Here is a 57671-nt window from a genome sequence, read left to right on the forward strand (position 1 = left end):
TCGTGCGACTTGCATGTGTTAAGCATGCCGCCAGCGTTCGCTCTGAGCCAGGATCAAACTCTCAGGTTCATCACAGTCAGGCCTAAACCCAACCACAACAAACAAAGGGTAACCCTTCCTCAATTCAACTAACCAAAAGGCCAGTCAATTCGAAACATCTGTCAAAACGCATATCAAAAGATATACCAACAAACTCAGGTCATCCACAGATAACCGTCAGTCCATCAGACCAAAGCCATAAGACCTCAGTCAGAAAAACACGCCGTCAGCATATCCCTCTCTATCTCATATTCTCTTGTCAAAGACCAAAAGAGCCAAAAACCTTAGCAGAAACTTCCGAAACCGCCAAGATCACTTCGTCTCGGTGAAGCAGCTTCTATACCCACAAACACTATACCGTCAACAGCAGAAATCAAAAAAAATGACATTTTTCTTTCAGGTCGATTTTGCCCATAGCTCTGTACGAAACAGGCATCTGCTTGCCCCCTCAGGCACCCGCAAACACACGGCAGGAAATGCACGGACTGGAATCGTAAAAGACCGCCCCGCCTTCAGGAAGGCGGGGGAATTTCACCCCACCACGTCAACACAATTTGTTACTTTACGTTTCCATATATCTTCTATGCGCGGGATGCCGACCCTTCCAGCAGTCCCCGTAAATCTCTCACGCCCAAAATACCCAAGAAAGCCACCCGCATCCCGGTAACGCTACCATTATAACGCTCTGGCAACCTCACGGTTCCTGATGTTCTGGATCACACAGCCCCCTGTTTGGGCGATGGCCTCAGTCACTTGATATGACAACACGCCCCCTGCGGAAGCGACTATCTGGAAATTTCCATATCGTATTGAATTTAAACAATAATATCTATTCTAAGCGGCTTTTTTACAAAAAACCGCATACTCCAATCATGCCTCCCCCTTCCATGCCGCGAACTCCTGCCATTGTAGGGATAAACATACACGAAAAAGGGAGTGATCCGCCTTCCCTCTCTACATGATACTTTTATAAATCCACAAAAAGACTATATACGCCTGACGTTCGACCTTTCTGGGGGACGAACTTACTGCGCCGGTTGGCGCCGCCGCATTTTTTGATTTTCTTCGAATGGCCAACTGATGAACCTTATGAACCCAGCCTCTGCACCCACCACGGAAGCAACACTCCAGCCACTTCCCTCCGCGTCTGGACAACCGCGCCGTTATGGTGATTTTGCGACTTTTCCAGATGCGCTGGATTATGCTGCACAGGGTACAGCAGGGTTTAATATCTATTCAGGCAAAGGTACGCTGCTCGAAGCGCTGCCCTACAGCGTGCTGCGGACACAGGCTATCGAGACCGCAAAACGCCTGCTGGGTATGGGGCTACAAGCGGGTGACCGCGTGGCCATTGTCGCGGAAAGCGATGGCGACTTCGCCCGCATCTTTTTTGGCTGCCAGTATGCGGGCCTTGTTGCAGCGCCCCTCCCCCTGCCCGTTGCGTTTGGTGGCAAGGACGCTTACCTGACCACCCTGCGCGGCATGATCATCAGTGCGCAGGCCAGCGCGGTCGTTATTCCGGCCATTATTGAAGGCTGGACTGATGACATTGTAGAAGGCCTTGGTCTGGTTTTTGCTGGCTCCCCCAGCGAACTGATGGCCCGCCCCGTGCCCGATATGGAACTGGGTTCGGTGGACCCCGATGCGCTTTCCTACCTTCAGTTCTCTTCTGGCAGCACCCGCTTCCCCATGGGGGTTTGTGTCTCCCAGCGCTCAGGTATGGCCAATGTGGCCGCCATTGCGCATGACGGGCTGCAGGTCCGTGAAACCGGTGATCGGTGCGTTTCGTGGCTGCCGCTTTACCATGACATGGGGCTTGTCGGCTTCTTCCTGACCCCCATGACATGCCAGTTGACAGTCGACCTGCTGCCGACACGTGAATTTGCGCGCCGCCCCCATGTCTGGCTTGACCTGATCAGCCGTAACCACGGCACCATCGCCTACAGCCCATCCTTTGGGTATGAACTGTGTGCCCGTCGCCCCGCGGCTCCCGGTCTGGACCTGTCCCGCTGGCGGGTTGCCGGGATTGGGGGGGACATGATCCGCGCCCATATCCTGCAGGAATTTGCCGAACAATTTGCCCCGGCCGGGTTCAACGCCAAAGCTTTTGTTGCCAGCTATGGCATGGCCGAAGCAACGCTTGCCATCAGCTTTGTCCCGCTCAACACCGGGATTGAAACGGATACGGTTGATCTGCCCCTGCTGGAAAGCAAAGGGATTGCGCAGGCTCCGGCAAACTCCGGCACACCATCGCGCACCTTTGTTGTGTGCGGCAAGGTGCTGCCCAAGCATGCCATGGAAGTCCGCAACCCCGACGGCGTTGTGCTGAGAGACCGTGAGGTTGGCACCATTTACGTCCGTGGCCCGAGCCTTATGTCCGGCTACTTCCGTATGCCTGAAGAAACCTCGCAGGTGCTGGATCAGGATAAATGGCTGAACACGGGTGATCTGGGCTACATGCTCAATGGCCAGATTGTGGTCACAGGGCGCGCCAAGGACCTGATTATCATCAACGGCCGCAACATCTGGCCGCAGGATCTGGAATGGTCGGCTGAAACCCACATTCCCACCCTGCGTAGCCGTGACGTGGCTGTTTTTTCCCTTGAAAAAGACAATCAGGAAGAAATCGTAGCACTGATCCAGTGCCGCACCACCAACCCCGAAGCCCGTGAAGCCCTGCGCGCCGAAACGGCCAGCCTGTTCCGCAGGCTGCATGGGGTCGATGTTATGGTTGTGCTGGTTCCCCCTCACACGCTGCCGCAGACCTCTTCTGGCAAGCTGACCCGCGCCAAAGCCCGCACAATGTATGTGAACGGCGCTTTTGCCCAGCAGCCCGAAGTCGCCTGAAGCACGGGAGAAAAGGCGCCTGTGAGTGAGAGGCTAGTCAAATCTGGTTTTTTCTCTCATAAGGCGGCCACGGCGGGCGGAAGCTCGGCTTGATATAAATGCCATAAAGGATGAAGGACCCGACATGAGCGAAACCGTTGAAAGCGTTTCCGCGCTGATCATCCAAAAGCTTCTTGCCAATCCCAAAGTCCCGCGCGACATCGACGGCAACTGCAAGATCATGGAAGATCTGGCATTTGACTCTCTCGCAGTCATGAACTTTGTCATGGAAGTGGAAGATAGTCTGGACGTCTCTGTTCCGCTCGACAAACTGGCGGATATTCGCACGATCAATGATCTGGCCGCCTGCATTGTTGACCTGAAGAACAAAGGGTAAACGTGGATGACGTCACTGTTTTCCAAATTCGAGGGCCTTGCGGGTGCTCTGGGCTCTGTTGTAGCGGCTGGCGGACGCAATCCGTTTGCCGTTGTCATTGAAAAGCCGGTTTCCTCCACTGTCGGGATTATAGAGGGGCGTGAAACTCTGCTCTTTGGCACCAACAACTATCTGGGTCTCAGCCAGTCCGAGCGCGCCATCAAGGCCGCGCAGGCAGCGGCAGAAACCTGCGGTGTTGGCACAACCGGCTCCCGCATTGCCAATGGAACGCAGTCGCTCCACCGCCATCTGGAACGCAAGATAGCCGACTTTTTCAAACGGCGGGACGCCATGGTGTTCTCCACCGGGTATCAGGCCAACCTTGGCATGATCTCCGCTCTGGCCGGGAAAGACGATTATCTGATTCTGGATGCCGACAGCCACGCCAGTATCTACGATGGCAGCCGCCTGAGTGCGGCGCAGGTGATCCGCTTCCGCCATAACAGCCCGGACGATCTGTACAAGCGTCTCAAGCGGCTGGATGCGCCCAACAGCGCCAAGCTGATTGTTGTGGAGGGCATTTACTCCATGACCGGCAACGTGGCCCCCATGGCCGAGTTTGCCGCCGTCAAGCGTGAAACCGGTGCATACCTTATGGTGGACGAAGCCCACTCCTTTGGTGTTCTGGGCGAGCATGGACGCGGTGCGGCCGAAGCCGAAGGCGTGGAAGCAGATGTCGACTTTGTTGTTGGCACTTTTTCCAAAAGTCTGGGCACGGTTGGCGGTTACTGCGTATCCGACCACCCTGAGCTGGAGCTCGTGCGCCTGAACTGCCGCCCTTACATGTTTACTGCCTCGCTCCCCCCGGAAGTGATTGCGGCAACAGGGGCAGCCCTTGAGGATATGATTGCCCAGCCAGAGCTGCGCCGCCAGCTTATGGATAACGCCGCCCACCTGCATGCAGGCTTTACCAAGCTTGGCCTTAACGCCAGCAAGCGGGTCAGCCCGGTTATTGCCGTAACGCTGGAAACGGTTGAGCAGGCCATTCCCATGTGGAACAGGCTGCTTGAGCTTGGGGTTTACGTCAATCTCAGCCTGCCTCCGGCAACACCGGATTCACGCCCGCTGCTGCGCTGCTCCGTTATGGCAACGCATACAGCGGCACAGATTGACCAGGCCCTTGCCATTTTTGGTCAGGCCGCCGTGGAGTGTGGTGTACCACTCCAGCCGGAAGCCGCGTAACATTACGCACCCTGCCTGAAGGCCCCTTGCCGCCAGAGCTTCCACAGCACTGGCGGAGCGGCCAGCAGCGGATGTTTTTCCGCAAACGGGCTAAGGGTAATGTTTATCCCGCTATGCCGCCGGATTTTCCACACGGCATAGCGGGCACTTCCTTTAAATGTATAAACTGCCTTGATCAGGCGCAGAATATTCAGCGGACGCCCCAGCCGTGCTCTGAGTCGCCATTGGCGCTGGGCCCTGTTTTTCTGTTCAGCAGTGAGCAGGGGCAAGACCTCCCCTCCCTCCGTTTTGAACCGTATGCCCGCAGCCTGCCAGCATGGGAGCAGACTATGCTCGTACCGCTCCAGATTGGCGTCAACCAGACTGCTGCTTCGCTGCCCGTTTTCAACGCGTAATTCTGCTTTGTAGGTACTGGCGTACAGAGCATCCCAGAATGCTCTGTATGGAGCCTTGAGCGGACCAAGAAGGGCCGCCCATTTTGCCGCCGTTACATTGGCGCGCACGATGCAGTGGGTAATGGCCTGCGCAGCCTGTGCGTTGTTACTCCAGACCAGCCTGACAGGCTGGGAGAAGCGCGCCCAGACCGTGGTATTCAACGTGGAAAATCCGGTCAGATCATGCAGTTGCGCCAGAGTAAGAATGGCAGTTTTGGCGCGCATGGCACGGCCTGCCACCCTGAGCTCCTGATACTCCACATTGGGTGGCAACACCGCATTGGCCATGCAGGCCAGAGCGGAGCGCGGCCAGTCTGACTGCCGACTGACAATAATATAAAAATCGAGCAGCGTGTCTTCATCAATACCGGCACGCAGGCCCGATCCATAAAACAGAACCCCCAGAGGCCGCACGTTACCCAGCATCTGTTCCACAAACAGGGTCACCTCCGGAGCAACGGGAAGAGCCAGTTCCTGTGCCAGCATATGTGTGATCTGGCCAACGGCCTGCCTGCGGATCTGCTGCTCGGTATCAGCCATGTGTATCAGCCATTACGCATAGAGGAAGGAGACGGGCGGACCTGCCTGAATGGTAAAATCCGTCTTGTTACCCGGTTCCAGAATCTCGCCGTCCAGCACAAAACTCTCGTTTGTCTGCATCTGGAGGATTTGTACGGCACCACTCTGGTAAGCAGAGGAACGACGCAGCCACTCCGGAGCCTTGCCACGCAGCAAGGTCCACACCGCCCGCATGAGAGAAGGCGGATATGCCGCCACGTCCAGATAATGCATACCATTGCACGGTGCACCACCGGCACGCCAGAACGGCCAGACACCGTAGGGCAGTGTGTTCAGCGCTGTGCAAAGCACCATAAAATGGTTGTGCACACTACTGGCCTTGCCATCATATGTCAGACGCGCAGCAGCCCCAGCCAGCCAGCCATCGCGCTGGCGGGGAAGCAAAAGCTGCATAACTGTCATGATCAAAGTTGCTATAACCGCCATATCATGCGCGTAACGGTTGAGAACCGCAGGCTGGTGCGCAATGCTTATACCCCGGCCAAAAGCCCCCATGCCGCCAAAAAAGCCAAGGACTTCTGCTCCCTCATACCCCGTACGCAGCACAACCAGCGGGTGACGCTGCTTGACCTTGTTCATGGCCTGCCCCGAGCGTAACTCGGCCTGCAGGCAACGCAACGCCTCCGCCCCACGTTTGCCATACCCGACATCCGCAGCGATCAGGTTGGTATTCCCCGATGGGATAACGGCAACCGGCGGCCACTCTTCCGGCGGCCAGCCAGAAGCATGCAGAACGCTCAGCACCTTGCCAACCGTACCATCTCCCCCATCCACCACAATGCAGGAGGGCCTGTGCGTACGCAGTTCCTCCACAACGCCCTGCAATGCGGCATATGTGTCTGGCGCATAAAACAGGACATTGGGCAATGCCTGGATACTCTGGAGGTAGTCTGGGCCATTCTTCAGGTTTTTACAGCTGAACGGATTATAAATAAGGGCTAGATGATCGGGCACTCACGTACTCTATAATGCACAAGTTGCTGGTCGGTGCTTTTGCCCCGGCTCGGCTCAGTGGTATAAAGAGCCAGCGCGCGCTTGTCACATATTGTACGCTGGCGACGCCTCTGACTGGAGACCTGATTTTCTTGGCCAGCGTTCTTCTTGCCCATTTTTCCGACCCACATCTGCCTCTGGCTGGCCTGCCCACGTGGCGGGAATGGCGTTTTAAACGCGTATTGAGCCTGCTAAGCTGGTTTTACCGTCGCAGGCATCTGCATACCCCGGCACCGCTGCTGCAGGTCATGCAAGACATCAGGCAGGCTCACCCCGCACTGCTCGCCATTACAGGGGACATGACCAATCTGGGTCTCCTGTCCGAATTCCGGGCTGCGGAACGCTGGTTAAAAGAGCAGAATCTTCCCCCCACGCTGCTTGTGCCGGGCAACCACGAAGCTCTGGTGCGGGAAAACAATCTGGAAAAACGTACCCTGTGGGCACCGTGGCTCCATATGGGCGAGAACAGCAGAGCCCCCTCCGTTCTTGTGCAGGACCATGTCGCCCTGATCGGGGTGAATACGGCCGTGCCCTCCCTCCCCTTCATGGCAACAGGCAGAACGGGGGACCAGCAACTGGAACTTTTGGGCAAGACACTCAGAACACTCGGCGAGTCCGGGTTATGCCGCGTTGTGCTGCTCCATCACCCGCCGGTCGCCCATCTGGTCCAGAACCGCAAGGGCCTGACGGACATGAACATGCTCCAGGACATCCTGCGCCGCGAAGGAGCAGAACTGGTGTTGCATGGGCACTCCCACCGCGCCACGACCTGCACCATTCCGGGCACCTCCATTCCTGTACTTGGCACGACCTCGGCATCCCACATTCCCAGCAGCCCCCAGAAAGCCGCTGGCTGGAACCGGATAACCATTACCGCCCAACCTGACACATGGGATATTACCGTGCAGCGCAGGGCACTTGGTACGGATGGTTTTATGCACGACAGTGAGGCAGGCAGAATTTACTCACAGCATCGCCATTTACCAAAAACCGCAGTATGACGTTTTCCATGCTGAACGCGCCCGCCATCCGCCGCTTTATCCAGTGGCTCCGGCCTACAACGCTTGATCGTTACCTGATCAATCAGGTTATTCCACCCTTTACCATTGCTCTGGCCGTGGTCATGACGGCGCTTCTGCTTGAGCGCCTGCTGGTTCTGTTTAACCTGCTGGCGGAAGGCAACAACAATCTACGCACGTTTGTTGAACTGCTGACCACCCTGCTCCCCCATTATCTGGGGCTGGCCATACCCGCCGCCCTTTGCGTGTCGGTTTTTGCCGTCATGCGCCGCATGAGCCAGAATGAGGAGATCGACGCCGCCAACAGCAGCGGCCTCTCCCTTTTGCGAATCACGCGGCCCTATATCCATCTGGGGCTGGTGCTGGGTGTTATTTCCTTCCTGCTTTACGGGTTTATCCAGCCCCATGCACGGTATGACTTCCGGGCCGCGTTCTATTTTGCCAGCCACACCGGCTGGTCCCCGCGCCTGCAACCACGCATGTTTGCCCGCCCCTCCTCCGACCTCACACTTGTTGCCGAGGACGTGACCCAAAGTGGGTCTGAGCTGAAAAACGTCTTTATTCACGATACGTCAGACCATCAGGAACGGAACATTACCGCCCGCAAGGGGCATATCCGCATCGCCTCGGATGGCAGTACCGTGCAGCTTGAACTGGAAGACGGTATCATCGTCTCGGACTCGGGGGACAAACCTCCCAGCCTCACAACATTCCAGCACTCCACCCGCTACCTGACCCATGCCTCCCAGACCACTCCCTTCCGCGAACGCGGAGACGATGAGCGTGAACTCACATCCCCTGAACTGATCAGCAAGATTGTCCGTCAGGATGGTAGCATCTCGCAACCGCATATGTGGTCGGAGCTGCATTTCCGCCTTGCCCGCAGCCTGACCATTCCCTTTATTCCGCTCCTTGCGACCGCACTGGCCATGGCCCGCAAGCGCCAGCGCAATAATGCGGGCCTGCCCATTGCCTTTATCCTCATGATCGGTTTCGACCATATCCTTCAGTTCGGGCACAGCATGGTTGCAACACGGCAACTCTCCGTACTGGTCATCTGGGCCCCAGCCTTTGTGTTTATCACTCTGTGCGTGACGCTGCTCCTTTATCGCTCGGGCACATTCCTCCTCTGGCGTGCCCGCTGGGCTCAGCCAGCCAGAACCCGGCAGGCATAAAGAAAACCGCATATGAGCAAACCTTCATCCAACCCGCGTTACGTTCTGCTGCGCTACCTGTCCGGAGCCCTGCTTTTTCGTGTGGTATTCTGCAGTTGCGTGCTGGTCAGCATGCTGGAAATTCTGGCACTGCTGGAACAGACAACCCCCATCCTGCAACGGCATCTGGGTATTCAGGGGATTTTCAACTACGCCTGCATGCGCCTGCCTTTCCTGCTATCCGGCGCACTCCCGCTCAGCACACTCATTGGTGCGCTGCTTATGCTGACGCAGATGACCCTTGCCAGCGAAATAGCCATTCTCCGCGCGGCAGGCCTGTCTACACTCGGGTTATACAAATATCTGGTGCCCGCAACGCTACTGATCGGGCTGGCAGGCATTGTGCTGGACGATCAGATAACTCCCCGCTCCGAGCAGGCGCTGGCCGCCTGGTGGAATCGCACCGACCCCTCCCCAGATGAGGGACATTCCTTCTGGTTTCATGAAGGGACCAGCCTGATCCATATTGGCCATGTCGCCGATGGTGGCAACATACTGGGCACGGTTGACGTGTACGCGCGTGACGCCAACCACATGCTGAGCAAGACCCTGCATGCGCAAACAGCCCACTACAGCGGTGCCCATGGCTGGACCCTTTATAATCTGGAAGGGCTGGACGTGGACCTCAAGGACCAGAAGGTTGACCGTCTGGACCATCAGGCCGACATGCCGTGGCAGACGACTCTGGCCCCACAGGACTTTATTCGCCTGTCTTCGGGGAATGCGCCACTGTCCACCATCACCATTCTGGGCATGCTGCGTGGGCAGCTTGCCTCGGATTCCAGCCCGGGTTTCCTCCGGGCCGGGCTGATCGAACGGTTCCTGCGCCCGGCGTCTCTGCTGGTTCTGCTGTTGATCGCAATGCCAGTAATCTATATCCCTCCACGAACGGGGACACGCAGTTGGTTGCCAGTATGGTGTCTGGGCGCTGGGCTGCTGTTTATTGTTGTACAGGGACTGCTGCGGGCTATGGGTAATGCCGGTCTGCTCCCGCCTCCGGTTGCAACAGTTCCCACGTTGATCATCTTTACATTGGGATCACTGACTGTGCTCCTGAGGAACGAAACACGATGAGCGGAACTCTGAACAACCCCTCCCTCAAGACTGGTCGCAGTTTTGACCTGGGTAAAATGGATCTCCGGCAGCTGTGGATCGCCTATCTGACGTATCCAACCATTCTGCTGTACTTTGCCCTTGCCATTGCCAGTGCGTTTGTCTCTGCCCATTTTTTTGCAGGCTGGCCCAAAACACTCAGCGCCATACTGGCCGTGGTATTTGTCTACCCCATAGTGTGGTACATGCTGCATCGCTACGTTCTGCACGGGCACCTGCTTTACAAAAACAAATGGACCGCCGGGCTGTGGAAGCGCATCCATTTTGACCACCATCAGGACCCCCATCTGCTGGATGTTCTGTTTGGCGCGCCGGTTACGACCCTGCCCACCATTGCCGTAATCACCCTGCCCATTGGCTACCTGATCGGTGGCGTTGCCACGGCAGCCGCCGCCTTGAGCACTGGTATTGCCATTACCTGCATTTACGAGTTTTTCCACTGCATCCAGCATCTGAACTACAAGCCCCGTTCAGCCTGGATCCAGCGCATGAAAGCCCGCCACGTGCTGCACCACTTCCATGACGAAGATGGTAATTTTGGCATTACCAGCTTTGTGGTGGACCGGGTTCTGGGCTCCTACTACGTGGATGCCAAAGCACGCCCGCGCAGCCCGACCGTGTTCAATCTGGGATATGATGTTGAACAGGCGTCGCGCTACCCCTGGGTCATGAAGCTGACCGGTGCTCCCCCACGCGACCGGCCCGATGGCGCCCGCCCGGATCAGAAACGCACAGCATGAACACACCCCTCGCCATTACCGCTCTGGTGCTTGCCGGAACACGCCCCGGCAAGCCGGACCCCGTTGCTGTTGCCGGAGGTGTCTCGCACAAGGCACTTCTGCCCATTGACGGGGTTCCAATGGTTGTGCGGGTAGTTCACGCCCTACAGGCCGTGCCCGTCGTTACCCGTATTGTCGTCTGTCTGGAAGACCCGGCTATTCTGGCCGGAATTTTACCTGACACTGTGCAGGTTGTGGCATCACGCCCCGAAGGACCAAGTGCCAGCGTGCTGGACGGTCTTACACATTTTGGCACTCCGCTGCTGGTGACCACAGCAGACAATGCCCTGCTCCAGCCTGAATGGGTGGAGGAACTGCTCCACAGCACTGCCGATAAAACCGATATTGCCGTCGGTGTCGCCACCCAGAGCAGCATCCAGCAAAGTGTTCCCCAGACCAAGCGCACCTATATCCGCCTGACGGACATGGTGTTTTCCGGCTGCAATCTGTTTTACTTCAAAACCTCTGTTTCGGCCCGGGTAGCCAATCTGTGGCGCAGTGTGGAAAAAAACCGCAAACACCCGCTGCGTGTCGCATGGACTCTGGGGCTGGGCATTCTGCTCCGCGCAGTAACCGGGCGGCTATCCACGCAGGCCCTGTATGCCCGCATTTATGCCCTTACCAGCGCACAGGCCGAGCTGGTTCCCCTATCGGATGGACGCGCGGCTGTGGATGTGGACAAGGAAGCCGACATCCTTCTGGCCCAGCAACTTGCGCCGGTGCTGAAGGCGCAATACGGGCATTAACCCAACCGGGCCGGGTGCTGGAAAGCCCCGGCGTCGTACCTTCAGGCAGGCATAGCCTGCTCCAGCAGGGCCGGAATATCCTCCATGCAGGGGGCTGAAGCCTTGGCCCTGCGGGCCAGTTCTGGCGCACCATAGCCCCAACCTGCGAACACAAAGGGGCAACCCGCCCCTTCGGCCGCCAGATAATCAGGCGGCATATCCCCCACCATCACACTGCTTGCGGCACGTCCTCCGGCCTGCGCAATTGTGCCCAGCAGGTGCCGCGCATCCGGTTTGCGGGCAGCAAAGCTATCCCCTCCGCCCACGGCGGAGAAAACAGAGGTCAGCTCAAAATCCGCAAGAATACGGCGTGCCGCTTTTTCCGGCTTGTTCGTGCAGACTGCAAGCAGCCATCCTTGCGCCCGCAGGCGGTGCAGGGCTTCCTCCGTACCGGGGAACAGGCGGGACAACCGGGTGGCACGGGGCGTGTAAGCCGCCATAAAACGGCTGACCGCCTCCTCCGTAGAAAAAGGTATGGCTGGAGCGGTCCCGCTTTCTTTTGCTTTTTGCTCCACGCTGGCGTGCAGGGCCCGCTCCACCAGTGCCTGCACGCCGTTGCCGATCATGCCGCGCACCTGTGTATCGGACAGCAATGGCAAGCCACATTGAGCCAGAATTTCGCGGCAGCATTCCGCCAGATCCGGCAAGGAATCCAGTAAAGTACCGTCCATATCGAACACGGCCAGACGCAAAGCAGACATTCCGTTCCTCCGCCTCGTAAATATTAGAAAACTTTTATGATACTGGCATGGAGTTTTTCCATAAGCGAGATGTTTGACACACGCCGGAGCTTGGCTTACCGCATCATTTATGACGTCTGATCCCGCATTCCGTCCTGCCACAGCGGTTCTTCTGGCCGCAGGGCTAGGCACCCGCATGAAATCCTCCCGCCCCAAAGCCCTGCAGCACCTTGCGGGCGGCCCCATGCTGGCCCATCTGCTACGCAACGCGGCCGAGGTCTTTGATCGTCTGGTTGTGGTCATCGGGCCGGAAATGGCAGATGTGGCGGACGTTGCCGCCCCCTACCCCGTGGTCATCCAGCACGAACGGCTTGGCACGGCCCATGCGGCCCTTCAGGCAGTGCAGTGGTTTGGTGATGGCGATGTGGCCGTCCTGTACGCAGATAACCCGCTTATTTCTGCCCAGACCTTGACCGCCCTGCTGGATGAGCGGCGCAAACCCGATGTAGGTCTGGCACTGCTGGCCATGCGCCCGGCAGACCCGGCCCGCTATGGCCGTGTGGTTACCAACGCCGGCAATGTGGAACGCATTGTGGAATGGTCGGATGCAACCCCCGAGGAACGCGCCATAGACCTGTGCAACGCAGGCGTTCTATGTGCCGATGCCGCAGACTTCCGCCGCTGGCTGGAAGCTGTAGGCAATGACAACGCCAAAGGTGAGTTCTACCTGACCGATGTGGTGGATATGGCTGTAGCCGAGCATGCACAGGTCCGTGCGGTTGAAGCCGTGGAAGATGAACTGCGTGGCGTGAACTCCCGCAGCGAACTGGCTCAGGCCGAAGCCGCCCTGCAAAAGCGCCTCCGCCAGAACGCCATGGACAACGGGGTAACGCTGGTCGCCCCCGAGACGGTCTTTTTGGCCACAGACACCCAACTGGCCGCCGACGTGCTGGTCGAACCCAATGTTGTGTTCGGTCCCGGCGTTGTTGTGCATGAAGGTGCTGTTATTCGCGCCTTCAGCCACCTTGAAGGGTGCGAGGTGCATTCGGGCGCAGTCATTGGCCCATATGCCCGCCTGCGGCCAGAAACCATAATTGGCGAAAACGCGCGGGTCGGCAATTTTGTTGAACTCAAAAGTGCCGAGCTGGGTGCGGGTGTTAAAGTCAACCATCTGTCCTATCTGGGCAATGCACAGGTTGGCGCGCAGTCCAACATCGGGGCCGGGACCATTGTGTGCAACTATGATGGCGTGTTCAAACACACCACATCCATCGGCAAAAATACGTTTGTCGGCTCCAACTCCGTACTGGTTGCCCCTGTCGAGATTGGTGATAACGCCCTGATTGCCGCAGGCAGCACCATTACAAACAATGTACCGCAGGATGCGCTGGCTCTGGGGCGTGCGCGCCAGACCACCAAACCGGAACGTGGCAAACTGTTCAAAGATGCCCTGAAGGCAAAAAAGGAAAACGGCTGATGTGCGGAATATGCGGCGTTGTCGGGTTACGCCATGCAACCCCCATTGTGCTCGAAGGCCTGCGCAGGCTGGAATACCGTGGGTATGATTCCGCAGGCATTGCCACTCTGGTGGATGGGCGCGTAGAGCGCCGCCGGGCCGCTGGCAAGCTGGATAATCTGGCCAGACTGCTGGAGCAGGACCCCCTCTCGGGCAAAACCGGCATAGGCCACACCCGCTGGGCTACCCATGGTGCCCCCACCACCTGCAATGCACACCCCCACGGCACAGCCCGTGTGGCCATTGTGCATAACGGCATTATTGAAAACTTTGAAACCCTGCGCCACGAGCTCGAAGCCGCCGGACAGGTATTTGAAACCGAAACCGACAGCGAAACCATTGCCCTGCTGGTGGACTACCACCTGCAACAGGGCCTGCCCCCCAAGGAGGCAGCCCTTAAAGCGCTCAAACGTCTGGATGGCGCATACGCCGTTGCCATGATTTTTGCAGGCCATGAAGGGCTCATGATCGGGGCGTGCAACAACGCACCACTCGCCGTGGGTTTTGGGGATGATGAACTGTTCCTTGGTTCGGATTCCCTCGCACTGGCACCCCTGACCCGCCGCATCACCTATATGGAAAATGGAGACTGCGTGGTGATCACCCCGCAGGGTGCCGAGTTCATGACCTTTGATGGCACACCCCTTGAGCGCACGGTGCAGATTACCGCCCTGACCGCAGGCTCCATCGGCAAGGATGGCTACCGCCATTACATGGAAAAGGAACTGCACGAACACCCGCTGGTTATCGGGCAGACCCTCCAGCGCATGATCGACCCGGCAACACGCAAGGTTGTGCTGCCTGACCTGCCGTTTGACCTTGCCACCGTGCCCCGTGCGGTCATAACCGCCTGTGGGTCAGCTTTTTACGCCGGAATGGTTGGCCGCTACTGGCTGGAAGAAATTGCCCGCCTGCCAGTTGATATTGATGTCGCGAGCGAGATGCGCTACCGCGACCCGCCCCTGACCACAGGCTCCCTTGGCCTGCTGATCTCCCAGTCCGGGGAAACAGCGGATACACTGGCAGCCCTGCGCAGCCTGCGCGAAAAAGCCATCCACATTCTTTCTGTTCTCAATGTGGAACACAGCACCATGGCGCGTGAGAGCGATGTGATGCTGGGAACCGTGGCAGGCCCGGAAATTTCTGTCGCCTCCACCAAAGCCTTTACCGCGCAGTTGACCGTACTGGCCTGCCTGACCATTGCCACCGCCCGGGCCCGCGGCACACTGGACCCTTTGAGAGAAGAAGAACTGGTCGCAGCACTCATGGACCTGCCGAGCCGTGCGGCGGAAGTGTTCAATCAAGGGAATGCCATTCGCAAAATGGCGGCTATTGTGGCCGAAGCGCGTGACGTTCTCTATCTCGGCCGGGGCAGCATGTTCCCCGTAGCCATGGAGGGCGCGCTCAAGCTGAAAGAAATTTCCTATATCCATGCCGAAGCCTATGCGGCGGGGGAAATGAAGCACGGCCCCATCTCCCTGATTGACCGCACCGTACCCATTGTTGCCAGCGTGCCTTCCACACCGCTGTTCGACAAAACCCTGTCCAACCTGCAGGAAGCAAAAGCCCGAGGTGGCCGCCTGCTGGTCTTTACCGACACGCAGGGAGCAGACCGCGTTTCCGCCATTGCCGAGCAGATTGTGGTGCTCCCGCGTGTGCACGATTTTGTGGCACCGATCCTGCAAACCATTCCGGTACAGATGCTGGCGTATGAGGTTGCCGTGCTCAAGGGCACGGATGTTGATCAACCGCGCAATCTGGCAAAATCGGTAACGGTGGAATAACCATGCTTTAAAAGCTGGCTCTTTTATCATCAGGGAGCCAGCTTTTGCTTTTGCAGTTCAGGGTACCTGCTTTGGTGTTTCATCCAGCCGCATGACAATATGCCCCATTTTGGGGTGCTCCACTTCCAGCCTGACAACCGACATGCCTATGTTGGGAATGTTCTCAAACCAGACCCGACCAATCTGAGGCTGCCTGAGTTTGCTGAACTGCCCATTGGCCGTAAATCCCTTGACCTGCTGCAAAACAAAATTGCAGGTCACGGAGTCGTTCCCCCACGCATGGGATGCGCTGGAAGGTGGGCGCTCCACCCCCGTGTTACGCAGGCTCAGCACGCTCAGGCGCAGGCCATCAAAGAGCTTCTGGGGGGATTCGTCACAACGATTATGGGTTTGCATCTGATGCACCAGCCCAACCAGCAGGGCGACAATATCCTGCGCGCCTGCCCGTTCTTCGGGAGTGACCTTTTCCCGGGTGCCTATGGGGGGCTCCTGCACCGTAATCTGCGGCACACCCGCCTGATACGTCATATGCAGGTGACTCTGTTCATGATTATAGGTGCCTGCACTGTCATACTGTGCGGGTTCGGCCTGCCCGTTGGCCAGAAACTGGCCAGAGCCCTGCATACGCATATCGGTCTGTACGAAAAGACCAAAAAAACCCGCAGTCTGAACCTGTGCAATGCCGCTATAGGCATTGATCCCCAGCCTGTAGCCAACATTGGCAGTTAACACATGCAGACCATGCATATTGATCAGGTACCGGGCTGTGGTCTGCACAACGCCTCCCTCCGCACGGGCCTGCGGCCCAGCGGGACAGAAGGTCAGCGGCAGCATGGCAAGGACCATGCCCACGGCAATACCGCGTATAGGACCGCGGCACATGTTTTTCCGGTTCATTATTCCAGCCCGCATAGCCGCAAGATACATGTCCTGTTCCATTCCGCCCGCAGGCAAGCCCTCATTCCGCGCGATAACCAAGCCGGAAGGAAACAGCCTCTGCCAGACGGGAGGCAACCCCCCCCAGACGCGCAACGCTGTACCGCCCCAGTTCCGCCTGCGGCAAGCTGATCCCGATTCCGGCCAGTGCACGCCCTGAATGGTCTTTGACAGCCGCGCCAAAGCACCACAGTCCGTCATGCACCTGCTCATCATCCACCGCATAGCCACGATCCTTGATTTCGGCAATTTCGCGCACCAGCGTTGTCACCGAGCATATGCCATTGGGCGTCAGGGGCTGGGGCCATGTTGTAACAGGGTGCAGGGCCAGCCATTCCCGGAAGGAGGCATCATCCATACCAGCCAGCATGGCATTGCCTGTGGCCGTAAATATGGCAGGCAGGCGCATCCCCACCCTGAAGGACGCCCCCAGTACGGTCGCGCTGTTACGGCAGGCCACATACACAACCTCGGCCCCCTCCAGCATGGTGAGGGTAACGGTAAAGGCCTCCAGATCCGAGCGAGTCTCCAGCACGTGGTAGAACTCACTCACCAGATCCCGCTTTTCCGTAACGTCGCCTGCCCAATCAAGCAGACGTGTTCCCAGCCGGTACCCCTGCGTGACTGTTTTTTCCAGCAGCCCCAACTCCTGCATAACCGCCAGCAGACCATGGGCCGTGCTGCGCGGTAAATCGAGCTGGCGGGCCACATCTGCCGCCAGAGGCGGTTTGGCTGCATCCTTGACCATATCAAGTATACGAACGGCCCTGCGTAGCGCGGGAACCGTATCCTGCGATTTGGACATGTTATTCTTATTTTCCATGTTGACAGGAGAGGCTCATATCTTCATATTCCACATACGGGATCGAGTTCAACATAATGAACAACAAAAAGCAGAACACGATCTTGCCGCGCACAAGATGTGGTGGAAGTCTGGCACAAGAACCCGGAACAGGGCAGCAGGCTTCCACCCACTACTTGCAGACAGCATAACATCTCGCTCCTTCTCTTGTGGTGCGCTACACAGGATGCCTTACCTGCCACAAAAGCAGCAAAAGGGCAGCACCTTGGCAACAAGCATTTACGATTTTACCTTACCCGCACTTGATGGCAGCAGCATTGATCTGAGTGCCTACAAGGGCCAACCCATCCTGATTGTGAACACCGCCTCCAAATGTGGGTTTACCCCGCAATATGAAGGATTGCAGGCTTTATGGACCCAGTTCCACAAAGCCGGACTGGTGGTGATTGGCGTTCCCAGCAACGACTTTGGTCAGCAGGAACCCGGCACATCGGAAGACATCGCAACATTCTGCCAGAAGAACTACGGCGTAGCTTTCCCCATGGCAGCGCGCAGCGTTGTCAAAGGCCAGAACGCCATACCGCTGTTTAAATGGCTGGATACAGAGCTGGGCTTTCTCGCACGCCCCAGGTGGAATTTCTTCAAATACCTGATCGGGCGTAACGGCCAGCCTGTTGCGTGGTTTTCCTCCATAACGCAGCCGACCTCTGCCCGCGTGCGCAATGCGGTCGAACGCGCTTTGCTACCTGCGGAATAACCCCTGCAAACATAAAAAAAGCGGCATTCCCCTTAACACAGAGGAATGCCGCCTTATGCAGTCTGCCTTCTAGCGCGTAACAAGCTTGCCATCGCGCAGGGTTATAACCCGGTCCATGCGCGGCAGAAGTTCCTCATTATGGGTTGCAACCAGTGCGGCCAGACCGCGCTTGCGCACGGCTTCCAGCAGTTCGGTAAACACCGCGTCTGCCGTATGCACGTCCAGGTTGCCAGTGGGTTCATCCGCCAGCAGCAGGGAGGGGGCATTAGCCAGCGCACGCGCAATAGCCACACGCTGCTGCTCCCCACCAGAAAGCTTGCCCGGCAGATGGTCCACCCTGTGGGCAAGGCCAAGCATCTCCAGCAGGCGCTCAGCTTCCTTCCGGGCTACCCGCTTGGGCACACCTGCGATCATTTGCGGCAGAACCACATTTTCCCGCGCGGTAAATTCCCCCAGCAGGTGGTGGAACTGGTACACAAACCCGATTTCATCCCGCCGCAGGGCTGTACGCCCGGCATCGGCCATGGTGCTGGTCGATTGACCACGAATAATAATGTCCCCCGCATCTGGCGTATCCAGCAGACCTGCCAGATGCAAAAGCGTGGACTTACCCGTGCCCGATGGCGCAACCAGCGCCACGATTTCCCCCGCATTGAGGATAAAATCCGCCCCCTGCAAAATGGGCAGCACGTCATGCTCCCCGCTGCGATAGGTTTTTTGAACGCCCTTAAGGCGAAGCACGGCAGTATCATTCATGACGTAGCGCCTCGACCGGGTCTGTTCTGGCTGCGCGCCAGGCTGGATACAATGTTGCCAGAAGCGAAAGCAGGAGCGCCATGCCAATCACCTCGCCAACCTGCCCCCATTCCAGCTTGGCTGGCAGGTGTTCAAGGTAATACACCTCCGGGTTAAACAGGTTTGTGCCCGTCAGGCTTTGCAGCAGCTGCCTGATGCGCTCAATATTCATGCAGAACACAATGCCCAGCGCCGTACCCGCCACCGTGCCGGTAACACCCACCGATGCCCCACACATCAGAAAAATACGCATAATGGCGCCACGGCTGGCCCCAATCGTGCGCAGCACGGCAATATCAGCCGTTTTGTCCTTGACCATCATAATCAGGGAGGAAATGACATTGAACGCCGCCACAACAATAATCAGGGTCAGGATCAGGAACATCACATTCTGTTCCACCTGCACCGCTCCGAACAATGCGTTATTGGCCGTTGTCCAGTCCAGCACCCGCAAACCCGGATCATCCACAGCCCTGACAATGGCCAGAGTAACCGGGCGCACATGCTGCGCATCCTTTGTGGCGACCTGAATCTGCGTCACCTTGCCCGGCATCTGAAAATATACCTGAGCGGCGTGCATGGGCAGGAACACAACGCTGGAATTATAGTCATTCACCCCGGCGTCAAAAATCGCGCTCACACGGTATGAGCGCACACGCGGGACCGTGCCAAAAGCGGTGGCCGCCCCTTCGGGCGAAACCAGCGTCAGGCGCGAACCAATAGACAGCCCTGCCCGCTCGGCCATGGTTACGCCGACAACAATGGAGTCATCCCCCTGACCAAACTGGTCCAGAGACCCCGCAACAAGAGAGGAACTGACCGCCGTAAGGTCGTGCAGGCCCTGTGCCGTAATGCCGTGCACCACACCACCAGCACTGTAAGACCCGGCACTGAGCAGCACCTGCCCTTCTATAATGGGTGTGGCACTCAGCACATCGGGAACAGAGCGGACTTCCTGCGCCACATCCTCATACTGGGAGATGGTGCGCCCTGCGCCATAAATGGTCAGGTCCCCGTTCAGGCCCAGAATACGGCCCATAAGATCCGCCTGAAAACCGTTCATCACCGCCATGACAATGATCAGCGTTGCAACGCCTAGCGCAATACCAACCAGAGAAAATATGGCGATAATGGAAACAAACCGCTCCCCACGCCGCGCGCGGAGATAACGGCCAGCCACCGCACGCTCGAAGGGACCGAACATGGTGATCAGCCCGCCAGAACCAGAGCCAGCGCTTCATCCACGCTCAGCTCCTGCCGTTCCCCCGTGGCGCGACGCTTGAGTTCCACCCGGCCTTCCTTGGCACCACGAGGGCCAACCACGATCTGCCATGGATGGCCCATCAGATCGGCATCGGCAAATTTTACGCCAGCCCGTTCGGACCGGTCATCATACAGGAATGCTTCTGGCGCTTTCGCGTAAATCTGCTCGCACATCTCATCACACAGCGCATCACCGGACTTCAGGTTCAGGATAGCAGCACGGAAAGGGGCTACGGAATCGGGCCAGATAATGCCGTTTTCGTCGTGGCAGGCTTCAATAATAGCCCCGGCAAGGCGGGAGACACCAATGCCGTAGGACCCCATTTCGGGGAAGAACTGCGCACCATCGGCACCGCTAACACTCACCCCCATGGATTCCGTGTATTTGGTACCAAAGTAGAAAATATGACCAACCTCAACACCGCGGCCTTCACGCTTCTGGGCGTCGGGCACAGCGTCCCATGCCGCAATATCATGCATTTCATCCGTAGCGGCATAAGGCGTGGTCACACGGTTGAAGAAGGCTTCCAGCGCTTCGGGGCTGCTGGTGTCCACGGGTTCGTCCAGCCAGTCCTGATCTTCCAGTGCGGCATCATAAAACACCCCACTTTCCCCTGTTGGGGCGAGAATAAGGAATTCGTGGCTCAGCTCCCCACCGATTGGCCCCGTATCGGCCCGCATGGGAACAGCGCGCACGCCCAGACGCTGGAAGGTGCGCAGGTAAGCCAGCATCATGCGTCGGTAGGTGGCTACGGCAGATGCGTAATCCACATCAAAGCTGTAGGCGTCCTTCATCAGAAATTCACGGCCACGCATCACGCCAAAGCGGGGGCGCATTTCATCACGGAACTTCCACTGGATGTGGTACAGAACCTGCGGCAGGTCCTTATAGGATTTTACTGACTGACCAAACAGGTCTGTCACCATTTCCTCATTGGTTGGCCCGTACAGCAGTTCGCGCTTGTGGCGGTCCTGAATACGCAGCATTTCCGGCCCGTACGCATCATAACGACCGGAGCGGCGCCACAGGTCTGCGGACTGCAAGGTGGGCATAAGCACTTCCTGCGCATCCACCCGGTCCTGCTCTTCGCGCACAATCTGACTGATGTTGCGCAGCACCTTAAGCCCGGCTGGCAGCCAGGCATAAATGCCCGAAGCCGTCTGGCGGATCAGCCCCGCACGCAGCATGAGCCTGTGAGAGACGATCTGCGCCTCTGCCGGATTTTCCTTGAGGGTGGGAAGAAAGCTGCGCGAAAGACGCATGTGCATTCAGCCTTGTATGGGGCGTGCCTCCGGCAAAAAAAGAGGCCTGCCTGTGTTATCTGTTATCAAGCTGTAAAACAGCCCTGAACGAAAGAAAACCCGGCAGGACCGGGCTTTCTTGTTCGTCGGTATATAAAACGCCTTATACGCGCAGCACGTGCACATCCACCAGCGGGCGCTTTTGCAGCTTGCGGCCAAGAGCGCGACGCAGGGCGGTTTTGGCGGCCTCGCGGAAGGCTCCGTCCTCACTGCGCAGTTCATCGGGGATCACGTCCAGCGCGTTGGCGAATTCCTCACGCACACGCACACTTTCCAGATCATCCGGGTCCAGCAGGCCGGGCGCACTCACCTTGGGATCGCCAATCACAAAGCCTTCGTCATCCACAGCAAAGCTGCCAATGACAATGCCGTTGAACAGCATTTTGCGGCGGGCTGCCAGCACGCCACCATTCATGGGCAGCAGGCGGTTGCCGTCCAGTGCAAGGCGGCCTGTGGGGGCGGTATCCACCACTTCCAGCTTGCCCGGAGAAAGACGCAGAATATCCCCGTCCTCCAGCAGAATGGGAGTAATGCCCATTTCCTGTGCCAGAGCGGCCTGTGCGGTCAGATGCCGCCATTCGCCATGAACCGGCACCACATGCTGGGGCTTGAGCAGTTCGTACATCTTCTGCACGTCACCACCCGTGGCATGGCCCGAAACATGCACAAAATGCTCACGGTCGGTAATGACCTTAACGCCACGCTTTGCCAGATTATCCTGCACCGCCATGATCGCCCGTTCATTACCCGGAATCATGCGGCTGGAATAAATGACCGTATCCCCTTCCCCGAGGGAAATATTGGGATGCACGTCCATGGAAATACGTGAAAGAGCCGAACGCGGCTCACCCTGACTGCCCGTGATGATCATGAGTAGCTGGTCATCAGGCACATCGTTCACGTCCTGCTCGCTCAGGAACGGCAGAACACCAGATAGATAACCGCACTCACGCGCAGCCGTATCCAGATTACGCAGCGAACGCCCGACCAGTACAACCGTGCGGCCCGCAGCCTGCGCGGCCATGGCAATGGTTTCCACCCGCGCCACGTTGGAGGCAAAGCAGGTCACGGCAATGCGCCCCTTAAGGCTTGCCACCAGTTCGGTCATGCTCACGCGCACTTCGGACTCGGAGCGCGAGGGACCGGGCTTCATCACGTTCGTGCTGTCGCACACCAGTGCAAGAACACCCTCCTCACCAATTTCGGCAAGGCGGTTCAGGTCTGTTGCGGGGCCAACCAGCGGTTCGGGGTCAAACTTCCAGTCCCCTGTATGAACCACAATCCCTGCCGGAGTGCGCAGGACCATGGACTGGGCTTCAGGCACGGAATGCGTAACCGGCACGAACTCGATGTCAAACGGTCCCACATTAAAGCGCGCACCGGGCATGATCACGCGGATCGGCACATCCATCAGGCGGGCTTCGGCCAGCTTGCGGCGCAGTACGGCACTTGCAAACGGAGTGACGTAAACAGGGCATTGCAGCATGGGCCACACGTGCGCCACGGCACCAATATGGTCCTCGTGCGCATGGGTAATGACCAGCCCGGCCAGCTTGTTCCGGCGCTCTACGATAAAAACGGGGTCGGGCACCAGAATTTCCGCTTCGGGGGTGTCATTCCCGCTAAAGCCAATGCCACAGTCAATCGCCAACCATGTATCGCCCTGACGATACAGGTTGAGGTTCATGCCAATCTCACCCGTTCCGCCCAAGGGCAGAAAGGCCAGATCGCCGTTCTGTTCAGTCATATTATCCGATTATCCTTCAGCCAAAAAATCTCGTTCTACTGTCAGTTTTGGCAGGGGGTTCCGCCCCGCCAGCAAGCGCAACCCGTTAAGGGTCAGCATTGAATCCACATGGTCAAAGACCGTTGTCCCTTCCGAGAAGAGCGGAGCCAGACCGCCTGTTGCGAGCACCTTCATGGAAGGCCCCACTTCACGGCGGATCCTCTCAACGATCCCCTCGATCAATCCTACATACCCCCAGAACACGCCTGAGCGCATGGCTGCAACTGTATTCCGCCCAATGGCGGATTCCCCTACGGGGCGACCAATACCAATACGGGGAAGTCTTGCCGCAGCCTGATGCAATGCCTCGACCGACAGATTGATGCCGGGCGCAATAACACCGCCACAATAACTTCCCTCCTGATCCACCACATCAAACGTGGTGGCCGTTCCAAAATCTATAACCGTCAACGGACCCCCATAGGTGTAATGGGCGGCAAGACCGTTGAGCAGACGGTCCACCCCGACTTCATCGGGGTTATCCATCTTGATGGCAAACCCCCAGTCCAGCCGGGCAGAGGCCAGCAATGGCTCTACAGCAAACCACTGGCGGCATAAAGTGCGCAAATGATACAGGGCCGCAGGCACCACCGTACCTATAACAGCCCCTTCAATATCATCAGACGTCAGGCCCTGCGTTTTCAGCAGCGCTTGCAGCCACACCCCATATTCATCCGAAGTCCGCTGGGGCTGCATGGTAATCCGCCACACACCACGCCATTTTTCGCCGTCGTGTACAGCAAATACAACATTGGTATTCCCTGCATCAATGACAAGTAGCACTCCTATGCGCCCTTTTCCATAAGCAGAATATCCCCTGTTGCGATGGTCTTCATGCCACCTTCCGTGTCCAGCAGCAGGCGGCCATCTGGTGCCAGACCTGCAAAGAGCCCCTTCTCATAAGTAGTCCCGCCCTGGACGACAAGGGGGGTCCCCACAGGATGCGCCCTTTCCAGCCAGGCTGCGCGAATGCTGGCAAAGCCTTTCTGCCGCCATTGCTCAGACCAGAACGTAAGCCCGTCCAGCACATGCCGGGCCACAACCTCCCCATCCGGGACTGGACCACATTGCGCAAGACAGGCCACCGTGCGCTCCAGCGCACGCGGATCAGGAGCCGAAACAAGATTGGCCCCAAAGCCGACAAGAACGTAAGCCCCCTCCCGCTCGATGAGGATACCCCCCATCTTGCACCCGTCCAGCAGAATATCGTTCGGCCATTTGATCATGAGGTGGGGCTGGGCCGCAGGCTGGGCACGCAAAAGCCCATCATAAAACCCGAGGGATGCCACAAAAGGCCAGCCTCCCAGCGCTTCCGGCCCGGCCTGCGTACCGTCCAGCACAACACTGAGTGCTAGCCCCTGCCCACCATCCAGCCATGTACGGCCACGGCTACCCCGGCCTTTGGTCTGCCGCCGGGCCAAAACTGCAAGCCCGGCTACAGGGTCGCCCGAACGGCAGGCGTTCAGGCAATAATCGGAGGTCGATGGCAACTCATCAAAACAGGTGAGCCGCCAGAAATCACCCTGCCCGCTCATCCAGCCAGAGCAAGTGCGGCCTGATGCGCCACAGACATGATTGGCCCAAGCACAACAGCAAAAACAACAGTTGCAACACCCATCCCGCCCGAAACAAACAGAAGGCTGGGTGCGGGGCGGTCCAGCGCATGGGCTGGCGCATCAAAATACATAACTTTTACAACCCGCAGATAATAATAGGCTCCGACAATGCTGGACAATGCGCCAATGCACACCAGCACGTAAAGGCCGGATTGCCACGCTGCTGCAAAAACCATGAACTTGCCAAAAAAGCCAGCCAGAGGCGGCGCGCCGACCATGCTGAACATGAACACGGCCAGAGCAAGCGCCATAGCCGGGTCCGAGCGCCCAAGGCCCGCCAGATCCGCAATGGAGTTTACTTCCCGCCCGTTGCGGCGCATGGCCGTAATGCCTGCAAAAACACCAGCATTCATAACAAAATAGGCGGCCAGATAAATAAGCGTGGCCTGCGTACCGGCTGTGGAAGCCGCTGCCAGCCCCATCATGGCATAGCCCATGTGCCCGATGGAGGAATAAGCCATGAGCCGCTTGATATTGGTCTGCGGAATAGCCGCAAAAGCCCCGTAAACCATGGACAGGATAGAGACCGCTTCCACCAGTATCTGCCAGCGAGGAGCAACAGAGCCAAACGGCCCGGCCATAACGCGCAGGAACAGGGCAAAGGCTGCAAACTTAGGGGCCCCGGCCATATATGCCGTAACGGGTGTTGGCGCACCCTGATACACATCGGGCGTCCACATATGGAACGGCACGGCAGAAAGCTTGAAGCACAGGCCGACAACAATAAAGACAATACCCACGACCAGCCCCATGGGCGGCATGGCTGCGGCCCGGACCGCATCCACCAGTCCGGCATATTCCATGGTGCCCGCATACCCATACACGAGCGAGATGCCATACAGCAGCAGGCCCGACGCCAGGGAACCGAGGATAAAATACTTCATCCCCGCTTCGGACGAGAGAACATTATCCCGTTCCAGGGCACACAGGATGTAAATGGACAGCGATGAGAGTTCCAGCCCGACAAACAGTGTCATCAAATTAGCTGAGGATGCCATAAGCATGGCCCCCAGCGTGGAAAACAGCATGAGCACCGGGGTTTCAAACGGCAGGGGCCGCCGGTCGGCAGTACGGTAGCTTACGCTCAGCGCCACGGCCACAAAGCCGCCTGCCAGAATAAGCACCTTCATGAACCGGGCAAAGCCATCATTCACAAAGGTTCCTGCATACCCCGCCCCCGAAGGAGACAGCACAACCAGAAAACCACAGACCAAAAAGGCTGCCAGACTGAGTATGGCGGCGGGGAAAAACCCTTCCCCTTTCCGCTGGAGCACACCGGCTACCAGAATGACAATACCCGACAGGGCAAGCACAATTTCAGGCAGGGCTACGGTCCAGTTGAACACTGTCACACTCATCGCTGCGCACTCCGCAGAGGATAGGAAGAGGATTGGGTCGGAATGGCGTTGGTCATGCTAAATCACCCGCACAGCGCAACTGTCAGCAGCACCACAAGTCCTGCCAGCATGGTAAAGGCATAAATGGCGATGGAACCGCTCTGGAGCCGGACCGCCTGCAACGCGCCATCCCGTGTGGCACGCACAATATCAAGCGGCAGACCTTCCACGACCCCTTCATCCGCACCTTTCCACAGCACACGGGCCAGTGCTGCATATGGGCGCACGAAAATCCTGTCGTACAGTTCGTCAAAATACCATTTATTGAGCAGGAACCGATAAATCGGCCCAAAGCTCCGGGCCAGTGTGGCCGGCACATGCGGTGCGCTCACATACAGCACAAACGCCAGCGCAATACCCGCAAGCCCTGCAAGGCTGGGGAGCAGCGCAATAAGCGCAGGCACGTGCTCGAACGCCTCCATAATGTGGTTGGCAGGCGCGTTCACAATCGCCCCGTTCCAGAACGCACTCTGATGCGCGCCAATATAGAACGGTGCCAGCGCCACACCGGCCACAACCGCACCAATAGACAGCACCAGCAGCGGCACGGTCATAACCGCCGGACTTTCATGCGCATGATCACGGGCATGCTCATCATGCGGTTTGCCATGAAAGACCAGAAACAGAAGCCGCCAGCTGTAAAACGCGGTCAGGAACGCAGTAATGCTACCCATGGCCCATGCGTAATGGCTGTAGGAGGCATCGGACGCCCAGAGCGCGTTGAGAATGGCATCCTTGGACCAGTACCCGGCAAACGGATAAACCCCGGCCAGCGCCAGACTGCCCAGCCACATGACCACGTAAGTAACAGGCAGTTTTTTCCACAGACCGCCCATGCGGAACATGTTCTGCTCATCATGCATGGCATGAATGACCGAACCAGCGGCAAGGAACAGAAGCGCTTTAAAGAACGCATGCGTGGTCAGGTGGAATACCGCCGCCTGATACGCCCCCACCCCAACGGCCGCAAACATGTAGCCAAGCTGCGAGCAGGTAGAATAGGCGATGGTCCGCTTAATGTCAGGCTGCACCATGCCAACGGTTGCGGCAAAAAAGCAGGTTGTTGCCCCGATCAGAATAACAAAGGTGCGCGTACCCGGCGCAAACTCCAGCAACGGCGACATACGCGCCATAAGGAACACACCCGCCGTAACCATGGTCGCCGCATGAATCAGGGCGGAAACAGGTGTGGGGCCTTCCATGGCGTCGGGCAACCATGTGTGCAGGAACAACTGGGCCGACTTGCCCATAGCCCCAACAAACAGCAGGAAGCAGATGACTTCCAGCATCCGGAAGGAAACGCCACAGAGTGTGTAAGGGGTGTCAAGCACCGCAGGCACGGCAGCAAAAATGGTATCGTACTGCACCGAGTGGAACAGAACGTAAATCAGACCAATGCCAACAATAAAGAACAGGTCCGCCACACGGTTGACCACAAAGGCCTTGATGGCGGCAGCCGTAGCGGCCGGGCGATCGTACCAGTAGCCAATCAGCAGGTAACTGGCCAAGCCAACACCTTCCCAGCCAAAGAAAAGCTGGATCAGGTCATTGGAAGAGACCAGCATGAGCATGGCAAAGGTGAAGAGCGAAAGATAGGAGAAAAACCGATAGGTCGGCATGCTCTCATGGCTCATGTAGCCAATGCTGTAGCAATGCACGAGCAGCGAGACTACAAGCACCATAGCGGTCATGGTCACGGAGAGTGTATCAAACCGCAGGGTCCATGTTGCATCAAAACCCCCGGCATGCACCCACTGCGCCAGCGGGACAGCAGCGTGGGGAAATCCCCCAAGCCATGCCGCGCACAGCGCACCCACACTACACAGGGCAGCAACCGCCATACAGGCAATGGTTACAAGCTTGGCGAGGGTATCCCCCATAAAGCGGCCACCAAGGCCCGCCACAACCGCCCCCGCCAGAGGCGTTAACACGGCAACGGAAAACAGAGTGAGTTCTGTTTGCATAACGCTGCTCATCCCTTCATCATCGTCACGTCTTCGACCTGGATGGAGCCGCGGTTACGGAAGTAAACCGTAACAATAGCCAGACCAATGGCGGCTTCGGCCGCGGCAATGGTCAGCACGAACAGCACCATGACCTGCCCCGACAGGTCCCCATGAGCCGAGGAAAACGCAACCAGATTGAGGTTTGCGGAAAGCAGGATCAGTTCCATGGACATGAGCAGAACAATAATGTTCTTGCGGTTCAGAAAAATCCCGAACACCCCCAGAACCAGAAGGGCCGCACTGACAAACAGGTAAGGCCCCAGCCCTACAGACGCGATTGCCGTATTCATGCGCCTTTCTCCTCAGTTTCCGTCTTTTCCGGCTCACCCGCGCCATAGGAGCCGGGAACCGCAATTTCGTAATAGGAGCCTTTGGGTCGCAGGAAACCTCCCTGCTCAAACACGTTTTCGCCAAGTGGCAGATTAACAAGCTCCAGCGTTTCTTCACGTGTGCGTGCATGCTGGCGGCCAATATTCTGGCGGCGGCCTGTAGCCGTCTCACGCAGGGTCAGCACAATGGCGCCAATCATGGCGACCAGCAGAACCAGCCCGCAGGCCTGAAACAGCAGCACATAATGCGTGTAAATAACCGTGCCCAAGGCTGCGGTATTGGTTAGCCCCGGCTGCACGGCCAAAGGTGCGACCACACCCGCAGGGGCCATGCGCCAGTTGCTGAAGGCCATGACCAGTTCGGCCAGCAGCACACCCCCAATGCACAACCCCAGAGGAGCATAACGCTGGAACCCTTCACGTAGGCGGCTGAAATCTATGTCCAGCATCATCACCACAAACAGGAAGAGAACCGCCACCGCCCCCACGTAGACAATGACCAGCAGCATGGCCAGAAACTCGGCACCAGCGACCAGAAACAGCCCCGCCGCGTTAAAGAAGCCGAGGATCAGGAACAAAACTGCATGAACCGGGTTGCGTGCGCTGATGACCATGGAGGCCGAAAGCAGCAATACCGCCGCAAAAACGTAAAAAACGAGCTGTGCCATCATTGGCCAACCTCCTGCCCTGGCGTGGTCTGCATCTGCTCAACGATACGGTGCATCGAGTTCCAGCCTCCGTGCGAGCAGGGATTCCCAGCGGTCCCCATTCGCTAACAGCTTGCCCTTGTCGTACATCAGCTCTTCACGGGTTTCCGTGGCGAACTCATAGTTCGGGCCTTCAACAATCGCATCCACCGGGCAGGCTTCTTCACACAGGCCGCAGTAGATGCATTTTGTCATGTCAATATCGTAGCGCGTGGTCCGGCGGGAGCCATCATCACGCTGTTCGGCTTCAATAGTAATGGCCTCTGCCGGGCATGTGGCTTCGCACAGTTTGCAGGCAATGCAGCGCTCCTCCCCATTGGGGTAGCGCCGCAAGGCATGCTCACCCCGGAAACGGTGGGACAGGGGCCCTTTTTCATACGGGTAGTTCAGCGTGACTTTGGGCTGGAACATCATACGGAAGGTGGAGACCATGCCCGCGGCCAGTTCCTTGAGCAGAAAAGACCGCAATGTGGTGCCAAGAACGCTCATGAGTTTACCCCTCCCATGTGAGGCAGCAGGCCTGTTGCCATAAGGAACCCGGCCGTGCCGATCATCCACAGCAGCGAGAAAGGCAGGAACACCTTCCACCCCAGCCGCATAAGCTGGTCGTAGCGATAGCGCGGGAACGTGGCGCGCACCCAGATAAAGACAAACAGGCAGAACAGGATTTTAAAGATCAGCCAGAGCGGGCCGGGTATCCATGTCAGCGGTGCAATGCCCAGAGGCGGCAGCCAGCCACCAAGGAACAGAATGCTGACCATGGAGGACATGAGGATCATGTTCGCGTATTCGCCCAGAAAGAACAGGCCAAAGGCGAGCGACGAATATTCCACAAAAAAGCCCGCAACCAGTTCACTCTCCCCTTCGGGCAGGTCGAACGGTGCTCGGTTGGTTTCCGCCAGAGCAGAAATAAAGAACACGATAAACATGGGAAACATGGGCACGCAGAACCAGATGTGCCGTTGCGCCAGCACAATATCGTTCAGGTTCAGGCTCCCCACCGCCAGCAGGACAGACACAATCACCAGCCCGATGGACACCTCGTAAGAAACCATCTGCGCGGCAGAGCGTAAGCCCCCCAGGAACGCATAGCGCGAGTTGGAGGCCCACCCCGCAATAAGCATGCCGTAAACCCCAAGGGAGGACATGGCGAGCAGGTAAAGGATACCCACATTGATGTTGGCAACCGCCAGCCCGTTCCCTGTCGGAATAACCGCCCAGGCTGCCATGGCGAGTGAAAAGGTCAGGAAAGGGGCAAACAGGAACAGCACACGGTTGGCCCCTGCAGGAATAACCGTTTCCTTCACAATCATCTTGATCGCATCGGCAAAGGCCTGCAACAGACCAAAGGCACCGTTCACGTTTGGCCCCCGGCGGCGCTGCATGGCGGCCATAACCTTGCGCTCCATCAGCGTAAGGTAGGCAACACCAATCAGCAACGGCACCAGTACCGCCAGTGTTTCCAGCAGCATCAGCAGGATCTGGCCCACAAGGGTTTGGTAGAAAAAATATGCCATTGCCCTTACTCCGCTGCAACCGCAGGCGCCACGCCATAAACCTTTGAACACTCAGCCATGGTCTGGCTGGCGCGGCTTATGACGTTGGTCTGGTAATAATCCTGAATAACAGGGCGGAACGGAGCTGGCATAAGTTCACCCGCCTGCCCGCTGGCTGGCGCGGCCTGTCCACCCGTTGTGCCCGCCAGACGCTGCGCACTGCCCCCGTTCATGGCAAAAACCGGGTTGACCTGCGCCATATGCGCCCGCAACTGTTCCAGCGTGTCGTAAGGCAGGGTGTGGCCCAGCACTTCGGAAAAAGCCCGAATAATCCGCCAGTCTTCCCGCGCTTCTCCCGGAGCAAACACGGCGCGGAAAGCACGTTGCACACGCCCTGCCATGTTGACATATGTGCCCGGTTTTTCGGTATAGGCTGCGCCGGGGAGTATAATATCCGCCCGTTGTGCGGCGGCGTCCCCGTGGTGCCCCAGATACACGACAAATGTTTCCGGCGGGATGCGATCAAGCTGCACATCATCCGCACCCAGCAGCCACAAAATTTCCACCCCACCACGGAGCATGCTGGCGGCATCGCATCCCTGCGGGCCGGGCAGGAACCCAAGATCCAGCGCCCCAACGCGGGACGCCGCCGTGTGCAGAATGTTCAGCCCCTGCCATTCAGGCGTTACGGCACCACAGGCATGAGCCAGTTCGCGGCAGGCGGCATAAATTGCTGGGGCATCACGCCGGGTCAGGGCAGAGTGGCCGACAATAATCATGGGGTTTTTGGCGTTTTGCAGAACTTCGGCAAACGCATTCTTCCCGCTTAGAATATCCGCCAGCACATCCGGCCCGTTCCCCAGAACGGTCACGTCATATGTCATGTCCGCCGAGGGCGTGCCGATCATACCAATGGGAAAACCACCCCGGCCAGCATCCACAAAGCGTTTGCGAATACGCGCATTCAGCACCGGGGCTTCATGCCGGGGCATGGTGCCAACAAGCAACAATGCATCGGCCTGATCTATCCCGCTGATGTCACTGTTAAACAGGTAGCCCGCACGCGCGCTGGTATCGTACCAGGCACCATCCTGCCTGCAATCCAGATTGGAAGAGCCAAGGCTCTGCAAAAGATCTTTTATGGCACACAGGCTTTCCGCATCACACAGATCACCAGCTATGGCGCCGATCCTGTCACCCGGAACACCATCAAACCGGCGCGCAAGGGCTATGAGTGCATCTTTCCATGAAACAGAAGAAATTTTCCCATGAACCCGCACCCACGGCCTGTCCAGCCGTTTGCGCTTGAGGCCATCGATGGAAAAACGGCCTTTATCAGACAGCCATTCTTCGTTCACATCATCATTTACACGCGGGACAATCCGCATGACTTCTCCGCCACGGGCCTGCACCTGAATATTGGTGCCCAGCGCATCCATGACATCAATACTGTCAGTCTTCTTGTATTCCCATGAGCGGGCATGAAAAGCCGAAGGCTTGGCTGTGAGCGCCCCAACCGGGCAGACATCAATCAGGTTCCCCGAGAGTTCGGAAGTCAGGGCTTTTTCCACATATGTGGTGATTTCGGCATTTTCCCCGCGTGAGACCAGACCCAGTTCGGGAGTGCCTGCAACTTCGGTGCTAAAACGCACACACCGCGTGCACTGGATGCAACGGGTCATAACCGTTTTAACCAGCGGCCCCAGATCCTTGTCCGTTACGGCGCGCTTATCTTCCTTATAGCGCGAAACACCAGAGCCATAACCGTAAGCCTGATCCTGTAGATCACACTCCCCACCCTGATCACAGATCGGGCAGTCAAGCGGGTGGTTGATCAGCAGAAATTCCATAACGGCCCGGCGGGCGCGACGCACCACTTCGGTGTCCGTAAAAATCTGCATGCCATCCGCAACGGGGAACCCGCAGGACGCAACAGGTTTGGGCGCTCGCGCCACCTCCACCAGACACATACGGCAGTTACCCGCAACAGACAGGCGCTCGTGGTAGCAGAACCGCGGGATTTCCTTGCCTGCGGCCTCACAGGCCTGCAACGCACTGGAACCGGGAGGCACATCTACTGGCGTACCATCAACAATTACCCTGACCATTGCCGTTACTCCACTGCTGCCGGAACGCCACCGGCGGGAACCTGCACCAGCCCGGTACTGCCATATGCGGCTTTGTACTGGCGGATCCGTTCTTCCATTTCCGGGCGAAAATGCCGGATCAGACCCTGTATGGGCCATGCTGCGGCATCGCCGAGCGCACAGATCGTATGCCCTTCAACCTGCCGTGTGACCTGCTCCAGCAGATCAATTTCTTCAATATCCGCACGCCCCTGCACCATCCGGTCCATCATGCGCATCATCCAGCCCGTGCCTTCGCGGCAGGGAGTGCACTGACCACAGCTTTCGTGTTTGAAAAACTTTGAGAACCTTGCAATGGCTTTTATAATATCGGTCGATCTGTCCATAACAATCATACAGGCCGTACCTAGGCCGGAATGCTCGGCACGCAGGCTGTCGTAATCCATCAGAACGGTTTCACAGACCGATTTGGGCAGCAGCGGCACAGAACAGCCACCGGGAATAACCGCCAGAAGGTTATCCCACCCCCCACGCACACCGCCGCCGTGCTTCTCTATGATGTCCTTGAGCGGCACACCCAGTTCTTCCTCAAACACGCAAGGTGTATTAACGTGGCCGGAAATGGCCATGAGCTTGGAACCCGCGTTATTCGGGCGTCCAAGCCCGGCAAACCAGGCTGCCCCACGCCGCATGATGGTGGACGTAACCGCAATGCTTTCCACATTATTAACCGTGGTCGGGCAACCATAAAGCCCTACCCCTGCGGGGAATGGCGGCTTCATGCGGGGCTGGCCTTTTTTGCCTTCCAGACTTTCCAGCAAGGCGGTTTCTTCACCACAGATATAGGCACCTGCCCCTCTGTGGATACGGAAATCAAAATCCCAGCCGCTGCCTGCTGCATTTTTACCAAGCAGCCCTGCGGCATAGGCTTCATCAATAGCGGCCTGCAGACGCTCGGCCTCGCGGCAGAACTCCCCACGGATGTAAATGTAGGACGCATGCGCCCCCATCGCAAAAGATGCGATCAGAGCACTTTCGATCAGCTTATGCGGCTCATGGCGCATAACCTCCCGGTCCTTGCAGGTGCCGGGTTCGGATTCATCTCCATTGATAACCAGATAATGCGGCCGCCCGTCGGACTGCTTGGGCATGAACGACCATTTTAACCCGGTGGGAAAACCCGCCCCACCGCGGCCACGCAGGCCAGAGGCCTTCATTTCCGCAATAATGGCGTCCCGGCCTTTGGCAAGAATATCTGCCGTGTTAGCCCAGTCACCCCGCTTGCGGGCTGCCTCCAGCCGCCAGTCATTCTGCCCGTAAAGATTGGTGAAGATCCGGTCCTTGTCAGCCAGCATGGCCGTCTCTCCTATTCCTGATCCGCCGTAGAGGATGATAGCAACGTTTTGCGCCCACCCTCGGGGGCCGAAACATTACGGTCGATCATGGGGCCGGGCGTGGGTCTGCGCCCGGCCCGCAACTCGGCTATGACCTTCGCCGTGCGTTCGGCGTTCATATCTTCATAAAAATCATCATCAACCTGCAGAATTGGCGCGTTGGCGCAGGCACCAAGGCATTCCACTTCTGTCATGGTAAACAGGCCATCTGCACTGGTTTCTCCAAAATGCTGGATACCTGTCGCTTTCTGGCAGGCTTCCACCACATCATCAGAGCCACGCAGCCAGCACGGTGTGGTGGTGCAGACCTGCAAATGGTAACGCCCGATGGGACGCGTGTTGAACATGGTGTAAAAAGACGCCACTTCGTAAACCCGCATGGCCGCCATACCCAGACGCTGGGCAATAACATCCATGGCCACCACGGGCACCCAAGCACTCCCGGTTACCCGCCCCATCTGCCGCTGCGCAATATAGAGCAGGGGCATAACAGCACTTGCCTTGCGCTCCTCCGGATATTTGCTGAGAACACCAGCAATTTCCGCTTCTGATGCAGAATCGAATACAAAGCTGTCCGGCTGTTCTGCCGGTGTCCAGGCTGTGCTCATCGATCAACTTCCCCAAACACAAGATCAAGCGACCCGATAATGGCCACCATGTCAGCCAGCATACCGCGGCGTGAGAGTTCATCTATGGCCTGCAGATGCGCAAAACCCGTTGGCCGGATTTTGCACCGATACGGCCGGTTGCTGCCATCAGCCACCAGATAGACCCCAAACTCCCCTTTGGGGCTTTCCACCGCCGTGTAGGTGGAGCCTGCAGGCACATGGTAGCCTTCGCTGAACAGCTTGAAGTGATGGATCAGGGCCTCCATGGAGCGCTTCATGTCCGCTCTGGGGGGCGGGCTGAACTTGGGGTCCTGTATTTTAATGTCACCCGGCTGCATCTGGCTCAGGCATTGCTCGATAATCTTGACGCTTTCACGCATTTCAGCAACGCGCACCAGATAGCGGTCGTACGAATCACCCTGCCGGGTCACGGGCACATTAAAGTCCACCTTATGGTAGTTGTCATAAGGCTGGTTGCGCCTGAGGTCCCACGGCACGCCAGATGCACGCAGGCACGGACCACTAAACCCCCAGGCCAGAGCCTGCTCGGTTGTAAAAACGCCAATGCCAACCGTGCGCTGTTTCCATATCCGGTTTTCGGTCAGCAGGCCTTCCAGTTCATCAATCCAGGCGGGAAACTCCTTGGCCCACACCCCGATCCGGTCTTCCAGACTTGCCGGAATATCCCGCGCAACACCGCCGGGACGAAAGTAATTGGCATGGAAGCGCGCGCCGGATGCGGCTTCGTAAAACTCCAGAAGTTTCTCGCGCTCTTCATATCCCCACAAGGCCGGGGTTACCGCACCGCAGTCCAGCCCCATCGCGGTCAGATTGAGAATATGGTTTAAAATACGGGTAATTTCCGCAAACATGACGCGCAGCCACTTGGCGCGTTCTGGAATATCAATTCCCAGCAGTTTTTCCGTGGCCAGAGCAAATGCCTGCTCCTCGCACATGGGGGAGACGTAATCCAGACGGTCAAAATACGGCAGGGCTTTTTGATACGTCTTGTATTCAATCAGCTTTTCCGTGCCCCGGTGCAAAAGGCCGATATGCGGCACGGCGCGGGCAACAAGCTCCCCTTCCATTTCCAGCACCAGACGCAACACGCCATGAGCTGACGGATGCTGGGGGCCAAAATTGAGAGCGTGGGAGTCAATCTCGACAACCTTCTTCTCAATTTCCAAAGCTTTATCATCTGGCAAAAGGCTTTGAGGAATATCTTCGCGCAGGATCGTCTGCGCAAACGTGAGAGATTCGGTGTTATCCTGTTTTGTCATCAGGAGGACCTCTTCATACCCTGCCGGACTTCGTGCGCTTTTTCATCTCCCGGCAGGGTCAGCATGCCTTCCCACGGAGAAACAAAATCGAAATCACGGAAATCCTGCGTTAACGAAACAGGCTCTTTAACAACCTGCCTGCGCTCCGCGTCATAACGGACCTCTTCATACCCGGTCAGCGGGAAGTCCTTGCGAAGCGGATGCCCCTCAAACCCGTTATCGGTCAGAATACGGCGCAGATCGGGCTGGCCGGAAAACAGCACGCCAAACAGGTCGTAGCACTCACGCTCCCACCATGTTGCACATGGCCAGAGATGATGCACCGATGGCACCGCCGCGTATTCATCTGTGCAGACCACAACCCGGATACGACGGTTATAGGTAACTGACAGCAGGTTATAGACCACCTCGAACCGCTGGGCACGCGCAGGAAAATCCACACCGCACAGGTCCATCAACTGTTCGAACCTATAGCGCGGATCATCACGCAAAAGGGTAAGGAACGGCACCAGATGCTCACACGTCGTGTGCACCACCAGCTCGCCCTTTTCCACCGCCGCGTAGGACACATGGGGCTGGGAGGCAAGGAACGTAAACGCCAGAGAGGACAACTGCCCTTCCAGCCGGGCCTGTCTTGGATTTACTGAAATATCAGCCACGGAGAATTGTCCCTGTCCGACGAATTTTTTTCTGGAGCAGCATAATGCCGTAAATGAGCGCCTCGGCCGTTGGCGGGCAGCCCGGCACATACACATCCACGGGAACAATGCGGTCACACCCACGCACAACGGAGTAGGAGTAATGGTAATACCCCCCGCCATTGGCGCATGACCCCATGGAAATAACCCAGCGCGGCTCGGCCATCTGCTCATACAGGCGACGCAATACTGGGGCCATTTTGTTGGTGAGTGTGCCTGCTACAATCATCACATCCGACTGACGGGGCGACCCGCGTGGAATAATACCCATGCGGTCCAGGTCATAACGCGGCATATACGCGTGGATCATTTCCACCGCGCAGCACGCAAGCCCGAAGGACATGGGCCACAGACTGCCCGTGCGCCCCCAGTTAACCAGCTTATCCAGACTTGCAACCACAAAGCCCTTTTCAGCCAGAACACCGGTAATGCCGCGCACCACCGCATCCTGCTCAGGCCCCGGCGGCAAAGCCTCCCTGTTCCACATAATGGCGTTTTCGTCGTGATGTGTGGTCATGCTGGCGTCCTCTCTCAATCCCAGTCCAGCGCGCCTTTGCGCCATTCATACAAAAAGCCGATCCCCAGCACGGCCAGAAAACCAAGCATGGACAAAAAGCCAAACAGCCCGATCCGCCCCAGACTGATCGCCCAGGGGAACAGAAATGCGACTTCCAGATCGAAAATAATGAACAGAATGGCCACCAGATAAAACCGCACATCAAAGCGGCGTCTGGTGTCATCAAAAGGACCAAACCCGCACTCATACGCCGTGAGCTTCTCAGGATATGGTTTTTGGTGCCCGCTCAACAGGGCCATACCGAGCATTGCGGCCGCGATAACAACCGATACGCAACCAAAAATCAGAACCGGGGCATAATCGCCTAGAACAGACTGCATGGAAAATTCCCGCACGCATGAAAGGCTTGTAATAAGCCGTTTGATGCAGTCACCCTAGACCCGCAAAATGCTGACGGCCATGCACGAACGCGTATGGTCGCGGCCACTTTGTTGTGAATAAAATGATTTGGCGAAAAAAAAGGCTCCCTGCCCGGAGGAGGAAGCCACGAGCAGAATAAATCATTCTGCTCCACAACACACAGTGTTAGAAATGGTGGGCGATGACGGGATCGAACCGCCGACCCTCTCGGTGTAAACGAGATGCTCTACCGCTAAGCTAATCGCCCGCGCCCTATGTGTCATAAAACAAAACGGCCGACAACCTCTTTTTTAAAGAAATTGTCGGCCGGTCTGAATTAAAATCCGAAGGGGGGATTATTTGCTAACCGCGTCCTTCAGTGCCTTGCCCGGCTTGAAGCGGACAGAGGTAGAAGCCGGAATGTCGATTTCCTCGCCGGTACGGGGGTTACGGCCTTTGGCAGCCTTGCGGGTTGCGGTCACAAACGTGCCAAAGCCCACCAGACGCACTTCCTGCTTTGTGGACAGAGCTTTTTCAATCGCACCGAATACGGCGTCGACCACTTCTCCGGCCTTAGCCTTCGGCAGGTCAACGGCCTCTGCTACTGCTGAGACGAGCTCCTGCTTGTTAAGCGGCTTCTCCATCTTACGCCTTTCACTTTCTTTCAATTCATAGGAGCGGCGGGCGGGTTTCGTCCGCCTCTCCGCTGCCTGAACGCACTATGAAGCCGTTTTTTCCTACGTCAACCAAGCAAACGTAAACTTCGCTCTTCTCGTGCATTTTGGTTAATGCGGCAGCACCGGAACAACCGCCTGAGCACCATTGGCGGGCACGGGTTCGGGCACCTCTTCCCAGTGAATCGGCTGAGGCTGGCTGACCAGTGCACGGGCTAAAACTTCGTCCACATGCGAAACGGGTACAATTTCCAGATTCTTCTTCACGCTGTCAGGAATTTCCGCCAGATCCTTCTCGTTTTCCTGCGGAATAAACACCGTACGAATACCCGAACGAACAGCAGCCAGAAGCTTTTCCTTCAGCCCTCCGATAGCCAGAACACGCCCTCTGAGTGTTATTTCACCCGTCATGGCAACGTCACGACGGACGGGAATACCGGTCAAAACACTTACCAGAGATGTCACCATGGCAACCCCGGCGGAAGGACCGTCCTTAGGAGTCGCACCCTCGGGCACATGCACATGAAAACTGCGCTTGTCGAAGATCGTTGGCACGATTCCAAAACTGGCCGCCCGACTCCGCACAAAAGAGAACGCCGCAGAGATGCTCTCCTTCATGACGTCGCCCAGCTTGCCAGTTTCGACAATGCCACCCTTGCCCGGCACCATAACGCTCTCAATGGTCAGGATTTCCCCGCCCACTTCGGTCCAGGCCAGACCGGTTACAACACCGACCATGTCCTCCGCTTCGGTCTCACCGTAGCGGAAGCGCTGCACGCCTGCGTATTTTTCCAGATTACGCGCCGTAACCGCGACCTTTTTGGCCTTACCGGTCACAATCTCCTTCACCGCCTTGCGGGCAAGCTTGGCCAGCTCACGCTCAAGGTTACGCACACCGGCCTCACGCGTGTAATACCGGATAACGTCACGCAGAGCATCCTCACTGATCGACCATTCACCCGGCTTGAGGTTATGCGCCTCAACCTGCTTGCTGATGAGGTGGCGCTTGGCAATCTCGACCTTTTCATCCTCCGTGTAACCGGAGAGGCGAATGACCTCCATACGGTCCAGCAGCGGCTGGGGCATATCCAGACTGTTGGCCGTTGTCACGAACATGACATCGGACAGGTCGTAATCGACCTCCAGATAATGGTCAGCAAACGTGCCGTTCTGTTCAGGGTCCAGCACTTCCAGCAGGGCCGATGCCGGGTCACCCCGCCAGTCGGACCCCAGCTTGTCGATTTCATCGAGCAGGAAGAGCGGGTTGGACACCTTCGCCTTTTTCATACCCTGAATGATCTTGCCGGGCATGGAGCCGATATAGGTGCGGCGGTGCCCACGAATTTCGGCTTCATCCCGCACGCCCCCCAGAGACATGCGCACATAATGCCGCCCCGTTGCCTTGGCGATGGAACGCGCGAGGGAAGTCTTGCCCACACCCGGAGGCCCGACAAGGCACAGAATCGGGCCCTTGAGTTTCTGCGCACGGCTCTGAACCGCCAGATACTCCAGAATGCGTTCCTTGACTTTTTCCAGCCCGTAATGATCGGCGTCCAGAACTTCCTCTGCCTCAACCAGATCATGACGCACTTTGGTCCGCTTTTTCCACGGAATGCTCAAAATCCAGTCAAGGTAGTTCCGCACAACCCCGGACTCGGCGGACATCATGCTCATGCCGCGCAGCTTCTTCAGCTCGCTCAGAGCTTTTTCGCGCGCTTCCTTGGAGAGCTTGGTCTTGGCGATCCGCTCTTCAATTTCGGCCGTTTCGTCCTTGCCGTCCTCACCTTCGCCGAGTTCTTTCTGAATGGCCTTGAGCTGCTCGTTCAGATAGTACTCGCGCTGTGTCTTTTCCATCTGGCGTTTGACACGGTTGCGGATTTTCTTTTCCACCTGAAGCACATCTATTTCTGCTTCAATGTGGCCGAAAACCTTTTCAAGCTGCCCCTGCACGGTGGGGGCCTCCAGAATTTCCTGCTTTTCTGAAATCTTGAGCGAGAGGTGACTCGTCACCGTATCTGCAAGCTTGGACAGATCATTGATCTGGTTAAGCGAGACCAGAACCTCGGACGCAATTTTCTTGTTGAGCTTCATATACTGCTCAAACTGCGACACGATGGAGCGGCCCAGAGCCTCGGCTTCCGGCCCAATAGCCGCCTCGGCTGGCATTTCCTCAATATCGGCTTCGAAGTGGCCATTGACCTCATGCAGCGCCTTGACGCGCACACGGCGAACCCCTTCAACCAGCACCTTGACCGTGCCGTCGGGTAGCTTGAGCAGTTGCAGGATCGTAGACAACGTACCAACCCGATAAATATCATCAGGCGTGGGGTCATCCTGTGCTGCGTCTTTCTGGGCGACCAGCAGAATGTGCCGGTCGTCTTTTGTAACCGAGTCCAGAGCCCGTACAGATTTTTCCCGCCCGACAAACAGCGGAACAATCATGTGGGGGAAAACCACAATATCGCGCAGCGGCAGAACAGCCACATGGGCACACTTGGTGTGGGTTTCCGTAACAGTTGCGTCAACCGCAGGAACAGACTGTTCGGACACGGCCGAAACTGCCTGATCGTTCTTGCGCCTGCGTCGTGGTGCCGGTTTTTCGTTATCAGCCATCGTCATGACCTCCCGATAAGGACGATCGGTGCGGGGCACCCGCCAAGCGGCATACCCCTGCACTGAAGAAGGTACCCCCGAAAGGGGACACCCCCGTGTTTCTCTTATGTTGTTATGCCCACAACCCGGAACAATAGGGCAGAGGCAAGAACAGCACGAACAGGTGCCCCGCTCGTGCTGCTTACACTAAAAATCTAACCTGCCTCAGGCGGACTGCTCTGCTGGCACGTCTTTTTTCTTGCCGTAAACATAGACCGGGCTGGCCTTGCCATCCGCGACCTCCCGGTTGACAACCACTTCCTCGACCGTATCAAGCCCCGGCAGGTCAAACATGGTCGACATGAGGATGCTCTCCAGAATGGAACGCAACCCACGCGCCCCGGTCTTGCGAACAATGGCCCGGTCCGCAATGGCCTTGAGCGCATCCTCCGTAAAGGACAACTGGACATCTTCCATCTGGAACAGACGCTGGTACTGCTTGACCAGAGCGTTTTTAGGCTCGGTCAGAATCTTGATCAGTGCAGCCTCGTCCAGGTCACCCAGCGTTGCCAGAACAGGCAGACGCCCGATAAATTCGGGGATAAGGCCAAACTTCATCAGATCTTCAGGCTCAACGTCGTGCAGGATTTCCCCCATCCGGCGGTCATCGAGCGAGCGTACATCGGCCCCAAAGCCAATACCCGTGCCCTTGCCGCGTGCGGAGATAATCTTGTCCAGCCCGGCAAAAGCCCCACCGCAGATAAAGAGCATGTTGGTCGTATCCACCTGCAGGAACTCCTGCTGCGGATGCTTGCGACCACCCTGCGGGGGAACAGAGGCAACAGTGCCTTCCATCAGCTTGAGCAGGGCCTGCTGCACGCCTTCCCCACTCACGTCACGCGTGATGGAGGGGTTGTCCGATTTTTTGGAAATCTTGTCGATTTCGTCAATATAGACAATCCCGCGCTGGGCACGTTCCACATTGTAATCGGATGCCTGCAACAGCTTGAGAATGATGTTCTCGACATCTTCCCCCACATACCCGGCTTCTGTCAGGGTTGTGGCGTCAGCCATTGTAAAGGGCACGTCCAGAATACGCGCCAGAGTCTGGGCCAGCAGAGTTTTACCCGAGCCCGTAGGCCCGATGAGCAGGATGTTGGACTTGGCAATTTCCACATCGCCTGACTTGCTCACCTGCGACAGGCGCTTGTAGTGGTTATGCACCGCTACGGAGAGCACCTTTTTGGCCTGCATCTGGCCAATAACGTAGTCATCCAGAACCTTGCAGATTTCCTTGGGGGTAGGGACACCCTCGCGCGACTTGACCTGCATGGTCTTGTTCTCTTCACGGATGATATCCATGCAGAGTTCAACGCATTCATCGCAGATAAACACAGTAGGGCCAGCAATAAGCTTGCGCACTTCATGCTGTGATTTGCCACAGAACGAACAATACAGCGTGTTCTTGGACTCTCCGGACTTTGCACTCATCAGCCCACTCCCCCGATCACCCCGGACTCCATGGAACCGGGGGCCAAACCCTGAGCCTTTTCTGCATACCCAGGAACAGACGACCTCCTTATTGCAACAGGAGGATTACAGTATGCCAGATTAAGGATGACCTTTATCCTTTTTACCTGCTTCGGCCGCTTTGTGGTGGCTGATCACCTCATCCACAATACCAAAAGACTGGGCTTCGGCTGCGGACATGTAGCTGTCACGCTCAAGCTTCTGCTCGATTTCTTCCAGCGTACGGCCAGTATGTTCACGGTAGATTTCGTTCAGGCGCTGCCTGATAATCAGGATTTCCTTGGCCTGAATTTCAATATCGCTCGCCTGCCCCTGTGCGCCGCCAGAAGGCTGATGCACCATGACGCGTGCGTTCGGCAGAGCGAACCTGCGCCCTTTTTCACCACCAGCCAGCAGCAGGGAGCCCATGGAGGCCGCCTGACCGATGCACACCGTGCTTACGGGGCTGCGGATGTATTGCATGGTGTCGTAAATGGCCAGACCGGCCGACACAACACCACCGGGGCTGTTGATGTAAAAGGAAATTTCCTTGGTCGGGTTCACACTTTCCAGATACAGAAGCTGCGCGGAAATAAGCGAAGCAACCTGATCATAGACAGGCCCGGTCAGGAAGATGATCCGTTCCTGCAGAAGGCGGGAATAGATATCAAAAGCCCGTTCACCGCGAGAGGTCTGTTCGACCACCATCGGCACCAGTGCATTGCTGAAGATCTCAACGGGATCACGATCCCTCATACCACTCATTCCCGTACAAAAAACTTAAACGCCCCTCCCTGCCTCTGCCATGGACAGAACCAGGGTCAGGCACACTGATTCAAGATAGAGATAAAGTGGCAATATGCCACCCCAGAAACGAAAAACAGCCTCAAAAAGAATGTCCCGCCAGTTCACACTGGCGGGACAGAGCCGTTTTATCAGATATTAGCTGGGGGAATATCTGATAGTTCTTCCAGACTCACGTCCTTGTCCGTGACCTTGGCGAGCTCAATCAGGTAATCGACAACCTTGTTTTCAAAAATCGGTCCGCGCAGGGACTCAGCAGCCTGCGGATTCTTCTGGAAGAATTCAAAGACCTCTTTTTCCTGACCGGAGTAGCGCATGGCTTCCGCCCGCACAGCCCGGCCAAGTTCTTCCGCACTGACGGAAATACCGTTCTTGCGGCCGATTTCAGCAAGGAGCAGACCCAGCCGCACGCGACGTTCCGCAATTTTGCGGTAGTCAGCGCGAAGGGTGTCTTCGTCCTTGTCCTTATCTTCATCATCAAGCTGACCAGCCTTGCGGTCGGCTTCCACCCGATTCCATATCTGCTGGAACTCGGCTTCCACCATACCTTCAGGGGCAGCAAAATCTGCCTTGCTGGAAAGGATGTCGAGCAGGTCACGCTTGATACGCAGGCGGGACATCTGGTCGTATTCGCCTTCGATCTGCTTGCGTACCAGATCCTTGAGCTGCTCAAGGCTTTCAAAGCCCATGTTCTTGGCCAGCTCTTCGTCCACCGGAGCGTCCACAGCTTTTTTGAGCTGGTTCACCTTGATGTCAAAGGTTGCTTCCTTGCCAGCCAGCTCTTCTGCGCCGTAATCAGCGGGGAAGGTCACGGTAATGACTTTTTCTTCACCCGGCTTCATGCCTTCGATCTGTTCGGCAAAACCCGGAATAAAGCCTTCGCCACCAATCTCGACATTCACGTCCTGAGCGGTACCACCATCAAAGGCAACACCGTCCTGCTTGCCAACAAAGTCAATGGCGACAACATCGCCCTTGCCTGCGGGACGCACTTCCTCGATCACTTCAAAGGTACGGCCACGCTTGGCAATATCTTCGAGCACCTTGTTGATGGCTTCGTCAGCAACAGGGGCTTTCAGGCGGGTCAGCGCGAGGTCGGAAAGGTCCGGCACAGCAATTTCCGGCAGAATTTCGCTTTCCACCTTGAATTCCAGATCCGCGCCCTTGTCTTCCTGACCGGAAACCAGATCAACCTTGGGCTGGCCAGCGGGGCGCAGGCCACGCTCTTCAAACACGGTGCGAATGGCGTCGCTCACGGCCTGTTCAAGCACTTCGCCCCAGATGGCATCGCCATAACGCTGGCGTGCCAGAGAGACAGGCACCTTGCCCGGACGGAAGCCCGGCAGGTTCAGATTGCCAGCAACTTCCTTAAGGCGCGCATCACGCTTAGCCTCAAGTTCCACGGCCGGAACTGTAACTGTGAAACCACGCTTCAGCCCTTCAGAAAGGGTCTCGGTAACCTGCATCGGCCAGGCCTTCCTCTCGGTACAAAAAATCAGTCACCCGCTGCACTAACGCCAGAAGGCGGCGGCGGACTGCGGACGGGAGCATGAAAATCTATTGGTACGGGCGGAGGGACTTGAACCCCCACAACTTGCGTCACCAGAACCTAAATCTGGCGTGTCTACCAATTCCACCACGCCCGCGCACACTCAATATACTCACCGTCGGCAAGATGCGTGGACTTAGCTGAAAGTGCCGGGCACGGCAAGACACCGAAACGGATTTTACACAGGCCCTTGCCCCTGCGCCTGCTCCGCCGTCTGGCGGGCCAGCCCCAGATAGCGGTCCAGATCCTCCGCCACAGGCCACGGACCGGCCTGCAAGCCGGCCTCCCCATGTAGCCAGACACCCGCACACGCCGCCTGCCAGGCAGGCATGCCAGCCGCCAGCAAGGCCGCAATCACGCCCGAGAGCGTATCCCCAGACCCCGCCGTACCCAAAGCTGGCGTGGCATGCGTGTTAATTGCCAGCCGTCCATCGGGGGCCGCGATCATGGTGGAAGCTCCCTTGAGCACGACCACAGCATCAATCTGCCGGGCGGCCTCACGCACCTGCTCGGGTGGGTTATCCCCCACAGGGCCGAACACCCGCGCAAATTCACCCGCATGGGGCGTAATCACAGAAACACCGCGCAGTTTTTCCGGCTGCCCGGCACAGGCACTCAGCGCGCCAGCATCTGCCAGCACACTCCGCTCCGAGTCCAGCAGCAGGGGCAGCGCTGCCTCCACCTCCGCCTCTGCCAGCCCCGGACCGCAGACCCATACATGCCTGCGCCTGTCCTCCAGCAATTGCGCCAGCGGGGCATCATCCACAATCAGGCCCGGTTGCCCCAGACGGTAGGCCGGAGCCCCAGCGCCAGCCGCCACACGCACAAGCCCCGCCCCCACGGAGCGCGCACCAGAGGCGCACAGTCGCGCGGCACCGGGCATGGACTGCCCGGCACAAATGCTCACCACCCCTCGCGTGTATTTGTTGCTCTCCCCACCCAGCACGGGCAGCGCCCACAATCCGGGGCTGTTGTGCCACGTGTTGGCAGGCACAGCCGCCAGCACAGAGTCGGGCACACCAATATCCGCCAGAACCAGACGCCCAAGCAGCCCCCGCGCCGGGTAAAGCAGGTGGCCGGGTTTGTAGCGGCAGAACGTAACAGTCATGGCAGCCTGCGGCGCATAACCGCGCACCTGCCCTGTGGCTCCATCCAGCCCCGAGGGCGTGTCCACCGCCACAATCCGGCGGGCTGCGGCCAGTGTTTCGGCCACCAGACCGCCTACATCGCGGCTAAGCCCCGCACCAAATACGGCATCCACTACCAGTTCGGCCCGCGCGGCTTCCGCCGGAGCAAAAGGAACACGCGGCCCCACATAGGCTGCACTGGCGCGCCCTGCATCCGTATCCGCCCTGGGGGGAGCCAGTTCCGCCACGGCAACCGGCCAGCCCATACCTGCCAGATACCGGGCGGCTACGTACCCATCACCCCCATTATTCCCCGGTCCGCACAACACCAGCACACGCGCAGGCCGCTCGTACCGGCGGATGGCACGCGCAACGGCCCGACCCGCATTCTCCATAAGCGTGGCAACAGGCACAAGGGCCGCACTCCGCCGGTCCACCTCCCCCATCTGCAAAGGGGTATAAAGGCTTAGGGAGGAAGGATAAGCAGGCTGCATGCTTGGCTCCGCACAGGGTGTGTGACTACTGTCAGGCATAATAGCCCCTTGCACCCGCCCCGTCCCCTTGGCAATCAGGCAGGCAGATACGCACCGGGCATGACGCTGCGCATAACAGCCTTCGCGCCCCTCCCCACCCCCAACCGTGCCAACACGGAGACACCATGCCACATTCCATTCTCTGGAGCCTTGTTCTCGCTCTCCACCTCATCAGCATCATCATGTGGATTGGTGGTGGCGCTTATGCGGCGGTTGTGCTGCGCCCCAGCCTGAGCCTTCTGGACCAGACACAGCGCAACTCCGTGCACCTGCAAACCATGGCCCGTTTTTTTAAGGGGCTGACACATGCCATTCCCACAACGCTGATCACCGGCTGGCTGCTGGTGCTGCACGAAGGCGGGTTTGCCAACGCACCGTGGACAACCAACGTCATGCAACTGCTGGGCCTGATCATGGCGGCACTGTTTGTGCGGATGTACATGGGCACCTACCAGAAGCTGCGCCGGGCCATCCGTCCGCAGGCATCGGGCTTCGACTCGGTACGCAAACAGGTGCTGGTTATTGTGGCACTGGGAATTATTACCGTGCTGGCAGCCTGCCTTGGCCATCCTTTTGTGTGAAGATAACAAGTATCCCTGCCAAAAACTTGATTTTAAGCCCAAAGACCTTTATCGGAACTAGCGCCTGAGTGGCTTTGTAATACCATGGAATAACTGGCAAACGGTCTTTGCCGGACATGCACAAAGCCAGCAGCAAGCTGAGCAACGACAGACCTAGTTCCGAGAGCATATTGACAGCCAAAACAACCGCCCGCCCCCGCAAGACGACAACTCGCAGCCGGAAAAAGGCGGCGGTTTCCGCCAGTTCAACTGCATTGGACATGCAGGACACCGAGGTGGAAAACACACCTCCCGCAGCCGGTGCGCCCGCTGAGGACAAACCCGCTCCCAAAAAGCGCGCACCCCGCCGCCGTACAGCCAAAGCCGAATCGGCTGCCAAGCCTGTAGCGGACACCGCCACGGGTGAAGGCGCAACCACGGAAGCCGTAGCTGAAGCAGCTCCCAAAAAACCACGCGCTCCAGCCAGACGGCGCACAAAGGCGGCCACGGCCACCAGAACTGCCCCTGCAACAAAGGTGGAAGCCCCTGTTGCCGTGGAACTGCAAGTGCCGGTTACACCTACGCCAGAGGCTGCTCCCACTCCGGTTGAGCCTGCCACACCCGCGGCTGCGGAACCTGTTGCGGAAGAACCCTCCCTGACTTTTGCCGACCTCGAACTCTCCAAACCCATTCTGCAGGCCATTGAGGAAATGGGGTACAAACACCCCACCCCCATTCAGGCACAGGCCATTCCCGCCGTCCTCATGGCGCGCGATGTGCTGGGGGTCGCCCAGACCGGCACGGGTAAAACGGCGTCCTTTACGCTGCCCATGCTGGAAATTCTCAGCGGTTCCCGCGCCCGCGCCCGTATGCCACGCTCGCTTATTCTGGAGCCCACGCGTGAACTGGCGTTGCAGGTCGCGGAAAACTTTGTGGAATACGGCAAGCACCTCAAGCTCAACCATGCCCTGCTGATTGGCGGTGAGAGCATGGCTGACCAGAAGGAAGTGCTCAACCGCGGCGTGGACGTGCTGATTGCAACCCCCGGTCGGCTGCTGGACCTGTTCGAACGTGGCGGCCTGATGCTGAACCACACCAAAATTCTGGTTATTGATGAAGCAGACCGGATGCTGGACATGGGGTTCATTCCTGACATTGAAAAAATTGTCAGTCTGCTGCCCCCTTCCCGCCAGACGCTGTTCTTCTCGGCCACAATGGCACCGCCCATTCGCAAACTGGCGGATGCGTTCCTGCATTCCCCCAAGGAAATCACGGTTGCGCGCCAGTCTTCCGTGGCAACAACCATTACAGCCGGACTGATTATCGTTGATGAATTCAGCAAGCGCGAAACACTGCGTCTGCTGCTCAAGGACCCTGAGCTCCAGAACGCCATTGTGTTCTGCAACCGCAAGCGCGACGTGGATGTTCTGACCAAATCGCTGACCAAGCATGGTTTTTCGGTTGGTGCCCTGCACGGAGACCTGCCCCAGTCCGTGCGTTTTTCCACTCTGGAAAAATTCAAGAACAACGAACTCAAGGTACTGGTCTGCTCGGACGTAGCCGCCCGTGGCATTGATATTGGCGGCCTGTCCCATGTGTTCAACTTTGATCTGCCGTTCCATGCGGAAGACTACGTCCACCGCATTGGCCGCACTGGCCGCGCCGGGCGCGAAGGGCATGCCTTCAGCATTGCCACGCCGTATGACAAGACACTGGCCGAGGCCATTGAACAACTGACCGGCAAGCCCATTCCCCGCCTTTCCATAGAAGGTGTGCAGCAGCTGGAATGGTCGGAAGAAAAACGCCCTCGCAGCGGCAGCCAGTCCCGTGGCGGGCAGAACCGCAAGGACAAACCGGCCCCGCAGCGGGAGCGTGAACCCAACCGCACGCGTGAAGCAACCCGCGAGCGTGAACCCAACCGTGAGCGTGAACAGCAGCGCCCAGCCCAGCAGCAGGCCGTTCAGCCTGTAGCCAATAAGCCCCAGCCCCATAATAAGGGTGGGCGTAACCAGCGTGATGAAATTCCGCCCGCACCCGCAGGCGAATTTGCAGGCTTTGGCGACCAGACGCCTGCCTTCATGCTGCTCCCACGCCGCAATTCTTCACGCCCGGCCACACCGGGTGTGCTTGAAGCAGAAACAGTGCAGGATATCGCCCACGTCTCTGACGTGGCATCCTGACCCAAGGAAAATTAGTGTCCGACATACAGGAAGTCACCATCTCCCATCTTGCAACTCAGGGAGATGGTGCCGCACGGCTCCCTGACGGACATACCGTCTTTGTTGCAGGAGCACTCCCCGGTGAGCAGGTTCGCATCCGCATCCAGTCTAATGGGCGCGGCCAGCTGGTTGAGATTGTTACACCCTCCCCCCATAGAACGACCCCGCCCTGCCCGCTGTTTGAGCGCTGTGGCGGCTGCACCTTGCAGTATATGGACCAGCCCTCCCTTCTGGCATGGAAGACCGGACTGGTAAGCCATGCACTGGAAAAAGCCGGGTTTGACATCCCGCAGGACATAACCAGCTTTCAGGTGCCGCCCAACAGCCGCCGCCGGGCTGATCTGGCCGTGCGCCGGACGGAACAGGGGATTGTGATTGGCCTGCATGCCAAAGGCAGTCAGGACGTAACAGACATGACCAGTTGCGCAGTACTGCACCCGGCCATTGTGTCCAGTCTGCCTGCATTACGCACCACCCTGCGCACCCTGAATGCTGTGCACAAAACGGCTGACCTGCACATCAATCTGCTGGATTCAGGGCTGGATATTCTGCTCAGCACCGATTCTCCACTCATTGCCACGGACCGGCAACGCCTGACGGCGCTGGCGGAAGAGCTGGATATTCCACGCATAAGCTGGCAGCGCCTGAAGGCTGCAACCCCGTATGAAACTGCGGTGCAGCGTGCGCCTGTTTACCAGACCATTGCCGGACACCAGCTTACACCCCCTCCCGGTGCTTTTTTGCAGGCAACCGCCCAGAGCGAAACAGCCATCCAGCAGGCTGTGCTGGACGCCTTACCCGCACGCCTTGGCAAGCGCGCCAGCCTGATTGAACTCTATGCCGGGTGCGGCACGCTTAGCCTGCCTTTGGGGGACCGGTGCCAGGTACAGGCTTACGAAGGGTATGAACCCGCTCTGGCAGCCCTTAAAAGTGTTGGCAAATCCCGCGTTACCTCCGTCTGCCGTGACCTGAACCGCCAACCCATTATGGGCAAGGATTTAGGCAAGGCAGATGTGGTTGTGCTGGACCCGCCCCATGCGGGGGCAAAGCTGCAAATGCGTCAGATTGCTCTGGGCAAGCCAGACTACGTGATTTACGTGAGCTGCAACCCGGCCGCGTTAAGCAACGATGCAAGCCAGCTGGCACAGGCCGGTTACAGGCTGGAGACGGTTTCGGTCATTGACCAGTTCCTGTGGTCGCCCGAAACCGAAGCCGTGTGCCGCTTTAAACGTGAAAGCTCTCGCCGCAGCCGCAACGCCCTTTCTCATTAGGGTTGATGAACACAAACCCTTCCTCCAGATCGGTTTCACGGTAATCCATCTGTGTACCGATCAGGAAGAGGGTGGCCTTGCGGTCCACCAGCAGGGTCAGGCCGTGGTCTTTAACAACTTCGTCCCCTTCCCCGCTCTGCTTTACAAACTCCATGTCATAGGCTTTGCCTGAGCAGCCTTTGGTGGAAACGGAAATACGCAGCAACTCACCCGCATGCGCCGTAGCATACAGGTGCCGCAGGCGCGTGGCGGCTGTGTCCGTCAGCCGCATAAGAGGGGGAAGTTCCCTTCTGGTTGATGAAATGGTCGCTGTTTGGGACATAACACTCCATCCTTTCCGTTAGAACATATTCAGGGCCAGCCGGGCCTCATCGCTCATACGCGACATATCCCATGGCGGATCCCACACAACTTCCACTTCGGCTGATTGAACGCCGGGCACTTTTTCCACCGCATCCTTGACCTGAATGGGCAGTTCCTGTGCGCTGGGGCAGTTGGGGGCAGTCAGTGTCATTTCAATACGCACGCGCCCGTCGTCATACAGGTCAATGGCGTAGATCAGTCCCAGCTCGTAAATATTTACCGGGATTTCCGGGTCATGCACCGTGGCTATGGCTTCGATCACGGCATCTTCGGATGCCGGGCCTGCTGCTCTGCTCTCCCCCTCCTGGGGAGCGGCATCACCATCAGGGGTCCAGCCTTCCACCTTTGCGGTAGCGCCTGCGGCCTGATCATGCTCCGCGTGCAGAACAGTTTCCACCGGCATATCCTGCGGCGGAGCTGATGCATGTGTTTGCGCCTGAACGCCTTCTTCAACCATCGACATGAGAAAAAGCCTCCTTCAGCGCAATCCAAGGCAGTTCTGCGCAGCGTATTCTTGCTTTATGGGACTGCAATGGAGCAAAAACCTCCAGCGCGCCCAAAGGGACTGGCTGGGCCTCCACCACCGGAAGCGATGGCGAGCCTACCAGCATGGCCCTGAAACGGTCTGACACCGCAAGTGCCTGAGCAACGGTGTTCCCACGCACATGCTCGGCCATAAGGTCCGCAGCGGCGGCACAAATGGCGCACCCACGCGTGTTGTGCCTGATGTCCTGAATATGGTGCCCGTTGAGCACAATATCCAGATGCGTTTTGTCCCCGCATAGCGGGTTACGGCCATCACCCTGCACATCGGGTGCGCTCAGCCGACCAGCGTAAAGGGGAGCGCGGGCACGCTCCACAATCAGCCTGTCATACAGGGCATCACGCTCTGCGGTGGTGTTCACACAAAAAAGTCCCGTATCCGCACCAGTGTATCCGCCAGCACGTCTATTTCTTCCTTCTGGGTGTAAATCCCGAAACTGGCACGGGCTGTGGCACTCAGGCCCAGACGGCGCATCAGCGGTTCGGCGCAATGGTGCCCGGCCCGTATGGCAATGCCGTTGCGGTCCAGCAGGGTGGCAATATCATGCGGGTGCACATCAGCCATGGTGAAGGACACCACCCCACCCCGCACACGCGGATGACCCACAATGCTCAGGCCCGGTACTGTCGCAAGCCGCGTGAGGGCATGGGCGGTCAGTTCCGCCTCGTGCGCGGCAATGGCGTCAAACCCGATCTTGCTCACCCAGTCTATGGCAGCGCCCAGACCAATGGTTTCCACAATTGCCGGGGTTCCTGCCTCAAACTTGTGGGGAATATTGGCCCATGTGGAACGTTCAAACGTGACGGTGGAGATCATATCCCCCCCACCAAGGAACGGCGGCATCTGCTCCAGCAGGTCACGCCGCGCCCACAGAACACCAATGCCGGTAGGCCCGTACAGCTTGTGGCCGGTAAAGGTGTAAAAATCCGCCCCCAGTTCCTGCACATCCGTTTTGTGGTGCACAACGGACTGGCTGCCATCAAACAGCACCAGCGCACCAGCGGCATGGGCTATGTCCGCTATCTGCTTTGCTGGCGTTATGGTGCCCAGCACATTGGACATGTGGGTCATGGACACAAGAGCAACCTTGCCATCTGCCAGCAGGGCCGTGTACGCGTCCATGTCCAGATCACCGTCATCGGTGATCGGAGCAACGCGCAGGTCAATACCGGCCCGGTCACGGAGCATCTGCCATGGCACAAGGTTGGCGTGATGCTCCATCTGGGAGATCAGAACCGCCTGACCGGGTTTAAGAAGCGCACCAAAGGAATGGGCCACCAGATTGATGGCTTCGGTGCTGTTGCGGGTAAACACGATTTCCTCGCGCGAAGGCGCGTTGAGGAAGTCGGCCACCAGATCACGCACACCTTCATACGCTTCGGTCGTGCGTTCGCTCATCCAGTGCAGGCCACGGTGGATGTTGGCATACTGGTGCCGCATGGTGCTGGCCATGCTGTCGATCACCGCATTGGGCTTTTGGGCCGAAGCAGCACTATCGAGAAAAACCAGCGGGCGGTCATGCACCTTTTCCCCCAGAATGGGGAACTGCTGGCGAATGGCCTGCACGTCCAGCTGTGCGTGCGCGTGGGTTGTGGAGGTATGCGTGCTCATGCGCTTTCTCCCTTACCTGCAAACCGCGCTGCCATAACCGCACGGCAGAAGGTCTGTGCCGTTGCGTCTTCCACAAGGGCGATGGCCTCGTCCAGAAAGGCATCAATCAGCATCTGGCGGGCTTCCTGCTCGGGAATGCCACGGCTGCGCAGATAAAAAAGCTGGTCATCATCCAGTGCACCAACAGTCGCGCCGTGGCTGCACCGCACATCATCAGCATAGATTTCGAGTTCAGGCTTGGCGTCTATTTCCGCTTCGGGGGAGAGCAGCAGAGCCTGATTCATCTGGTAGCCATCGGTCTTCTGGGCAATGCGCTCGACCAGCACCTTGCCCTGGAAAACACCGCGCGCATGACCATCCAGCACATTACGCACCGTCTGGCGCGATGTGCAGTCCGATGCCGCGTGGGTAATAACGCTGGTAATATCCCCCACCTGCTGCCCGGCCAGACGCTGCGCGCCATTCACATGCACAACACCACGGGTTGCCGCCAGACGGGCATGTACCTCGTGCCGCACAAGCTGGCCGCCCAGCCCCAGCACAAAGCTGTCATACACGCTCTGCTGGCCAACATGGGCATACAGGGTGCCAAGGCTGACAGCCTGTGCGCCTTCGGTCTGCAAGGTCAGGTGTTCCAGCGTTGCGCCATCTTCGACCTGAATATCCGTAACAGGGTTATGAAAATACGCCCCCTGCCCCGCCTGCACGCAGATCAGCCGCAGATGAGCTTCCTTTTCCACCACAACCGTATGCCGTGGGTGGAAAGAAAGCGGGTCCACCCCTGCAACGCCAAGGGAGATAAGCATGACATGCCCCGCATCCACCCCTGCGGGCACACGCAGCACCAGACCATCCTCTGCCAATGCGGTGTTCAGGGCTACCAGCGGGTCCCGGTCGGGGGCGGCCTGCTGGCCAAACTGGGGATCGTCCGCAAAAAAGGACAGATCAACATCATCGGGCAGCGCACTGAAGGCGGGCGCATGCCGACCATTGACAAACACCACCCGTGGCAGGGCTGCCATGGCGGGGTGGGCCTGCAAGACCCCGTCCAGCAGGGAGCGGACCGTGCTGGCCTCCACCTGCATGGGGGGGGCAGCATAGTCCTGCTTGCCCAAAGCGCGCAGGGTTGTGTAGTGCCATGCCTCTACCTTACGGTCGGGCAGGCCTGTTCTGGCCAGAGCCCCGGCGGCAGATTGCCGCTCTGCCCCGGCAAGGGTGTTCAGCCTGTTTGCAAAGAGCGCTAACGGGCCAGACATATCTTTGCTGAGTGCGTTCACGCCACCTCCGCCAGAAACTTGGTGTAGCCTTCCTGGTCAATCTGGCGGGCCAGTTCCGGCCCACCGGACAGGATGATCCGCCCACGGGCCATAACGTGAATACGGTCTGGCACCAGATAATCCAGCAGCTTCTGATGATGGGTAATAACCAGCGCCGAGAAGGTGGGCGCGCGCAGGCGGTTCACCCCTTCTGCCACAATGCGCAGGGCATCCACGTCCAGCCCGCTATCTGTTTCATCCAGAATGGCAAAGGTTGGCTGGAGCAGGGTCATCTGCAACACTTCGTTGCGTTTTTTCTCACCCCCCGAAAAGCCGACATTCACATTACGCTTGAGCATGTCCGGCGCCATGGAAAGGGCTTTGGCCGCCTCGCGCGCCATTTTCAAGAACGCCACGGCATCCAGCTCGTCCTGCCCGCGAGCACGCCGCACGGCATTAACCGCGGTGCGCAGGAAGTTGGCATTGTTAACGCCGGGCAGCTCGATAGGGGACTGGAACGCCAGAAACAGGCCCGCCGCAGCGCGCTCTTCCGGTTCCATGGCCAGCAGGTCCTGCCCGTGGAAGGTGGCGGTACCGGCTGTTACCTCGTACTCCTCCCGCCCGGCCAGAACGTAGGAGAGCGTGGATTTGCCCGAGCCGTTTGGCCCCATGATCACATGCACTTCACCCGGCGGGATGCTCAGATCCACACCACGCAGAATCTGCTTTTTCTGTCCATCCGCATCAATCTGCGCGCACAGGCCGGAAATTTCCAAAAACTGGCTCATACTCTGCTCTCCCTTAACCCACGCTGCCTTCAAGGCTGATCTGCAACAGTTTTTGCGCTTCCACGGCAAATTCCATGGGCAGTTCCTTCAGAACGTCACGGCAGAAACCGTTTACGATCAGGCCGACCGCGTCTTCCTCGGACAGGCCACGCTGGCGGCAGTAAAACAGTTGGTCTTCTGAAATCTTGGATGTTGTTGCTTCGTGCTCGATGCGCGCATGCATGTTGCGGCTTTCAATATACGGCACGGTATGCGCCCCGCACTGGTCACCGATCAGCAGGCTGTCGCACTGGGTGAAGTTGCGTGCGCCAGAGGCCTTGGGCTGCACCCGCACCAGACCACGATACGTGCTGTCCGAACGGCCAGCACTGATAGTCTTGGCAATAATGGTGGAGCGCGTGTTGCGGCCAAGGTGGATCATCTTGGTGCCGGTGTCGGCCTGCTGGTGGTTGTTGGTGACCGCCACGGAGTAGAACTCACCCACCGAGCCTTCCCCCTGCAGAATGCAGGAAGGATACTTCCACGTAATGGCCGAGCCGGTTTCCACCTGCGTCCAGGATATTTTGGAGCGTGCCCCGCGGCATGCGCCGCGCTTGGTTACAAAGTTATAAATCCCGCCACGCCCGTTCTCATCGCCGGGGTACCAGTTCTGCACCGTGGAATATTTGATGGAGGCATCATCCATGGCCACCAGTTCAACCACAGCGGCATGGAGCTGGTTTTCATCACGCATGGGGGCCGTGCAGCCCTCAAGGTAGGAAACGGAACCCCCTTCCTCCACCACAATCAGTGTCCGCTCAAACTGCCCGGTGTTTTTCGCATTGATCCGGAAGTAGGTGGACAGTTCCATGGGGCAGCGTACCCCCTTGGGCACGTACACAAACGAACCATCCGTAAACACGGCGGAATTGAGGGCGGAAAAGAAGTTGTCCCCCGCAGGCACCACCGTACCCAGATATTTACGCACCAGATCGGGGTGTTCCCTGACCGCCTCGGAAATCGGGCAGAAAATTACCCCCGCTTCCTCCAGCGTCTTGCGGAAAGTGGTGGCAACGGAAACACTGTCAAACACCGCATCCACGGCCACGGGCATGCGCTCGCCCTCGGGCACTTCCACCCCGGCCAGCAGAGCCTGCTCGTGCAGGGGAATACCCAGCTTTTCGTAGGTACGCAGCAGTTCGGGGTCCACTTCGTCCAAAGACCTGGGACCGGGCTTTTTACGCGGTGCCGCGTAATAATGCGCATCCTGATAATCAATGGGAGGAAAGGCGACCTTGGCCCATTTGGGCTCTTCCATGGCCTGCCATGTTTTATAGGCGGCCAGACGCCATTCCAGCATCCATTCCGGCTCTTCCTTACGGCTGGAAATCAGACGGATAATGTCCTCATTCAGCCCTTTGGGAGCCATGTCCATTTCTATGTCGGTTTCAAAGCCCCATTTGTACGTGGACTGTCCCAGCTTCTCTACGGCTTCGCGTGTTTGTGTGACTGCTGGCATTGTTCAGGCCCCTTCCCGTACCGTGTGGGTCGTATTGAGCGTGTTGATCTGGGAGGGAACCGGGAAGCATGCTTCCTTGGGGCGCATGCTTTCCAGCGAAATTCCCTCCAGCGTTGAGCGTATTGCCGTGTTGATAACGTCCCAACTACCACACAGACCGCAGGACAGGCCGGTATCGCACTCACGCCCGCCAACGCAGGCGGTCAGGGCAATCTGGCCATCAACTGCGGCAATCACACTGGCAACAGACATATCCGCCAGAGACCGGGCCAGACGATACCCCCCTTTTGCGCCACGCTGGGAAAGCACAAAACCATGGGCTGACAAAACCTTGAGCACCTTGGCAACCGTGGGTTCAGGCACACCCGTAATGGCGGCAAGGGCTGGGGATGTCACCACACCGTCCTGTTCCCCCAGTTTAACAAGTATGACGATCGCATAGTCCGCCAGACGGGAAAGTTTCAGCATAATCCGGCTTTCACCTAATTAAAGACCTGAATGGTCCTGTTTCGGATACATGGCGACAAGCGTTGCCAACGTCAACCCAAAACGTCCTGTTACAGGCAGCCTACTCCGGCCTTTCAACGCATATGTGATCTGCGGTTCCCTGCGGAGCTGCCTTTAGCCAAGCTTACGCCCATCCCCGCTGCACCAGCCTTTCCATATCCGCTCAAGTGCCATGCGACCAACTTTTGCCTCGCCCGGGGGATTCTGGCACAAAAAAGAAAACTTACTGCGCGTTGATCCCGAATGTCAGCCGGAGAACGGCAAACAGTAACGCCCCAACCGCAAACCCGACCAGTGTGCCGTTAAAACGAATGAACTGCAGGTCCTTGCCAACACGCAGTTCCAGCTTTTCCGCAATTTCCACCGCGTTCCAGCCCGATACAACACGGGCAATAAACTCGGCCATCTGGTCCCGCACAAATGGCAGGGCCTTGCCAATGGTACCGTCAACACGTTCCTCAATACGCTGGCGCAGCACCTCGTCATTCCGCAACTGGCCCGCCATGCGCGCCAGTGCATCCCGCAGCAGGCAGGCCGTACGCCCCTGCGGGTCCTCCACGTCAGCTTCCACCATGCGCCGGAAACGTAGCCAGATATCCCCCCACCAGCCCACAACACTTTCGTGCGACAGTACGGAGGTCACGGCCTGCGTAAACTCCCGCCCCCGCTCGGGGTCTGTTTCTATCCGGTCGATCTGGAGTCTCACCCAGCT

At 57.9% G+C, this 57671-nt stretch carries 54 protein-coding genes, 2 tRNA genes and 1 rRNA gene (1 of these 57 running past the window's edge); 14 read left to right on the forward strand and 43 right to left on the reverse strand.

Features of this window, described 5'->3' with window-relative positions; all coding sequences use genetic code 11:
• Positions 1–69, reverse strand: a 16S ribosomal RNA gene (locus HNR55_RS04825); the annotation flags it as partial.
• A 1050-nt stretch (positions 70–1119) separates the two neighbouring features.
• Here HNR55_RS04825 and HNR55_RS04830 point away from each other — a divergent pair.
• The 3 genes from HNR55_RS04830 (at position 1120) to spt (ending at position 4483) form a co-directional block, all read left to right on the forward strand.
• Positions 1120–2886, forward strand: coding sequence for a fatty acyl-AMP ligase (locus HNR55_RS04830; RefSeq protein WP_166112170.1), 1767 nt, complete (start codon positions 1120–1122; stop codon positions 2884–2886).
• Between the two features lie 124 nt (positions 2887–3010).
• The gene (locus HNR55_RS04835) at positions 3011–3262 is read left to right on the forward strand and encodes an acyl carrier protein (RefSeq protein WP_025826198.1); all 252 of its coding nucleotides are present in this window, start codon (positions 3011–3013) and stop codon (positions 3260–3262) included.
• A gap of 6 nt (positions 3263–3268) precedes the next feature.
• Positions 3269–4483, forward strand: coding sequence for a serine palmitoyltransferase (gene spt, locus HNR55_RS04840; protein ID WP_166112173.1), 1215 nt, complete (start codon positions 3269–3271; stop codon positions 4481–4483).
• Positions 4484–4485: 2 nt separating this feature from the next.
• Here spt and HNR55_RS04845 read toward each other — a convergent pair whose 3' ends face one another.
• Positions 4486–5457, reverse strand: coding sequence for a hypothetical protein (locus HNR55_RS04845; protein WP_166112176.1), 972 nt, complete (start codon positions 5455–5457; stop codon positions 4486–4488).
• Positions 5458–5469: 12 nt separating this feature from the next.
• Positions 5470–6450, reverse strand: coding sequence for an acylglycerol kinase family protein (locus HNR55_RS04850; protein WP_166112179.1), 981 nt, complete (start codon positions 6448–6450; stop codon positions 5470–5472).
• Positions 6451–6581: 131 nt separating this feature from the next.
• Between HNR55_RS04850 and HNR55_RS04855 the strand changes: the two genes are divergently transcribed.
• Genes HNR55_RS04855 through HNR55_RS04875 form a run of 5 tightly spaced genes read left to right on the forward strand, consistent with a single transcriptional unit; the run spans position 6582 to position 11360 of the window.
• Positions 6582–7490 carry a metallophosphoesterase family protein gene (locus tag HNR55_RS04855; protein ID WP_242005450.1) on the forward strand — a complete coding sequence of 303 codons (909 nt, stop codon included), beginning with the start codon at positions 6582–6584 and terminating at the stop codon, positions 7488–7490.
• Positions 7487–8683, forward strand: a complete 1197-nt coding sequence (locus HNR55_RS04860) for an LptF/LptG family permease (RefSeq protein ID WP_166112185.1) — start codon at positions 7487–7489, stop codon at positions 8681–8683. Before HNR55_RS04855 ends, HNR55_RS04860 begins: the two co-directional genes overlap by 4 nt.
• Before the next feature lie 12 nt (positions 8684–8695).
• Positions 8696–9796 (forward strand): LptF/LptG family permease, encoded by a 1101-nt coding sequence (locus HNR55_RS04865; RefSeq protein ID WP_166112188.1) that lies wholly within the window; start codon positions 8696–8698, stop codon positions 9794–9796.
• Positions 9793–10575: a sterol desaturase family protein gene (locus HNR55_RS04870; RefSeq protein ID WP_166112191.1), complete on the forward strand. Its 783-nt coding sequence runs from the start codon at positions 9793–9795 to the stop codon at positions 10573–10575. Before HNR55_RS04865 ends, HNR55_RS04870 begins: the two co-directional genes overlap by 4 nt.
• Positions 10572–11360, forward strand: a complete 789-nt coding sequence (locus tag HNR55_RS04875) for a nucleotidyltransferase family protein (RefSeq protein WP_166112194.1) — start codon at positions 10572–10574, stop codon at positions 11358–11360. The genes HNR55_RS04870 and HNR55_RS04875 overlap by 4 nt, the downstream gene beginning before the upstream one ends.
• A gap of 41 nt (positions 11361–11401) precedes the next feature.
• Here HNR55_RS04875 and HNR55_RS04880 read toward each other — a convergent pair whose 3' ends face one another.
• Complete coding sequence (locus HNR55_RS04880; protein ID WP_166112197.1) at positions 11402–12100, reverse strand: HAD hydrolase-like protein; 699 nt, start codon at positions 12098–12100, stop codon at positions 11402–11404.
• Between the two features lie 109 nt (positions 12101–12209).
• Between HNR55_RS04880 and glmU the strand changes: the two genes are divergently transcribed.
• Positions 12210–13556, forward strand: coding sequence for a bifunctional UDP-N-acetylglucosamine diphosphorylase/glucosamine-1-phosphate N-acetyltransferase GlmU (gene glmU / locus HNR55_RS04885; RefSeq protein ID WP_166112200.1), 1347 nt, complete (start codon positions 12210–12212; stop codon positions 13554–13556).
• A complete protein-coding gene (gene glmS / locus HNR55_RS04890) occupies positions 13556–15379 on the forward strand; it encodes a glutamine--fructose-6-phosphate transaminase (isomerizing) (RefSeq protein ID WP_166112203.1) in 1824 nt (607 codons plus the stop codon). Before glmU ends, glmS begins: the two co-directional genes overlap by 1 nt.
• A 57-nt stretch (positions 15380–15436) precedes the next feature.
• On the opposite strand, the gene HNR55_RS04895 is transcribed toward glmS, so the two are convergent.
• Both HNR55_RS04895 and HNR55_RS04900 read right to left on the reverse strand, forming a co-directional pair.
• Positions 15437–16261, reverse strand: coding sequence for a DUF3108 domain-containing protein (locus HNR55_RS04895; protein WP_166112206.1), 825 nt, complete (start codon positions 16259–16261; stop codon positions 15437–15439).
• Positions 16262–16337: 76 nt separating this feature from the next.
• Positions 16338–17120: an IclR family transcriptional regulator gene (locus HNR55_RS04900; RefSeq protein ID WP_166112209.1), complete on the reverse strand. Its 783-nt coding sequence runs from the start codon at positions 17118–17120 to the stop codon at positions 16338–16340.
• A 223-nt stretch (positions 17121–17343) separates the two neighbouring features.
• Between HNR55_RS04900 and HNR55_RS04905 the strand changes: the two genes are divergently transcribed.
• Positions 17344–17874: a glutathione peroxidase gene (locus HNR55_RS04905; RefSeq protein WP_166112212.1), complete on the forward strand. Its 531-nt coding sequence runs from the start codon at positions 17344–17346 to the stop codon at positions 17872–17874.
• A gap of 69 nt (positions 17875–17943) precedes the next feature.
• Here HNR55_RS04905 and HNR55_RS04910 read toward each other — a convergent pair whose 3' ends face one another.
• The 27 genes from HNR55_RS04910 to HNR55_RS05040 all read right to left on the reverse strand — a co-directional run bounded on the left by HNR55_RS04910 (position 17944) and on the right by HNR55_RS05040 (position 46303).
• Positions 17944–18630 (reverse strand): ABC transporter ATP-binding protein, encoded by a 687-nt coding sequence (locus HNR55_RS04910; RefSeq protein WP_166112215.1) that lies wholly within the window; start codon positions 18628–18630, stop codon positions 17944–17946.
• Complete coding sequence (locus tag HNR55_RS04915) at positions 18623–19873, reverse strand: lipoprotein-releasing ABC transporter permease subunit (RefSeq protein WP_166112218.1); 1251 nt, start codon at positions 19871–19873, stop codon at positions 18623–18625. Before HNR55_RS04915 ends, HNR55_RS04910 begins: the two co-directional genes overlap by 8 nt.
• 5 nt (positions 19874–19878) lie before the next feature.
• Positions 19879–21195: a proline--tRNA ligase gene (proS, locus tag HNR55_RS04920; RefSeq protein WP_166112221.1), complete on the reverse strand. Its 1317-nt coding sequence runs from the start codon at positions 21193–21195 to the stop codon at positions 19879–19881.
• A gap of 142 nt (positions 21196–21337) precedes the next feature.
• Positions 21338–22981, reverse strand: a complete 1644-nt coding sequence (locus tag HNR55_RS04925) for a ribonuclease J (RefSeq protein WP_166112224.1) — start codon at positions 22979–22981, stop codon at positions 21338–21340.
• A gap of 9 nt (positions 22982–22990) precedes the next feature.
• The gene (locus HNR55_RS04930) at positions 22991–23803 is read right to left on the reverse strand and encodes a type III pantothenate kinase (RefSeq protein ID WP_086645420.1); all 813 of its coding nucleotides are present in this window, start codon (positions 23801–23803) and stop codon (positions 22991–22993) included.
• Between the two features lie 2 nt (positions 23804–23805).
• On the reverse strand, positions 23806–24555 hold the full coding sequence (locus HNR55_RS04935; protein WP_166112227.1) for a biotin--[acetyl-CoA-carboxylase] ligase: 750 nt from the start codon (positions 24553–24555) through the stop codon (positions 23806–23808).
• A complete protein-coding gene (nuoN, locus tag HNR55_RS04940; RefSeq protein ID WP_166112231.1) occupies positions 24552–25994 on the reverse strand; it encodes an NADH-quinone oxidoreductase subunit NuoN in 1443 nt (480 codons plus the stop codon). Before nuoN ends, HNR55_RS04935 begins: the two co-directional genes overlap by 4 nt.
• Before the next feature lie 62 nt (positions 25995–26056).
• Positions 26057–27997: an NADH-quinone oxidoreductase subunit L gene (gene nuoL, locus HNR55_RS04945; RefSeq protein WP_166112234.1), complete on the reverse strand. Its 1941-nt coding sequence runs from the start codon at positions 27995–27997 to the stop codon at positions 26057–26059.
• A gap of 8 nt (positions 27998–28005) precedes the next feature.
• Entirely contained in the window at positions 28006–28329 is a 324-nt protein-coding gene (gene nuoK / locus HNR55_RS04950; protein ID WP_179290120.1) for an NADH-quinone oxidoreductase subunit NuoK, read from the reverse strand.
• Positions 28326–29039 (reverse strand): NADH-quinone oxidoreductase subunit J, encoded by a 714-nt coding sequence (locus HNR55_RS04955; protein ID WP_086645423.1) that lies wholly within the window; start codon positions 29037–29039, stop codon positions 28326–28328. Before HNR55_RS04955 ends, nuoK begins: the two co-directional genes overlap by 4 nt.
• 36 nt (positions 29040–29075) lie before the next feature.
• A complete protein-coding gene (nuoI, locus tag HNR55_RS04960; RefSeq protein WP_166112237.1) occupies positions 29076–29564 on the reverse strand; it encodes an NADH-quinone oxidoreductase subunit NuoI in 489 nt (162 codons plus the stop codon).
• Positions 29561–30592 (reverse strand): NADH-quinone oxidoreductase subunit NuoH, encoded by a 1032-nt coding sequence (gene nuoH / locus HNR55_RS04965; RefSeq protein WP_166112240.1) that lies wholly within the window; start codon positions 30590–30592, stop codon positions 29561–29563. Before nuoH ends, nuoI begins: the two co-directional genes overlap by 4 nt.
• A gap of 5 nt (positions 30593–30597) precedes the next feature.
• The gene (gene nuoG, locus HNR55_RS04970; protein ID WP_166112243.1) at positions 30598–32679 is read right to left on the reverse strand and encodes an NADH-quinone oxidoreductase subunit NuoG; all 2082 of its coding nucleotides are present in this window, start codon (positions 32677–32679) and stop codon (positions 30598–30600) included.
• Positions 32680–32684: 5 nt separating this feature from the next.
• Entirely contained in the window at positions 32685–34013 is a 1329-nt protein-coding gene (gene nuoF / locus HNR55_RS04975) for an NADH-quinone oxidoreductase subunit NuoF (RefSeq protein WP_166112246.1), read from the reverse strand.
• An 11-nt stretch (positions 34014–34024) separates the two neighbouring features.
• On the reverse strand, positions 34025–34660 hold the full coding sequence (locus HNR55_RS04980; RefSeq protein WP_166112249.1) for a complex I 24 kDa subunit family protein: 636 nt from the start codon (positions 34658–34660) through the stop codon (positions 34025–34027).
• Positions 34657–35940 (reverse strand): NADH-quinone oxidoreductase subunit D, encoded by a 1284-nt coding sequence (locus HNR55_RS04985; RefSeq protein WP_166112252.1) that lies wholly within the window; start codon positions 35938–35940, stop codon positions 34657–34659. Before HNR55_RS04985 ends, HNR55_RS04980 begins: the two co-directional genes overlap by 4 nt.
• Complete coding sequence (locus HNR55_RS04990) at positions 35940–36599, reverse strand: NADH-quinone oxidoreductase subunit C (protein WP_166112255.1); 660 nt, start codon at positions 36597–36599, stop codon at positions 35940–35942. Before HNR55_RS04990 ends, HNR55_RS04985 begins: the two co-directional genes overlap by 1 nt.
• A complete protein-coding gene (locus HNR55_RS04995) occupies positions 36592–37155 on the reverse strand; it encodes a NuoB/complex I 20 kDa subunit family protein (protein ID WP_025826157.1) in 564 nt (187 codons plus the stop codon). The genes HNR55_RS04990 and HNR55_RS04995 overlap by 8 nt, the downstream gene beginning before the upstream one ends.
• A 14-nt stretch (positions 37156–37169) precedes the next feature.
• Positions 37170–37535: an NADH-quinone oxidoreductase subunit A gene (locus tag HNR55_RS05000; protein ID WP_166112258.1), complete on the reverse strand. Its 366-nt coding sequence runs from the start codon at positions 37533–37535 to the stop codon at positions 37170–37172.
• 212 nt (positions 37536–37747) lie between these two features.
• A tRNA-Val gene (locus HNR55_RS05005) sits at positions 37748–37822 on the reverse strand.
• Between the two features lie 88 nt (positions 37823–37910).
• A complete protein-coding gene (locus HNR55_RS05010; RefSeq protein WP_086637932.1) occupies positions 37911–38198 on the reverse strand; it encodes an HU family DNA-binding protein in 288 nt (95 codons plus the stop codon).
• Between the two features lie 141 nt (positions 38199–38339).
• Positions 38340–40841, reverse strand: a complete 2502-nt coding sequence (gene lon, locus HNR55_RS05015) for an endopeptidase La (RefSeq protein ID WP_166112261.1) — start codon at positions 40839–40841, stop codon at positions 38340–38342.
• Positions 40842–41045: 204 nt separating this feature from the next.
• The gene (gene clpX / locus HNR55_RS05020) at positions 41046–42311 is read right to left on the reverse strand and encodes an ATP-dependent Clp protease ATP-binding subunit ClpX (protein ID WP_166112264.1); all 1266 of its coding nucleotides are present in this window, start codon (positions 42309–42311) and stop codon (positions 41046–41048) included.
• A gap of 120 nt (positions 42312–42431) precedes the next feature.
• Complete coding sequence (locus HNR55_RS05025; protein ID WP_179290119.1) at positions 42432–43094, reverse strand: ATP-dependent Clp protease proteolytic subunit; 663 nt, start codon at positions 43092–43094, stop codon at positions 42432–42434.
• Positions 43095–43264: 170 nt separating this feature from the next.
• Positions 43265–44599, reverse strand: coding sequence for a trigger factor (gene tig / locus HNR55_RS05030; RefSeq protein ID WP_166112267.1), 1335 nt, complete (start codon positions 44597–44599; stop codon positions 43265–43267).
• 95 nt (positions 44600–44694) lie between these two features.
• Positions 44695–44779 (reverse strand) — tRNA-Leu (locus HNR55_RS05035).
• A gap of 81 nt (positions 44780–44860) precedes the next feature.
• On the reverse strand, positions 44861–46303 hold the full coding sequence (locus HNR55_RS05040) for an NAD(P)H-hydrate dehydratase (protein WP_166112677.1): 1443 nt from the start codon (positions 46301–46303) through the stop codon (positions 44861–44863).
• A 164-nt stretch (positions 46304–46467) separates the two neighbouring features.
• On the opposite strand from HNR55_RS05040, the gene HNR55_RS05045 reads away from it, so the two are divergent.
• On the forward strand, positions 46468–46923 hold the full coding sequence (locus tag HNR55_RS05045) for a hypothetical protein (protein ID WP_166112270.1): 456 nt from the start codon (positions 46468–46470) through the stop codon (positions 46921–46923).
• On the opposite strand, the gene HNR55_RS05050 is transcribed toward HNR55_RS05045, so the two are convergent.
• Positions 46883–47185 (reverse strand): hypothetical protein, encoded by a 303-nt coding sequence (locus tag HNR55_RS05050; RefSeq protein ID WP_166112168.1) that lies wholly within the window; start codon positions 47183–47185, stop codon positions 46883–46885. The two genes, HNR55_RS05045 and HNR55_RS05050, sit on opposite strands and share 41 nt — an antisense overlap.
• Here HNR55_RS05050 and HNR55_RS05055 point away from each other — a divergent pair.
• Both HNR55_RS05055 and rlmD read left to right on the forward strand, forming a co-directional pair.
• A complete protein-coding gene (locus HNR55_RS05055) occupies positions 47184–49082 on the forward strand; it encodes a DEAD/DEAH box helicase (protein WP_373318100.1) in 1899 nt (632 codons plus the stop codon). The two genes, HNR55_RS05050 and HNR55_RS05055, sit on opposite strands and share 2 nt — an antisense overlap.
• A 14-nt stretch (positions 49083–49096) precedes the next feature.
• Complete coding sequence (gene rlmD / locus HNR55_RS05060; RefSeq protein WP_166112275.1) at positions 49097–50392, forward strand: 23S rRNA (uracil(1939)-C(5))-methyltransferase RlmD; 1296 nt, start codon at positions 49097–49099, stop codon at positions 50390–50392.
• On the opposite strand, the gene HNR55_RS05065 is transcribed toward rlmD, so the two are convergent.
• The 9 genes from HNR55_RS05065 to HNR55_RS05105 form a co-directional block, all read right to left on the reverse strand.
• Entirely contained in the window at positions 50346–50714 is a 369-nt protein-coding gene (locus HNR55_RS05065) for a HesB/IscA family protein (RefSeq protein WP_166112278.1), read from the reverse strand. The two genes, rlmD and HNR55_RS05065, sit on opposite strands and share 47 nt — an antisense overlap.
• A gap of 18 nt (positions 50715–50732) precedes the next feature.
• Positions 50733–51158, reverse strand: a complete 426-nt coding sequence (locus HNR55_RS05070) for an SUF system Fe-S cluster assembly protein (protein ID WP_166112680.1) — start codon at positions 51156–51158, stop codon at positions 50733–50735.
• A gap of 46 nt (positions 51159–51204) precedes the next feature.
• Entirely contained in the window at positions 51205–51660 is a 456-nt protein-coding gene (gene sufU, locus HNR55_RS05075; protein WP_166112281.1) for a Fe-S cluster assembly sulfur transfer protein SufU, read from the reverse strand.
• Complete coding sequence (locus tag HNR55_RS05080) at positions 51657–52910, reverse strand: aminotransferase class V-fold PLP-dependent enzyme (protein ID WP_166112283.1); 1254 nt, start codon at positions 52908–52910, stop codon at positions 51657–51659. The genes sufU and HNR55_RS05080 overlap by 4 nt, the downstream gene beginning before the upstream one ends.
• Positions 52907–54166, reverse strand: coding sequence for a Fe-S cluster assembly protein SufD (gene sufD, locus HNR55_RS05085; RefSeq protein WP_184382585.1), 1260 nt, complete (start codon positions 54164–54166; stop codon positions 52907–52909). Before sufD ends, HNR55_RS05080 begins: the two co-directional genes overlap by 4 nt.
• A 17-nt stretch (positions 54167–54183) precedes the next feature.
• Positions 54184–54954 (reverse strand): Fe-S cluster assembly ATPase SufC, encoded by a 771-nt coding sequence (sufC, locus tag HNR55_RS05090; RefSeq protein ID WP_086645443.1) that lies wholly within the window; start codon positions 54952–54954, stop codon positions 54184–54186.
• 13 nt (positions 54955–54967) lie between these two features.
• Positions 54968–56452, reverse strand: coding sequence for a Fe-S cluster assembly protein SufB (gene sufB, locus HNR55_RS05095; protein WP_166112289.1), 1485 nt, complete (start codon positions 56450–56452; stop codon positions 54968–54970).
• Positions 56453–56455: 3 nt separating this feature from the next.
• Positions 56456–56920, reverse strand: coding sequence for an SUF system Fe-S cluster assembly regulator (locus HNR55_RS05100; RefSeq protein WP_166112292.1), 465 nt, complete (start codon positions 56918–56920; stop codon positions 56456–56458).
• Between the two features lie 262 nt (positions 56921–57182).
• Positions 57183–57671: the 3' end of a DUF445 domain-containing protein gene (locus tag HNR55_RS05105; protein ID WP_166112295.1), read on the reverse strand. The gene runs 810 nt beyond the window's last position; only the last 489 of its 1299 coding nucleotides appear in the window; its start codon lies beyond the right edge, outside the window — the gene reads right to left on this strand; it ends in the stop codon at positions 57183–57185.

The organism is Acetobacter lovaniensis (assembly GCF_014207635.1).
Taxonomy (GTDB): Bacteria; Pseudomonadota; Alphaproteobacteria; order Acetobacterales; family Acetobacteraceae; genus Acetobacter; species Acetobacter lovaniensis.

Bases quoted from the DNA above. Each gene is read 5' to 3' on its own strand.
- HNR55_RS05045 (WP_166112270.1), top strand. From the start codon at position 46,468: ATGCCACATTCCATTCTCTGGAGCCTTGTTCTCGCTCTCCACCTCATC.
- sufC (WP_086645443.1), bottom strand. From the start codon at position 54,954: ATGAGCCAGTTTTTGGAAATTTCCGGCCTGTGCGCGCAGATTGATGCG.
- HNR55_RS04915 (WP_166112218.1), bottom strand. From the start codon at position 19,873: ATGTTCGGTCCCTTCGAGCGTGCGGTGGCTGGCCGTTATCTCCGCGCG.
- nuoK (WP_179290120.1), bottom strand. From the start codon at position 28,329: ATGAATACGGCAATCGCGTCTGTAGGGCTGGGGCCTTACCTGTTTGTC.
- nuoF (WP_166112246.1), bottom strand. From the start codon at position 34,013: ATGCTGGCTGACAAGGACCGGATCTTCACCAATCTTTACGGGCAGAAT.
- HNR55_RS04880 (WP_166112197.1), bottom strand. From the start codon at position 12,100: ATGTCTGCTTTGCGTCTGGCCGTGTTCGATATGGACGGTACTTTACTG.
- nuoI (WP_166112237.1), bottom strand. From the start codon at position 29,564: ATGAGCGTTCTTGGCACCACATTGCGGTCTTTTCTGCTCAAGGAACTG.
- lon (WP_166112261.1), bottom strand. From the start codon at position 40,841: ATGGCTGATAACGAAAAACCGGCACCACGACGCAGGCGCAAGAACGAT.
- HNR55_RS05025 (WP_179290119.1), bottom strand. From the start codon at position 43,094: ATGAGTGGTATGAGGGATCGTGATCCCGTTGAGATCTTCAGCAATGCA.
- glmU (WP_166112200.1), top strand. From the start codon at position 12,210: ATGACGTCTGATCCCGCATTCCGTCCTGCCACAGCGGTTCTTCTGGCC.
- HNR55_RS05010 (WP_086637932.1), bottom strand. From the start codon at position 38,198: ATGGAGAAGCCGCTTAACAAGCAGGAGCTCGTCTCAGCAGTAGCAGAG.
- HNR55_RS04835 (WP_025826198.1), top strand. From the start codon at position 3,011: ATGAGCGAAACCGTTGAAAGCGTTTCCGCGCTGATCATCCAAAAGCTT.
- HNR55_RS04905 (WP_166112212.1), top strand. From the start codon at position 17,344: ATGCCTTACCTGCCACAAAAGCAGCAAAAGGGCAGCACCTTGGCAACA.
- HNR55_RS04870 (WP_166112191.1), top strand. From the start codon at position 9,793: ATGAGCGGAACTCTGAACAACCCCTCCCTCAAGACTGGTCGCAGTTTT.
- tig (WP_166112267.1), bottom strand. From the start codon at position 44,599: ATGCAGGTTACCGAGACCCTTTCTGAAGGGCTGAAGCGTGGTTTCACA.
- HNR55_RS04900 (WP_166112209.1), bottom strand. From the start codon at position 17,120: ATGTCCAAATCGCAGGATACGGTTCCCGCGCTACGCAGGGCCGTTCGT.
- HNR55_RS05070 (WP_166112680.1), bottom strand. From the start codon at position 51,158: ATGCCGGTGGAAACTGTTCTGCACGCGGAGCATGATCAGGCCGCAGGC.
- HNR55_RS04895 (WP_166112206.1), bottom strand. From the start codon at position 16,261: ATGTGCCGCGGTCCTATACGCGGTATTGCCGTGGGCATGGTCCTTGCC.
- spt (WP_166112173.1), top strand. From the start codon at position 3,269: ATGACGTCACTGTTTTCCAAATTCGAGGGCCTTGCGGGTGCTCTGGGC.
- HNR55_RS05055 (WP_373318100.1), top strand. From the start codon at position 47,184: ATGCAGGACACCGAGGTGGAAAACACACCTCCCGCAGCCGGTGCGCCC.
- clpX (WP_166112264.1), bottom strand. From the start codon at position 42,311: ATGAGTGCAAAGTCCGGAGAGTCCAAGAACACGCTGTATTGTTCGTTC.
- nuoN (WP_166112231.1), bottom strand. From the start codon at position 25,994: ATGAGTGTGACAGTGTTCAACTGGACCGTAGCCCTGCCTGAAATTGTG.
- HNR55_RS04910 (WP_166112215.1), bottom strand. From the start codon at position 18,630: ATGAATGATACTGCCGTGCTTCGCCTTAAGGGCGTTCAAAAAACCTAT.
- nuoL (WP_166112234.1), bottom strand. From the start codon at position 27,997: ATGCAAACAGAACTCACTCTGTTTTCCGTTGCCGTGTTAACGCCTCTG.
- HNR55_RS04865 (WP_166112188.1), top strand. From the start codon at position 8,696: ATGAGCAAACCTTCATCCAACCCGCGTTACGTTCTGCTGCGCTACCTG.
- HNR55_RS04830 (WP_166112170.1), top strand. From the start codon at position 1,120: ATGAACCTTATGAACCCAGCCTCTGCACCCACCACGGAAGCAACACTC.
- HNR55_RS05040 (WP_166112677.1), bottom strand. From the start codon at position 46,303: ATGCAGCCTGCTTATCCTTCCTCCCTAAGCCTTTATACCCCTTTGCAG.
- HNR55_RS05050 (WP_166112168.1), bottom strand. From the start codon at position 47,185: ATGTCCAATGCAGTTGAACTGGCGGAAACCGCCGCCTTTTTCCGGCTG.
- glmS (WP_166112203.1), top strand. From the start codon at position 13,556: ATGTGCGGAATATGCGGCGTTGTCGGGTTACGCCATGCAACCCCCATT.
- HNR55_RS04985 (WP_166112252.1), bottom strand. From the start codon at position 35,940: ATGACAAAACAGGATAACACCGAATCTCTCACGTTTGCGCAGACGATC.
- HNR55_RS04875 (WP_166112194.1), top strand. From the start codon at position 10,572: ATGAACACACCCCTCGCCATTACCGCTCTGGTGCTTGCCGGAACACGC.
- HNR55_RS04980 (WP_166112249.1), bottom strand. From the start codon at position 34,660: ATGAGCACAGCCTGGACACCGGCAGAACAGCCGGACAGCTTTGTATTC.
- sufB (WP_166112289.1), bottom strand. From the start codon at position 56,452: ATGCCAGCAGTCACACAAACACGCGAAGCCGTAGAGAAGCTGGGACAG.
- HNR55_RS04935 (WP_166112227.1), bottom strand. From the start codon at position 24,555: ATGAGCGGGCAGGGTGATTTCTGGCGGCTCACCTGTTTTGATGAGTTG.
- nuoH (WP_166112240.1), bottom strand. From the start codon at position 30,592: ATGGCATATTTTTTCTACCAAACCCTTGTGGGCCAGATCCTGCTGATG.
- HNR55_RS04955 (WP_086645423.1), bottom strand. From the start codon at position 29,039: ATGATGGCACAGCTCGTTTTTTACGTTTTTGCGGCGGTATTGCTGCTT.
- HNR55_RS05065 (WP_166112278.1), bottom strand. From the start codon at position 50,714: ATGTCCCAAACAGCGACCATTTCATCAACCAGAAGGGAACTTCCCCCT.
- nuoG (WP_166112243.1), bottom strand. From the start codon at position 32,679: ATGGTCAGGGTAATTGTTGATGGTACGCCAGTAGATGTGCCTCCCGGT.
- sufD (WP_184382585.1), bottom strand. From the start codon at position 54,166: ATGTCTGGCCCGTTAGCGCTCTTTGCAAACAGGCTGAACACCCTTGCC.
- HNR55_RS05080 (WP_166112283.1), bottom strand. From the start codon at position 52,910: ATGAGCACGCATACCTCCACAACCCACGCGCACGCACAGCTGGACGTG.
- HNR55_RS04925 (WP_166112224.1), bottom strand. From the start codon at position 22,981: ATGACTGAACAGAACGGCGATCTGGCCTTTCTGCCCTTGGGCGGAACG.
- HNR55_RS04995 (WP_025826157.1), bottom strand. From the start codon at position 37,155: ATGACCACACATCACGACGAAAACGCCATTATGTGGAACAGGGAGGCT.
- proS (WP_166112221.1), bottom strand. From the start codon at position 21,195: ATGCGTCTTTCGCGCAGCTTTCTTCCCACCCTCAAGGAAAATCCGGCA.
- HNR55_RS04845 (WP_166112176.1), bottom strand. From the start codon at position 5,457: ATGGCTGATACCGAGCAGCAGATCCGCAGGCAGGCCGTTGGCCAGATC.
- HNR55_RS05100 (WP_166112292.1), bottom strand. From the start codon at position 56,920: ATGCTGAAACTTTCCCGTCTGGCGGACTATGCGATCGTCATACTTGTT.
- HNR55_RS04860 (WP_166112185.1), top strand. From the start codon at position 7,487: ATGACGTTTTCCATGCTGAACGCGCCCGCCATCCGCCGCTTTATCCAG.
- HNR55_RS05000 (WP_166112258.1), bottom strand. From the start codon at position 37,535: ATGCAGTCTGTTCTAGGCGATTATGCCCCGGTTCTGATTTTTGGTTGC.